Below are 55489 nucleotides of genomic sequence, written 5' to 3' on the forward strand. Positions count from 1 at the left end.
CGTGAGGCCGCCTCCTACCCGATCCTGACTGTCCGGCGCGGCGTGACGCATCAGGCTGTAGTCAGGTAAACTCCCCGGCTATTTTTCGGCGGACCGCCGCCTTCAGCCTTCCGAGTGTGTTCGCCGTGAGTGACCTGAGTCATATCCGCAATTTCTCCATTATCGCCCACATCGACCATGGCAAGTCGACGCTGGCAGACCGCTTCATCCAGATGTGCGGCGGCCTGTCCGACCGCGAGATGGAGGCCCAGGTACTGGACTCCATGGACCTGGAGCGCGAGCGCGGCATCACCATCAAGGCGCATAGCGTCACCCTTCACTACAAGGCGAAGGACGGCAGGACCTACCAGCTGAACTTCATCGACACCCCCGGCCACGTCGACTTCACCTACGAAGTCAGCCGTTCGCTGGCTGCGTGCGAAGGCGCGCTGCTGGTGGTGGATGCCGGCCAGGGCGTGGAAGCGCAGTCGGTCGCCAACTGCTACACCGCTATCGAGCAGGGCCTGGAAGTGATGCCGGTCCTGAACAAGATGGACCTGCCGCAGGCCGACCCGGACCGCGTGAAGGACGAGATCGAAAGCATCATCGGTATCGATGCCACCGATGCCGTGGCCTGTTCGGCCAAGAGCGGCATGGGCGTCGACGAGGTGCTGGAGCGCCTGGTTGCGACCATCCCGTCGCCGGAAGGTAATATCGATGCGCCGCTGCAGGCGCTGATCATCGACTCCTGGTTCGACAACTACCTGGGCGTGGTCTCGCTGGTGCGCGTGAAGCACGGCCGCGTCAAGAAGGGCGACAAGATCCTGGTGAAGTCGACCGGCAAGGTCCACCAGGTGGACAGCGTCGGCGTCTTCACCCCGAAGCACACCGAGACTGCGGACCTCAAGGCCGGCGAAGTGGGCTTCATCATCGCCGGCATCAAGGACATCCTCGGTGCGCCGGTAGGCGATACCCTGACCCTCAACAGCACCCCGGACGTGGACGTGCTGCCGGGCTTCAAGCGCATCAAGCCGCAGGTCTACGCCGGCCTGTTCCCGGTCAGCTCGGACGACTTCGAGGACTTCCGCGAAGCCCTGCAGAAGCTGACCCTGAACGACGCTGCACTGCAGTACGAGCCGGAAAGCTCCGAGGCCCTCGGCTTCGGCTTCCGCATCGGCTTCCTCGGCATGCTGCACATGGAGATCATCCAGGAGCGCCTGGAGCGCGAGTACGACCTGGACCTGATCACCACCGCGCCGACCGTAATCTTCGAGATCGTGCAGAAGAACGGCGACATCCTCTATGTCGACAACCCGTCGAAGCTGCCGGACCTCTCGTCCATCGACGAGATGCGTGAGCCAATTTGCCGCGCCACTATCCTTGTGCCTCAGGAGCACCTGGGCAACGTCATTACCCTGTGCATCGAGAAGCGCGGCGTCCAGCGCGACATGCACTTCCTCAGTGGCCAGGTCCAGGTGATCTACGACCTGCCGATGAACGAAGTGGTGCTGGACTTCTTCGACCGCCTGAAGTCCACCAGCCGTGGCTATGCTTCGCTGGACTACAGCTTCGACCGCTTCGAGCCGGCCAACCTGGTTCGCCTCGATGTGCTGATCAACGGTGAGAAGGTTGACGCCCTCGCCCTGATCGTCCACCGCGACAACGCCCCGTACAAGGGCCGTCAGTTGGTGGAGAAAATGAAGGAATTGATTCCGCGGCAGATGTTCGATGTCGCGATTCAGGCGGCCATCGGTGGGCAGATCATCGCCCGCTCGACGGTCAAGGCGCTCAGGAAGAACGTGCTGGCCAAGTGCTACGGTGGTGACGTGAGCCGTAAGCGCAAGCTGCTGGAGAAGCAGAAGGCCGGTAAGAAAAGGATGAAGCAGGTCGGTAGCGTGGAGATTCCGCAGGAAGCCTTCCTCGCTGTGCTCAAAGTGGACAGTTGAACCCTATGACCCTGAATTTCCCGCTGTTGCTGGTGATTGCCGTCGCGGTATGCGGCGTTCTCGCCCTGGTGGACCTGGTGCTGTTTGCACCGCGCCGCCGGGCAGCCATTTCCGCCTACGAGGGCACAGTCGGCGAGCCCGACCCGGAAGTGCTGGAAAAACTGAACAAGGAGCCGGTGCTCGTCGAGTACGGCAAGTCGTTCTTCCCGGTGCTGTTCATCGTGCTGGTGCTGCGCTCGTTCCTGGTCGAGCCCTTCCAGATCCCGTCGGGTTCGATGAAGCCGACCCTGGAAGTGGGCGATTTCATCCTGGTGAACAAGTTCGCCTATGGCATCCGTCTGCCGGTGCTGGACACCAAGGTAATCCCGGTGGGTGATCCGCAGCGTGGCGATGTCATGGTGTTCCGCTACCCCAGCGACCCGAACATCAACTACATCAAGCGTGTCATCGGCGTACCGGGCGACACCATTCGCTACACCAGCGACAAGCGCCTGTACATCAACGACCAGGCCGTGGCCGAGTCGCTGGTGGGCGAAGAGCCGGGCACCTTGGGCAGCGTAACGCTGTATCAGGAGAAGCTGGGCGCGGTGGAGCACATGATCCGCAAGGAAATGACCCGCTTCCGCATCGAACCGGGCAAGCAGTGGAAAGTGCCGGCCGGCCATTACTTCATGATGGGCGACAACCGCGACAACTCCAACGACAGCCGCTACTGGAACGATCCGAAGATTCCCAAGGACCTGCTGGGCATGGTTCCGGACCGCAATATCGTCGGCAAGGCGTTCGCGGTGTGGATGAGCTGGCCGGACCCGAAAATGCGCAATCTGCCGAATTTCTCGCGAGTCGGCGTGATTCACTAAACTTGTGAGACGTTTCAGGCCGGCAAGGCTGGAGCGGTGCTAGAAAAGGGCGGGGCTGCACGCGGGGAGCGAGGCAGCCCCGCTTCACTTGGACCCGCCGCGCCTGGCGGGCATATAAGAAAGATACCGACATGAGGTCGATATGACGTACGCACGTTCGCAGAAGGGAATGTCGTTGCTGGGTTGGCTGGTCGTTCTTGCGCTCGTGGCGTTTCTTGCCAGTGCCGCGTTCAAGATCATTCCGCACTACCTGGACTACTACGCCATCGAGAAGGCCATCACCTCGGTGGAAACCGACAAGGCCGCCGAAGTGCATACTGTCCCCGAGTTCTATTCCTATGTAGGCAAGGCGCTGATGCTCAACAACATTCGCGACCTCAATCTGGACGATGCCCTGGACGTGAAGCTCGAGAACAACGAGTTCCGCGCCCACCTCAAATACGAAAAACGCGAGCCGCTGGTGCAGAACATCGACCTGGTGGTCAAATTTGACAAAGAATTCCGTGTACGAATGCCGTGAGTAACAACAGTCTGGATCGACTCGAGCGCAAGCTTGGCTACACCTTCCGCGACCAGGACCTGATGGTCCTGGCGCTGACCCATCGCAGTTTCGCCGGGCGCAACAACGAGCGCCTGGAATTTCTCGGTGACGCCATCCTCAACTTCGTCATCGGCGAAGCCCTGTTCACCCACTTTCCCCAGGCCCGCGAAGGCCAGCTGTCGCGCCTGCGCGCACGACTGGTGAAGGGCGAGACCCTGGCCCTGTTGGCCCGCGGGTTTGAGATCGGGGATTACCTGCGACTGGGTTCGGGTGAGCTCAAGAGCGGCGGTTATCGCCGCGAGTCGATCCTGGCTGACGCCATGGAGGCGCTGATCGGCGCCATCTATCTGGACACCGGCATGGATTCCGCCCGTGAGCGAATCATGGATTGGCTCGGCCCGCAGTTGCGCGAGCTGACCCCGGTGGATACCAACAAGGACCCCAAGACCCGCCTGCAGGAGTTCCTGCAGTCGCGCGGGTGCGAACTGCCGCGTTACGACGTGGTGGATATCCAGGGCGAACCGCATTGCCGCACTTTCTTCGTGGAGTGCGAGGTGGCCCTGCTGAACGACAAGACCCACGGCCACGGCGGCAGCCGCCGCATCGCCGAGCAGGTGGCCGCCGCCGCCGCACTGGCAGCCCTGGGCGTGGAGAATGGCCATGAGTGAGCACGAGCAAGACCAGCACGACCCATCCGAGCACGATGAAGCAGGAGCCGTTCGTTGCGGTTACGTCGCCATCGTCGGCCGCCCCAACGTCGGCAAGTCGACCCTGCTCAACCACATCCTCGGGCAGAAGCTGGCGATCACCTCGCGCAAGCCGCAGACCACCCGCCACACCCTGCTGGGTATCAAGACCGAGGGTGACGTGCAGGCGGTGTACGTCGATACCCCCGGCCTGCACAAGGACAACGACAAGGCGCTCAACCGTTACATGAACCGGTCGGCCAGCGCCGCGCTGAAGGACGTCGACGTGGTCATCTTCGTCGTCGACCGCAACCGCTGGACCGACGAAGACCAGATGGTCTATGACAAGGTCAAGTACGTGAGCTGTCCTGTCCTGCTGGCGGTGAACAAGGTCGACCGCATGGAGGACAAGGGCGAGTTGCTGCCGCATCTGCAGTGGCTGGCCGAGCAACTGCCCAACGCCGAAGTCGTGCCGATTTCCGCCCAGCACGGGCAGAACCTCGACGTCCTGGAATCCCTGGTGGCCGAGCGCCTGCCGGAGAGCGAGCACTTCTTCCCCGAAGACCAGATCACCGACCGCAGCAGCCGCTTCCTCGCCGCCGAACTGGTGCGCGAGAAGATCATGCGCCAGCTGGGTGCCGAGCTGCCGTACCAGGTCACGGTGGAGATCGAAGAGTTCAAGCAGGACGGTCCGATCCTGCACATCCATGCGCTGATCCTGGTGGAACGCGACGGTCAGAAGAAGATCATCATTGGCGAGAAGGGCGAGCGCATCAAAAGCATCGGCCAGAACGCCCGCAAGGACATGGAAGTGCTGTTCGACTCCAAGGTCATGCTCAACCTCTGGGTGAAAGTGAAGGGCGGCTGGTCCGACGACGAACGTGCGCTGCGTTCGCTGGGCTACGGCGACCTTTGATCCTTGCTGCCCCGCGAGCCATCGCGGGGCACACCCTCCGGGCGCCTGAGCGCGTCCGCCTTCCGACTTCCACTCCAGGCGCAGCGCCATGAGCCTCGCTTCTACTGCCCAAGCCGCCTTCGTCCTGCACAGCCGTCCCTACAAGGAAACCAGTGCGCTGGTGGATTTCTTCACCCCGCAGGGACGGCTGCGCGCCGTCCTTCGTGGTGCGCGGGGCAAGGCTGGAGCGCTGGCGCGGCCGTTCGTGCCGCTGGAAGCCGAATTCCGCGGGCGCAGCGACCTGAAGAATGTCGTGCGCCTGGAGCCCAACGGCATCCCCAACCTGCTCAGTGGCGAAGCGCTGTTCAGCGGCCTGTACCTGAACGAGCTGATGATTCGCCTGTTGCCGGCCGAAGACCCGCACCCCGCCCTGTTCGAGCACTACCGCGCGACCCTGCCGCTGCTGGCTGCCGGCAGCCCGCTGGAACCGCTGCTGCGCTCGTTCGAATGGCGGCTGCTGGACGACCTGGGCTATGGTTTTTCCCTGGACAGCGATATCGTCGGCCAGCCTGTCGCGCCGGATGGCCTCTACCGTCTGGTGCCCGACTCCGGCCTGGAACCGGTCGGCGGCCTGCAGCCGGGGCTGTTCCATGGCGCCGACCTGCTGGCAATGGCTGAAGCCGACTGGAGCGCGCCCGGCGCCCTGGCGGCGGCCAAGCGCCTGATGCGCCAGGCCCTGGCACCCCATCTTGGCGGCCGACCGCTGGTCAGCCGCGAGCTCTTCATGAATCGCAAGGACAACTCCCGTGACTGAAGCCAACCGTATTCTGCTCGGCGTGAACATCGACCACGTCGCTACCCTGCGCCAGGCTCGTGGCACCCGCTATCCCGACCCGGTGAAAGCCGCGCTGGACGCCGAGGAAGCCGGTGCCGACGGCATCACCGTACACCTGCGCGAAGATCGCCGGCACATCCAGGACCGCGACGTGCGCGTGCTCGCCGAAGTGCTGCAGACCCGCATGAACTTCGAGATGGGCGTCACCGAGGAGATGATGAAGTTCGCCGAGATCATCCGCCCGGCCCACGTCTGCCTGGTCCCGGAGACCCGCCAGGAACTGACTACCGAAGGCGGGCTGGACGTCGCCGGCCAGGAAGCGCGCATCCGCGAGGCGGTGCAGCGCTTGGCGGCTGCTGGTTGCGAAGTGTCGCTGTTCATCGATCCCGACCAGCGTCAGATCGAAGCTTCCGCGCGTATTGGCGCGCCGGCGGTGGAACTGCACACCGGCCGTTATGCCGACGCGCACAACCCGGCCGAAGCGGCCCATGAGCTGGCACGCATCCGCGATGGCGTGGAGTTCGGCCTGTCCCATGGTTTGATCGTCAACGCGGGCCACGGCCTGCATTACCACAATGCCGAGCCGGTGGCGGCGATTGCCGGGATCAACGAGCTGAACATCGGCCACGCCATCGTCGCCCATGCGCTGTTCGTGGGCTTCAAGCAGGCGGTCGCCGAGATGAAGGCGCTGATCGTGGCGGCGGCCAATCGCTGATTTGGGGGATGGACTTCATCTGGTCATTCGCCAGAGAACTTCCCTCTCCCTAACCCTCTCCCTGAAGGGAGAGGGGACTGATCGGCATCAGGCGAAGTACCGAGCTGCCCGGTGGCATCGGATGGCTCCCTCTCCCTTCAGGGAGAGGGCACGGGGAGAGGGAAACCCAGGCAAGGATTTTCAGAAGAACGCAGCTGTACCTGCGGGATTACAGATCAAGGCTTGCGCGCCACCAGCGTGGCGCGCAGTGGCGCCGGCAGGCCTTCGATGGTGCGGCTGTGGTCGTCCGGATCGAGGAAGTCCGGCAGCGACTGGTAGCGCATCCACTCCGTCGTCCGCTGTTCTTCCACCGATGTGCGGCTGATGTCCACGCTGCGTACATCGGTGAAGCCCGCGCGGCGCAGCCATAGCTCCAGCGCCGGCACCGATGGCAGGAACCATACGTTGCGCATCTGCGCGTAACGGTCCTCCGGCACCAGCACGGTGTTCACGTCGCCTTCTACCACCAGGGTTTCCAGCACCAGTTCGCCGCCACGGCGCAGGCAGTCCTTGAGTGCGAGCAGGTGGTCGATGGGCGAGCGGCGATGGTAGAGCACGCCCATGGAGAACACGGTATCAAAGCCTTCCAGCTTCTCCGGCAGGTCTTCCAGGGCGAAGGGCAGGTGCCAGGCCGGCAGGCCCGGCAGATAGCGCTTCATGGCGAGGAACTGGCAGAAGAACAGCCAGTTCGGGTCCACGCCCAGCACGCTGCGCGCGCCAGCGCCGAGCATGCGCCACTGGTAATAGCCGTTTCCGCAGCCGACGTCGAGAATGCGCTTGCCAGCCAGATCGATGTGCGGCGAGACACGCTCCCATTTCCAGTCCGAACGCCATTCGGTGTCGATGTGCACGCCGAACAGGTTGAACGGCCCCTTGCGCCACGGGATCAGCCCCTGCAAAGCCAACGTAAGCTGATCGCGGGTCGCTTCGTCGCAGGCGCCTTCCAGGTTGAAGCGCTCGCGCAACTCGACGGCAGCGGCTTGCAGCGCCGGCAGGCGATCCACCGCGGCCAGCCAGCGATCGAGATCGCCATGGCCATCGTCGACTTTGCTGGCCAGTTGCGCGGGCAGCGAGGCGGCCCAGGATTCCAGTGGCGTGCCGGCCAGTTCAAGGCGCAGGCGGTCGAGGTCGAAGCGTTCGATCATGGCAGGGCAATCAGGGAAGCGAAGTTGAGGCACTGGAACCAGGGCACGACCTTGGAGAATCCTGCGGCCAGCAGGCGCTCGCGGTGGGTCTCCAGGGTGTCGGGGCGCATGACGTTCTCGATGGCGGTGCGCTTCTGGGCGATTTCCAGTTCGCTGTAGCCATTGGCGCGCTTGAAATCGATGTGCAGGTCGGTGAGCAGGTCGTGCTCCTGCTCGTCGGCGAACCGCAGTTTTTCCGAGAGGATCAGCGCGCCGCCGGGCAGCAGGGCGCTGTGCAGGCGGGTGAGCAGTTCCAGGCGTTGTTCGGGGGCGATGAACTGCAGGGTGAAGTTCAGCGCAATCAGCGAGCAGGGCCTGAGGTCCAGCTTCAGGATGTCCGCCTCGATCAGTTCGACCGGCAGCAGCTCCTGGTGCATGGCGTCCTGGGCGCGCAGGTATTCGCCGCAGCGCTCGATCATCGGCGCGGAGTTGTCGACGCCGACGACGCGGCAGCCTTCGGTCTTCACGTGGCGGCGCAGCGCCTGGGTCACGGCGCCCAGCGAGCAGCCGAGGTCGTAGAGCACACTGTTCGGGGTGGCGAAGCGCGCGCCGAGTACGCCGATGTTCTCGACGATGGTGGGGTAGCCCGGCACGGATCGCTTGATCATGTCCGGGAAGACGCGCACCACGTCCTCATTGAAGGTGAAGTCGGGAACCTGGGTTTGCGGCTGGGCGAAGATGCGGTCGGATTCGCTCACGCTGGATCGGGCCTCGTTGCGCTGAACAGGCAAGCGGGCGCGGCGCGCCCGGTCTGCCGGGGCGCGCATTGTAGCCGAGGCGCGGGGTGCGCCCAAGCGTCAGCCGATAAGGGTCACTTGAGCTGGTCGGAGAAGTATTCGCCGGCGCCTTGCAATGGACCGAGGGGGTTCTTCTTGTCTTCCATGCGGCGGATGTTCGGCTCGCCGTTGCTGGTCTTGTGCACCACCACGTCGTCGATCAGCACGAACACCGGACGGAATGACCAGCCCTGCACCTGGCGGCGCTTGCGAAAGTTGAAGATGTCGGCCCAGAAACTGCCCACGCGCTGGCTGTCGGTCTTGTTGAAATCGAAGGCGTAGCCGATGCAGCGGTCCTTGGCCTGCAGGCAGGTCACCAGGCCGTCGGGCAGGTAGTCGATGGGGATGTTGGGCTGCACGAAGAGCAGGCGCACGTCGATGAAGGAAAGCATCTTGGCGTTGCCCTGGGACAGAGGGTCGAAGCCCAGCGCGTAGAGCTGCGACTTGGTGGTCTTGCCAGGGTCGACCTGGTTGTAGCGGCTCTGTGCATCCTGGTAATCCAGGAATGGTGACTGCACTTCCGCGCGTTCGCTGGGCAGCAGGCTGCCACAGGCAGAGAGCGTCAGGCAGGCTCCCAGCAACAACATCGAGCGAACTACTGCACGCATGGAGCTCCCCTTTTCCCAGTCTCTTATTGATTGATCTATAGCCGATGACAGAGGGCTCTGCCGGACTTTTCTCACGCCTTCGCGGGACTAGTCAACGGCGATGCCGTAACCCTGCATCAGGGGTTTCCATTGGTCGTTGCGGCGCAGTTCGCGCAGGCCTTCGTCGAGGTCGGCCAGGCGTTCCTGCACGCCTTCCAGGCGAGGATTGAGCGCGACGTACATGGGGCGTTTATCGGCGAGCTCGCCGGCTGCTTGAATGCGCTCGGTCAGGCCATGCCGGTGCAGGTAGTGCTCGACGATCTGGCTGTCTTCCAGCAGCACCGTGATGCGCCCGAGCAGCAGCTTCTGGATGTTGCGCTCGAGCACCTTTTCGCCGCTGAGCACTTGCACCTGTTCGTGGTTGGCGAGGTGCTCGTCGCGCCAGTCGTCCACTTCCTTGCCGTAGGAATAGCCCTGCGCCAGGCCGATGGACTGGCTGCTCAGCGAGGTCGGGCCCTTCCAGGTCCAGGGGTTATCGTTGCGCACGTAGAAACGCATGGTCACCCAGCCGATGGGCTCCTCGCCGATCAGCAGTTCCTCGGACTCTTCGCTGTACGCGCCGACCACGCCGTCCACCAGTCCCTCGCGGGCCATCTGCAAGGCGCGTGGCCAGGGCAGGGGTTCGAACAGGGGCGGTTGAGGGAGCACCTGGCCGAGGGCTTCGAGCAGGTAGCCGGGCTTGTCCGGATTATCCGGGCAGAGGTAGGGGCACCAGTCGTCGCCGGCCAGGCGCAAGGGGTCGGCGCTGGTCAGCGCCGAACAGAGGAGCAGCAGCGGTGACGCGATTCGCAGCATGTCAGGCCTGGGAAGTGGTTTGTCCTTCCGAGTATGGCAGAGCGATATGACGGGATGTGACGGACGCGGCGATACCGAACTGGCCAAGCCAGTAGGTCAGCATGATGGCGTAGGAGGAGCCATCGAAGGCGGCGACGAAGCGGCTGATGCCGATCATCGCGTCGGAGCTGACGAACAGCAGCGCGCCGAGAGCGGCGCACGCGCGGCTTGCGTTGGCGATGCCGGGTACGCCGAGGCGGGCGATGGCGCGCCAGAGCATGGTGCTGATAGTCAGGCTGTACAACGCAATCGGCAGCAACAGCGGTCCCAGGCCGCGGCTATAGAGCAGCGCGAACAGGCCGCCGCCCAAGCTGCCGGCGACCAGCAGGCCGAGCGGGGCGAAGCGGCGGGTATCGCCCAGGTAGGCGCCCAGGTAGGCCAGGTGCGCCAGCAGGAACGCGGCGAGGCCGGGCACGAAGGCGTTGATCGGCCATTCCAGTAGGATGTCGCCGAGCATCGACAGCACCAGGCCGGCGGCAACCCAGCGGCGATAGCCGCCGGCGGGGCTGCCGAGTATCCACAACAACATGGCCAGCACGGGCAGCGGCTTGCACAGCATGCGCAGGGCGTGCAGGTCGAAGGTGACGGCGAACAGGTAGGCGGCAGCGCCGATCAGTGCCAGGAGCGTGCAGCGCATGGGGTTCCCTCCCGAGGAAATGAACGTCCACTGTGCCGCAGCGCGACGCCAGGCCTACAGGCCGAAGGCGTCAGCGCGAGCGGCTTATGGCGCCTTCGTTGTCTGCGCTTATTCGACGGTGCCTACTTGACGAGGATGGGGCAGACGAAGGTCTGCGCCGGTGCTACTTCCGCTTCCCAGGGGCGGCGGTAGGCCAGTTCAAGCGTGTCCTCGCCGGCGGCGGTAACGCGGAAGCGCCAGGTGGATTCGCCGGCGCTGCCGACCAGGCCTGCGTCTTCCGGGTTGCTGTAGACCTCCGGGCCGAGGGCGCGCAGCAGGCCGTTGGCGGCGTTGCGCAGTTCCCAGCGGAAACCGGTGGTGGGGTTGCTCGGCAGGATCAGCACGAGTTCCTGGCCGGTGTGCAGTTTCAGCGGCTTGCAATCGCTGGCGTCTTCCAGGGTGACCACGGGTTTGCTCTGTCCGGCGCAGCCGGCGAGCAGGGCCAGGGTGAGGGGCAACAACGGGTGGTACGACGGCATGACGGCTCCTGAGTGGGGACAGGTTGGGGCGCAGGATACCGCAATCGTGGGAGAAGTAGAGGTTTCGCGGGGCGGAGGATATGTGGTGTCGGGTGGCGCCAGCCTGTAGGCGCGCCCCGTGGGCGCGATCGCGGCATGGCCCGCTCCTACAAGTTGCCCTCGCAATGTAGGCTGTCGTAGGAGCAGACTTTGTCCGCGATCAGCGCTGTGCCGTACGGTTCGCGAGCAAGCTCGCTCCTACAGGGAGCAGGAGCGAGCCGTTCGGTGTCAAACCGGGAACAGCACCCTCGCCACATCCCCGAAGCGCCGGGCGAAATGCACTGTCAGGCCTTCCTTCAGGTACTCCGGCAGCTCCTCGAAGTCGCCGCGGTTGGGCTCGGGCAGGATCAGCTCGAAGATCTTCTGCCGGCGCGCCGCGATGACCTTCTCGCGCACCCCGCCAATGGGCAGTACCTGGCCGGTGAGGGTCAGCTCGCCGGTCATGGCCACGCCCTTTTTCGGCGCCTGGTTGCGTGCCAGCGACAGCAGCGCGCTGGCCATGGTCACGCCGGCGCTGGGGCCGTCCTTGGGCGTGGCGCCCTCGGGTACGTGGAGGTGCACGAAGGCCTGGTCGAAGAAGGTCGACTCGCCGCCGTATTTCTTCAGGTTCGAGCTGATGTAGCTGTAGGCGATCTCCGCCGACTCCTTCATTACGTCGCCCAGTTGCCCGGTGAGCTTGAAGCCGCGGTTGAGCGTGTGGATGCGCGTCGCCTCGATGGGCAGGGTCGCACCGCCCATGCTGGTCCAGGCAAGGCCGGTGATCACGCCGATCCCGGACAGTACCTGCTCGGTGCGGAACACCGGCATGCCCAGGTACTCCTCCAGGTCCTTGGCGCCGATCTTCACCACCGAGTCCGGGTCTTCCAGCAGCTTCATCACTGACTTGCGTACCAGCTTGCCGAGCACTTTTTCCAGCTGGCGCACGCCGGCCTCGCGGGCGTAGCCCTCGATCACCGCGCGCAGGGCGGCGTCGTTGATCGATACCCGATGTTTGGGCACGCCGGCTTTTTCCAACTGCTTGGGCCACAGGTGGCGCTTGGCGATGGCCAGCTTCTCCTCGGCGATGTAGCCGGACAGGCGAATGACTTCCATGCGGTCCAGCAGCGGGCCGGGGATGGAATCCAGGGTGTTGGCGGTGCAGACGAACAGCACCTTGGACAGGTCCAGGCGCAGGTCCAGGTAGTGGTCGAGGAATTCGACGTTCTGCTCCGGATCGAGGGTCTCCAGCAGCGCCGAGGCGGGGTCGCCCTGGTAGCTGCTGCCGAGCTTGTCGATCTCGTCGAGCATGATCACCGGGTTCATCACCTCCACTTCCTTCAGCGCCTGCACCAGCTTGCCGGGCAGGGCGCCGATGTAGGTGCGGCGATGGCCCTTGATCTCCGCCTCGTCACGCATGCCGCCGACGCTGAAGCGGTAGAACGGCCGCCCCAGGCTCTCGGCAATGGACTTGCCGATGCTGGTCTTGCCCACGCCCGGCGGGCCGACCAAGAGCACGATGGAGCCGGCGATCTCGCCCTTGAAGGTGCCGACCGCAAGGAACTCGAGGATGCGGTCCTTCACGTCTTCCAGGCCGGAATGGTGCCGGTCCAGGACCTTGCGTGCGTGCCTGAGGTCGAGCTTGTCGACGCCCATCAGGCCCCACGGCACGGAGGTTGCCCAGTCCAGGTAGTTGCGCGTGACGGCGTATTCCGGCGAACCGGTCTCCAGGATCGACAGCTTGTTGAGTTCCTCGTCGATGCGCTTCTTCGCCTGCTCGGGCAGCGTCTTGCCTTCCAGGCGTGCGCGGAATTCGTCGGAATCCGCGCTCTTGTCATCCTTGGTGATGCCCAGCTCCTGCTGGATGATCTTCAGCTGTTCCTGCAGGAAGAACTCGCGCTGGCGCTCGCCGATCTTGCGGTTGACCTCGGCGGACAGTTCCTTCTGCAGGCGCGCGACTTCCACTTCCTTGCGCAGCAGCGGCAGCACCTTTTCCATGCGCTTGAGCATCGGCACGGTGTCCAGCACGCCCTGCAGCTCGGCGCCCGGCGCGGTGGTCAGTGCGGCGGCGAAGTCGGTCAGCGGCGACGGGTCGTTGGGGTTGAAGCGGTTGAGGTAGTTCTTCAGCTCTTCGCTGTACAGCGGGTTGAGCGGCAGCAGTTCCTTGATCGCGTTGATCAGGGCCATGCCGTAGGCCTTCACCTCGTCGCTCGGGTCGCTGGGGGTGTGCGGGTATTCCACTTCCACCAGGAAGGGCGGGCGGTGGCGCTTGATCCAGCCGCGGATGCGTACGCGCGACAGGCCCTGGGCGACGAACTGCAGCTTGCCGCCCTCGCGGCTGGCGTGGTGCACGCGTACCAGGGTGCCGTGCTCGGGCAGGCTGTCCGGGTCGAAGTGGCGCGGGTCTTCCGGCGGGTTCTCCATGAAGAACAGCGCCAGGCTGTGGTGCTCGGTCTTGGCGACCAGTTCCAGCGTCTCGGCCCACGGCTCCTCGTTGACGATCACCGGCAGCACCTGCGCGGGGAAGAACGGGCGGTTGTGGATCGGAATGACGTACACCGTGGTCGGCAGGTTCTGCCCCGGCAACACCAGCCCGGTGTTGCTGACCTCTTCGGCGCTATGGATATCGTGAATCTCGTCGTGGTCGCTCATGAGGCACCTGACTGATTGAACATGACAGTCTAGATGGGGAAACCGGCTCGGGGTTTCAATCCCATTGTTCGAAGGATATGTCTGGGGATGTTTCGGTCGATTGTGTACGACAGGTGCTTAGGAACGGATTAGCGACGCGGCCGCAGGAACTCGCTGGGCGGCCGGCCGAACTGGCGGCTGAACATGGCGCTGAAGGCGCTGGGCGTGCTGTAGCCCACTTCCAGCGCCACGCTCAGCACGCTCTCGCCCAGGGCCAGACGTTCCAGGGCGGCCAGCAGGCGTGCCTGTTGCCGCCATTGGCCGAAGGTCAGCCCGGTCTCGGCGCAGAACCAGCGTTGCACCGTCTTGCTGTCGACGCTCAGCCGGGCGGCCCAGTCGGTGAGGCTGGCATGGTCGCCGGGCTGGGCCTGGATGGCCTGGCACAGCGCACGCAGGCGCGGATGGGCGGGCAGGGGCAGGTGCAGCGGGAGCATCGGGTCTTCGCGCAGTTCATCGAGCATCAGGCCCAGCACGCGGCCGTCGCGGGAGTCCGGGGTGACCTCGCCGCTGATCGAAAGCGCCGCCAGGATCAGTTCCCGCAGCAGCGGAGAAACCGCCAGTACGCAGCAGTCTGCAGGCAGGTGCGGGGCGCTGCCCGGCTCCACATAAAGGGTGCGCACCTGCACGTCGCCGACCATGCGCGTCCAGTGTTCGACGCCGCCGGGTATCCACAGCCCCCGGTTGTCCGGTACCACCCACTGGCCGCTGGCGCTGCCGACCACCAGCACGCCGCGCACGGCGTAGAGCAACTGCGCACGGTGATGGCTGTGGGCGGGCACCTGATGGCCATCGGGGAAGTCCAGGGCGACGGCCGCCACCGGGCTGGCGGCCCGTTCGTCACCGTGGTTCTCCAGCGGTTGGGGTGGAATGTCCTTTTTGCGCATCTGGATGCCTGTTTGTCGTTAGACGACCACTTTCCTCTATCGTTAGGCTGCTTACCAGTCCCCTCTGCCTCGATGATCCCGCCATGAACGACATGTCCCTGATCGCCGAACAACTGGCCCGAATCGCCCAGTTGCTTGAACAATCCCTGCCTACGCGCGCCGAGGTGGCGCTGGAAGACAGCGCCATCGCTCACCTCTGGGAGTACCGCCAGGGCCAGCCGCGCCTGACACCGGTGGTCGAACCGGCACTGATCGCCTTCGACGACCTGCGCAATGTCGACCGGCAGAAGTCGCTGATCGAGCAGAACACCCGTCAGTTCGTGTCGGGCCGCCCGGCCAACAACGTGCTGCTGACCGGCGCGCGCGGCACCGGCAAGAGTTCGCTGGTGAAGGCCTGCCTGCACGCCTTCCACGCCGAGGGATTGCGCCTGATCGAGGTGGACAAGGAGCACCTGGCCGACCTGCCGCAGATCATCGACCTGCTGCGCCATCGCCAGGAGCGCTTCATCCTGTTCTGCGACGACCTGTCGTTCGAGGATGGCGAGACCGGCTACAAGGGCCTGAAGACCGTGCTCGATGGCTCGGTGGCCGGGCAGTCCGGCAACGTGCTGATCTACGCCACGTCGAACCGCCGCCACCTGCTGGCCGAGCGCGCCGAGGACAACCTGTCCTTCCAACGCGGCGAGAGCGGCGAACTGCACCCCGGCGAGGCGGTGGAGGAGAAGATCTCGCTCTCCGAGCGCTTCGGCCTGTGGATATCCTTCTATGCCTTCAGCCAGGAGCAGTACCTGGAGGCGGTCGCCCGCTGGCTGGAATACCACGGCCTGGGCGGCGTGCAGCCGGAGGAGTGGGAGCAGGCGGCGATCCGCTGGGCGACCCATCGCGGGTCGCGGTCCGGCCGAATCGCCGCACAGTTCGCCCGGGATTTCGCCGGGCGTCGGCCGTAGCCTTTAGAACGCCACTTTTACCCCCGCCTGGATGCCACGCCCGCCAGCCGGCACGCTATCGCGCAGGATCGAGCTGGCGTAGCGCACGGTCTGGTCGGTCAGGTTCTCGCCCTTGACGAAGGCCAACCAGCGGCTGTCGCCCAGGTCGAAGCGGTAGCCGAGGCTGGCCCCGAGGGTGGTATAGCCGTCGGTGCGCAGTTCGTTCTCCGGCACGCGATTCTGGTCGGCGGCGTATTCCACCTCGACCCGAGCCTGCCACTGCTGCAGCTCCCACAGCAGTGCGCTGTTCAGGCGTAGCGGGGCGATGCGCGGCAGCGCTTCGCCGGTGTCCTTGTTCTTGGCGCGGGTGTAGTCGCCGGACAGCTCCAGGTCGAAGCGGCCGTAGGGGCTGTCCAGAAGGTGGATGCGGTCCTGTGCCTCGACGCCGTAGAAGTCCGCCTTCACGCCGCTGTAGAGGTACTCGGGCAGCGCCTCGTCGTCGCCTGCGTCCACCACCGCGCCTTCCTCGTCGCGATAACGCCCGCTGGCCAGCAGGCCGATGTAGTTGGAGAAGCGGCTGTAGAACACGCCGACGCTGCCCTTGTGGCGGCCGTTGTCGAAGCGCAGGGCGAGGTCGGTGGAGACAGCTTTTTCCTTGCTTGCGTCGGCATCGCCCACTTCATAGGTGCCGGTAGCGGCGTGGGCGCCGTTGGCGTACAGCTCGTAGAAGGTTGGCGCGCGCTCGGTGTAGGCCAGGGTCCCGGCCAGCGACCAGATCGGCGTCAACTTGTAGACCGCGCCGGTGGACAGGCTGCCGGCGGTGAAGCTGCGCGCGTCGTCGTTCTCGGCGAAGCGCTCGTTGTCCTTGGCGTTGGGCTCGATGCGCGTGTGCTCGACGCGGCCGCCCAGGTTCAGCGCCAGGCGTTCGGTGGCCTGCCAGTTCTCCAGGAAGAACAGCGCGGCGCTGTCGGTCTCGGTGTGCGGTACGAAGGCTTCCTCGCCCAGCGCGGAGAAGCGGCTGTTGGCGACCTGCGCGCCAACCACGCCGTCCAGTGGTCCGATGGGTTTGTGCCGGGCCTCGATGCGTGCCTCGTAGCCGTCGTTCTTGAAGGTGGTCCCGGTCTCGCCGTCCTCGATTTCCTTGTGCTGGTACTCGGTGTAGGCGGCGTCCAGCTTCACCGAGCTGAAGGGGCCGTCGAGGTCGCGGATTTCCGAGGCGAAGGCGTAGCGGTCCTGCTGCATCTTCAGCCGCACATCGTCTTCGGCGGGCGAGCCGTAGTTGCTGTCGTAGCCGCTGTAGGAGAGGCCGGCATAGCCGTGGTCCCAGTGGTAGCTGCCGCCGATGGCGCCGCTGTCCTGGCGGCCGTCACTGTTGCTCACGCGGTGCCTGGAGTCGTCGCCATCGGTCTGGCGCTGGCGTGCCGAGTGGGCGTAGCCGGGGATGCGCAGGTCGTTGAACTCGCGAGAGCCAGCGTCCAGGTGCAGGGCAAAGGTGCCGTCACCGGCCTCCAGCGCGCCGGCGGCGCTGCGGGTGGTGTCCGAGCCGCCGTAGCGCAGCTCGCCCTGGCCGTGGATGCCGTCCACCGGTTCGCTGGGGATGCGGTTGTCGAAGCTGTTGACCACGCCTCCGATGGCGTTGCCGCCGTAGAGCAGGGCGGCCGGGCCGCGCACGACTTCGATGCGTTCGACCACATTGGGGTCTTCCGGCACGGCGTGGTCGTAGGACAGCGACGAGGCGTCCAGCGCGCCCACGCCATTGCGCAGGATGCGAATGCGGTCGCCGTCCATGCCGCGGATCACCGGGCGGCTGGCGCCGGGACCGAACCAGGTGGAGGAAACGCCGGGCGTGCCGTTGAGGGTTTCACCCAGGCTGCCTTTCTGCCGCAGGGTCAGCTGGTCGCCCTGCAGGACGCTGCTCGGTGCGGCAGGGGAGGCGTCACCCAGCGGGTTGGCGGTAATCACCTGGGGTTCCAGCTCGGTGGGCGCGGCCTCGGCCAGCGAGGGTGCGCCGGCGCACAGGGCCAGGCCCAGCGGTGCTAGACGCCAGCGTGGGCGGGAGAGGGATGGGGGCATGACGAGCTCCTGGTTTTTCTTCTGGAAAAGCGAACCCCTCCCTCGTGATCGGGGATGCGCCAGGCGGCGGGGAAGGGGGATAGGAAGATGTATTATTTGTTATAACATAACATATCTATTGGTTAGCAAGATTTTCTTGCTTAGATGATTTTGTGTGAGCTCAAGCGGAGTTGCGCCAGGTTGCACCTTCCGGCTGGGCAGGCTGACGGAAATTTCGTAACATGCTCAAAATTTGATCAGCCAATGCCCATGTTCGATACCCGCCTCGTCAGGCTGTCCGACCAGACCGACCAGCATGCCCATGATCATCACCAGTTGGTGATGTCCGTCAGCGGCCGCGCGGAATTCGAGATCGACGGCGCGGGCGGTGAGGTCTGCCGCATGCGCGCGTGCCTGGTGCCGGGGAATGTCGGGCACGAGTTCGCCGGGTTGGGCGACAACCGCATGCTGATCGTCGATCTCGACGAAGCCGGCACTGGCGAGCAGGATCGCGAACTGCTGGCGCGGCTGTTCGAGGCGCCGCGTTTCCCGACCCTGGATGCGGACTTCCAGAATCTGCTCAGCTACGCCGGCGCCGAGACCGCCCGCTACGGCGATGACCCGCTACTGGCCCGCGCCCTGGGCGGGGTGCTGTTGCGGGCACTGCACCTGCGGCTGTTTGGCGAGGATCGCGCGCCGCGCAACGGGCCGCTGGATCTGGAGCGGCTGGACGGCTATATCGCCGCTCACCTGTCGCGGCGCATTACCGTGGCCGAACTGGCGCAGGTCGCCTGCCTGAGCCCCAGCCACTTCCATGCGCAGTTCAAGGACCGCGTTGGCCTCACGCCACACCAGTACCTGCTGCGCCAGCGTCTCGACCGCGCCGCGCGCCTGCTCCGGGAATCCGACCTGCCGCTGGTCGGCGTAGCCGGGGAGTGCGGTTTTTCCAGCCAGAGCGCGTTGACCACGGCGATGCGCCGCTACCTGGGGCTGACGCCGGGCAACCTGCGCCGCTGCTGCGTTCGTTAGTCTGTGCACCGTCGATTGCTGATCGAAGGGTCAATTGCCGACCCGCGGGTGCCGGAGTCTTTTGCAAGAACTCCAGAGCTTTCAGCAAGAAATTCGTAGGGTGCAACCCCTAGAGTCCGCCCACCGCGTTGCTGGTGTTCCAAGGTGCAACCCGGTCAGACCAAGAACAACAGCCAGCTTGATACGCGGGAGGGGCAGCATGCCCATCACCGGTTCTGTCTACGCTCGTAGCGCGCCTGCACCTGGCCGTGCCACCCCCGCCACGGTCCGGCCCGCAGCGCCCGCCCGTGCTCTTGCGCCGTCCGCCCTCGGACCAGCGGCGCCATTCGCCCCGTTGCTTTCTGTACAATCCGCGCCCTCGCGCGCCGGCCTGCCCCTGCCGCACCTTCATGCGCGCATCAGCACAGTTTCAATCACTCGCGACGAACGCCGTTGCCAGCCCCGTATCGTGTGGCTGGCAGGCATTTGCCGAGAGCAGGGCGCCCACATCGGCGCTTGATGGATGACCGGGCATCGCCCGGAAATCGCCTCGCACATCGCTTACCGGCGAAGGCGGGACGGAGGCCACCGTGGTGAGACGGTGGCCGCAGGAAGACGCCAGCAAGGACGGGGGCGTGCCTGCGTCGGGATGCGTAGCGGTTCGGTGCCGGTTTGGCGCCACGCGCACCCCGGTTTGCCTGTGAGCAAGCGCTAACCGGTCGGCGTCAACCACGCCGACTGCCAGTCAAGGGTCCGCGACACCCCGCGAACCTGGATAAAAACAAGCTGTAGGGGAGTCCCCATGAGCGTCAACACGCCAACACTGATCACCTTCGTGATCTACATCGCAGCCATGGTTCTGATCGGCCTGGCCGCCTACCGTTCGACCAACAACTTCTCCGACTACATCCTCGGTGGCCGCAGCCTCGGCAGCTTCGTCACCGCGCTGTCGGCCGGTGCTTCGGACATGAGCGGCTGGCTGCTGATGGGCCTGCCGGGCGCCATCTACCTGTCGGGCATCTCCGAAAGCTGGATCGCCATCGGCCTGATCTGCGGTGCCTACCTGAACTGGCTGTTCGTCGCCGGCCGCCTGCGTGTGCACACCGAGCACAACGGCAACGCGCTGACGCTGCCGGACTACTTCAGCACCCGTTTCGAGGACAACAGCCGCGTCCTGCGCGTCATCTCCGCGCTGGTGATCCTGGTGTTCTTCACCATCTACTGCGCCTCCGGCATCGTCGCCGGCGCCCGCCTGTTCGAAAGCACCTTCGGCATGTCCTACGAGACTGCCCTGTGGGCCGGTGCCGCCGCGACCATCGCCTACACCTTCGTCGGTGGCTTCCTGGCGGTGAGCTGGACCGACACCGTGCAGGCCTCGCTGATGATCTTCGCGCTGATCCTCACCCCGATCATCGTGCTGTTCGCCACCGGTGGCGTGGAGCCGACCTTCGCGGCCATCGAGCTGAAGGACGCGGCCAACTTCGACATGCTCAAAGGCGCCTCCTTCGTCGGCGTGATCTCGCTGATGGCCTGGGGGCTGGGCTATTTCGGCCAGCCGCACATCCTGGCGCGCTTCATGGCCGCCGACTCGGTCAAGTCGATCCCGGCTGCCCGCCGCATCTCCATGACCTGGATGATCCTCTGCCTGGGCGGCGCGGTTGCCGTGGGCTTCTTCGGCATCGCCTACTTCCAGGCGCATCCGGAGCAGGCTGGCGCGGTCGGTGAGAACCACGAGCGCGTGTTCATCGAACTGGCGAAGATCCTCTTCAACCCGTGGATCGCCGGCGTGCTGCTGTCCGCCATCCTCGCCGCGGTGATGAGCACCCTGAGTTGCCAGCTGCTGGTGTGTTCCTCGGCGCTGACCGAAGACTTCTACAAGGCCTTCCTGCGCAAGAACGCCAGCCAGCTCGAGCTGGTGTGGGTCGGCCGCGCCATGGTGCTGCTGGTGGCGCTGATCGCCATCGCCCTGGCCGCCAATCCGGAAAACCGCGTACTGGGCCTGGTCTCCTACGCCTGGGCCGGCTTCGGCGCCGCCTTCGGTCCGCTGGTGCTGTTCTCCGTGCTGTGGAAGGGCATGACCCGCAACGGCGCGCTGGCCGGCATCATCGTCGGCGCGGTCACCGTGATCGTCTGGAAGCAGTTCGGCTGGCTCGGCCTGTACGAGATCATTCCGGGCTTCATCCTCTCCAGCATCTCCATCGTGGTGTTCAGCCTGATCGGTGCCGCACCGTCGAAGGCGATGATCCAGCGTTTCGAGGAAGCCGAGGCGGAATACGCCGAGTCCACTCAGCCGGCCGGCACTGTCGCGACCAGCCGCTGATCCTGAGCTGAAGTAAGGAAGGTCGCGCTCCCGAAAGGGGCGCGGCCTTTTTCTTTCGGGTTTTTGTAGGAGCGAGCTTGCTCGCGAACCTCTTGATGCCGGGGTGCCGGGTGGGTTCGCGAGCAAGCTCGCTCCTGCAGTTCATGGCTCCTACGCTAGTTGGCAAATCCGGCGCGGGGCGATCAGCGCGAGGTGTTGCCGCTCAGCGCTGCCGCATAGCGCCAGCAGGCGAACAGGCACAGCAGCAGGCCGACCACTGCCAGCGCGCCGCCGACGTAGCCGATCCATTCCAGCCCCATGCCCACTGCCACGCGGCTGCCCAGCAGCGCGCCGCCGCCGATGCCGACGTTGTACAGGCCGGAGAACATCGCCATGGCCACGTCAGTCGCATCATGGGCGAGCTGCAGAACCTTGGCCTGCAGCGCCAGGCCGAAGCAGAGGATCGCCGCGCCCCAGAACAGGCTCAGGCCCAATAGTGCCGTGGAAGAGTGGGCCAGTGGCATCAACAGCAGGAGCGAGCCGCCGAGCACGGCGATGGCGATGCACGGGAAGGCGCGGGGGGCGCGCTCGCTGTAGCGGCTGAAGAGGATCGAGCCGAACATTCCGGCGCCGCCGAACAGCAGCAGGAGCAGGGTGGTCTTCTGGCTATCGAGCGCAGCGACCTCGCGGGCGAACGGTTCGATGTAGCTGTAGGCGGTGAATTGCGCGGTGATCACCAGCACGGTGAGCACGTACATCGACACCAGCGCCGGACGGCGCAGCAGCAGCGGCAGGCTGCGCAGCGACCCGGAATTCTGGCTCGGCAGCAGCGGCAGCGCGCGGGCCAGCCAGAGCACCACCACCACCGAGACGCCGGCGATGGTGAGGAAGGTCGTGCGCCAACCCAGGGCCTCGCCGAGCATGCGCCCAAGCGGGATGCCGAGAACCATCGCCAGGATGGTTCCGGTGGCCAGCAATCCGAGGGCTTTCGCCTGCTGGCCCGGCGGCGCCACGCGCACCGCGAGCGACGCGGTGATCGACCAGAACACCGCGTGGGCGAAGGCGATGCCGAAGCGGCTGATCATCAGCACGGTGAAGTTCCAGGCGAAGCCGGAGAGCACGTGGCTGGCGATGAACAGGCAGAAGATCACCACCAGCAGGCGGCGGCGCTCCATGTTGCGGGTCAATTGCATCAGCGGCAGCGAGGCCAGCGACACGACCCAGGCATAGAGCGTGAGCATCAGCCCGGTCTGTTCCGGACGCATGTCGAAGCTCGCGCCGATGTCGCTGAGCAGGCCCACCGGGACGAATTCGGTGGTGTTGAAGATGAAGGCGGCGATGGCCAGGGCGATGACGTTCAGCCAACTGCCGGAGCGGGTTTCTTGCGCGGTGGTCATGGGAATCCTGAGGTGAAGTGGGGCTCAGGCCGTGCCCTGGGATCACGCGCGGGCGTGTCGCGGGCAAAGAAGAATTGTTGTTGCGGCAGGCTTGATTCTACCCACGGCCAGCCCATCGCGCACGGCGAAGCGGCACCTGCGCGGGCGCAGCGGCAGGCTCAGGCGGCGTTGCCGATCAACGGGTCTGGGGCTTGCGCCGCTTCCTCGCCCAGCCAGTCGAGGAAGGCGCGCACCGGTGGGTGGCGCTCGCGGCCCGGTACGCAGAGCGCTGTATAGCGGGCGCCGGGCACATTGATCTCCGGGCGGTAGGGCACCAGCAGACCTTTCTCCACGCTCTCGGACACCAGTAGCGAGCTGGCCAGCACCAGCCCCTGGCCGGCGATGGCCGCCTGCAGGGCGTAGAACTCCTCGTCGTACTCGCGCTGCACCGCCTGGGCCAGCAGGCACTCCTCGCCGGCCACCTGGCACCAGGCCTTCCAGCCGCGCTCGTAGAGCTCGGAGTTGTGCCAGCGCACGCTGATCATCTCCGGCACTTCCACATCGGCGGTAGCCACCAGCGCCGGCGCGCCATAGACGGCGAAGCGCTCCGCCAGCAGGAACTGGCTGTGCATGCGCGGGTAGTCGCCGAAGCCGTAGCGGATCGCCAGGTCGACGCTGGCGTCCTGCTGCAGGTCGAGCAGCTCGCACTGGCTGTCCAGGCGCAGGCGGATGTGCGGATGGCGCGCGTAGAAGCGGCCCAGGCGCGGCACCAGCCACAGCGCGGCGAAGGCCGGCGTGGTGGAGATCGTCAGGCTGCTGGCGCTGCGCTGCGGGCGCAGGCTGTCCACCGACTGCGACACCTCCAGCAGCGCGCCGTGCAGGCTGCGGAACAGTCGCTCGCCGGCGTCGGTCAGGCGCACCTGGCGCGGCAGTCGCTCGAACAGCGGCAGGCCCAGCCATTGCTCCAGCGCGCGGACCTGGTGGGACACCGCCGTGGGTGTCACTGCCAGTTCCTGGGCGGCGGCCTTGAAGCTCAGCTGGCGCGCAGCGGACTCGAAAGTGCGCAGGGCGGGTAGCGGCAAGTTGGCGAACATAGAGCGCTCCATGGGTGAGCTGGATTCATCTGGAAGGAGATCCCCTCAGTTGTCCGGTCGGCCTCCTGTAAATAGCTTAGGCAGCAACTGGAGGCCAGTCATGGCCTCCGCAGTGTACACCTTGAGCAAGGAATTACAGATGAGTAGGATTCTTTCCATCCACGCCAGTCCCCGTGCCGACCGCTCGCATTCCCGCCGCCTGGCCGAGGGCTTTCTCGCCGCGCTGCCGCAGGCATCGATTACCCGCCGGGAAGTGGGTCGCGCCGATCTGCCCCATGTCAGCGAAGGTTTCATCGCCGCCGCCTTCCATCCGGAGCCGGACAATCGTCCGGCTGCTTTGCAGGCCGAGCTGGCGCTGAGCGAGGAACTGGTGGACGAATTGCTCGCCCACGATCTGCTAGTGATCTCCACGCCCATGTACAACTTCAGCGTGCCCAGCGGGCTGAAGGCCTGGGTCGACCAGATTGTCCGTCTCGGCCGCACTTTCGACCTGCACGTCAAGGACGGCGAAGCCGAATATGAACCGCTGCTCAAGGGCCGTAAGGCACTGATCATTACCAGCCGTGGTGGTGCCGGCATGGGGCCGGGCGGCGCGCTGGAGTGGATGAACCACGCCGACGCCTGGCTGCGCGTGGCCCTGGGTTTCCTCGGCATCGAGGATGTACGGGTGATCGCCGCCGAGGGCGAGGAGGGTCATCCCGAAGCTTTCCGCGCGTCTTATCAACAGGCTGAAAAGGCCCTGGCCGATCTCGCCGAGAGCGAGTGGGCGCGTGCGTGATGGCCTGGACCATGCTGATGGTGGCGGCGGTGTTCGAAGTGATGTTCGCGGTGTCGATGAAGTACGCCGAAGGCTTCACCCGGCCCTTGCCGACCGTGGTGACGGTGCTCGCCGTGATCGGCGGGATCTTCTTCCTTACCCTGGCGATGCGCCAGTTGCCGGTGAGCATCGCCTACCCGGTCTGGACGGCCATCGGCACGCTGGGCACAGTGTTCTTCGGCTTCCTGCTGCTGGGCGAGGCGCTGACGCTGACCAAGCTGGTCTCGGTGGCGCTGATCATCGCCGGGGTGGCCGGGCTGCGGACGTGATCGCCCGAACCGGAGCTTGATGCTAAGGTGCCGCGCATTTCCCGCACGACGGCACCGACCATGAACGACAAACCGAAGAATCCGCTGCACGGCGTGACCCTGGAAGCCATCCTCAACCTCCTGGTGGCGCAGTACGGCTGGGACGGGCTGGCCAAGCGCATCGACGTGCGCTGCTTCAAGAACGATCCGAGCATCAAGTCCAGCCTGACCTTCCTGCGCCGCACGCCCTGGGCGCGGGAGCAGGTCGAGGCGTTGTACGTGAAGACTGTCCAGAAGAGTTGAGGGCGGGATGTGCGTAGGAGCAACTGTCTTCTTCTGCGAGTCCGTGCTCGGGGTTCTTCCCTCTCCCCAGCCCTCTCCCTGAAGGGAGAGGGAGCTGCCCGTGCCGGCTGACGTCAAGGTTTCATGCTGCTCCGTACGGTCCCCTCTCCCGCTTGCGGGAGAGGGTTAGGGAGAGGGGCTTTCGGGCTCGTAGGAGCGGACGTTCTGCGCTCGGGTCGACCCTCTCCCTGAAGGGAGAGGGGACCGGTGCGGAGCAGGGGAAAAACCACAGCGTCAGCCGGTACGGACAGCTCCCTCTCCCTTCAGGGAGAGGGCTGGGGAGAGGGGAAAACGCAGGCGCGGACTATCAGAAGAAGACGGTTGCTCCTACGTTCTCTGTCGCCATTGACGCTCAGCGCCAACTCACCCGCAGGTTATCCAGCCGCTCCTGGCAGCCGGTGCTGATGCCCGGCTCCAGGTAGCTCGACAGCGTCGGCGCCATGCCCTTGAGCACCTGCACCGGCAGCGCCGAGGTGAACTTGAAGCCGTCCGACTCGCTGCCGGCGACATAGGCGGTGAGCGTGCCGAAGTGGCGTGGGCCGATGTAGAAGACGAAGGTCGCCGTGCGGTTCATCGCCTTGGAGCTCTTCACCCAGCCGCTGCGGGTGACGCTCTCGATACGGTTGTCGCCGGTGCCCGTCTTGCCGCCCATCACCAGCGCGTTGCCGTTGGCCAGCTTGAAGGTGCCGGACAGGCGCCGCGCGGTGCCTGCGTCCACCACTTGCGACAGCGCGGTGCGCAGGGCCTGGGCGACTTCCGAGCGCATCACCTGCCGGCCTTTGTTGGATTCCGGGCCGAGGGTGACTTCGTAGGGCGTGGCGGCGGCGAAGTGCAGGCTGTCGATGCGCAGGGTCGGCATGCGTACGCCATCGTTGAGGATGATGCCCATCAGCTCCGCCAGCGCCGCCGGGCGATCGCCGGAACTGCCCAGCGCGGTGGCCAGCGACGGCACCAGGTGGTCGAACGGGTAGCCCAGGCGCTTCCACTGTTCGTGCAGGTCGAGGAAGGCTTCCACTTCCAGCATGATGCGGATGCGCTTGTCGCGGGCGTACTTGTGCCGCGACTTGAACAGCCAGCCATAGACTTCCTTTCGCTCGGCGCTACTGGCAGCCACGGCGTCGGCGAAGGTCGCCGCCGGCTGACGTTGCAGGTAGCCCAGCAGCCACAGCTCCAACGGGTGAACGCGGGCGACGTAGCCCTGGTCGTTGAGGTTGAAGGCGCCCGGCCCGTAGCGGGTGTAGAGGTCCTCGATGCGCTTGTCGGTGAGCTTGTCGCCAGCGTAATGGCCCTGCTTCAGGCGGTCCTGCAGGAAGGCGGCGAAGGTCGGGACATCGGCCTGCGGCTGCAGGTAGCGGTGGATCGCCGCCAGCCGCACCGGCCAGGCGCGCAGGCCGTCGAGGAAGGTCGTCAGGCGCGCGTCGTTGTCCTTGCCCTTGTACTTCTGCCAGAAACGCAGCAGGTAGACCTGGCTTTCCTTGTCGACGAAACGGTCGAGGTAGTCCTGTCGGCGGGGGTCTTTGTCGTCGGCCAGCACGGTGACCTTGCTGCCCTCGTTGGCGTAGATATCGTGGCGCACCAGGTCACGCAGAAGGCGTACGAAGGGCAGGTTGATCGACTCGCGCAGGGCGTCCTGCAGGGTCGGGATTCGCCCGTTGTCTTCCTTGCGGAAGTTGCTGAAGGTGTGGATGCCACCGCCGGTAAAGAAGCTCTCGTACGGACTGGCAGAGTACTTGCGCTGCAGGGCGGCGGCGAGCATGTCCGGCAGGTTGCGGTCCTTGGCGGTGATCAGGTAGTCGATGGACCAGCGGGTGAGGAAGTCCAGCGGTTCCACCGGCACCTTCTTCAGTTCCGCGACGGACAGCGGCGCGTACTGCTGGTGCAGGTCGGCGATGGTTTCCAGGTAGGTGGCGAGTACCCGCAGCTTGGCCGTGGAGCCCAACTCCAGCTTGCTGCCCTCATTGATGTCGAAGGGCTGCTCGGTGCTGTCGGTCTGCACGCGCACACGGTTGCCGCTGGGGGTGCGCTCGAACAGGGTGAAGCTGTAGCGCACGTCGCGGGTCTTGTCCTTGGACAGCAGGTGCTCGCCGAACAGGCCGATCTGCTCGGCGAATTCCGGGTCGGACAGATGCCGCAGGTAACCGGTGACCTGCTCCTGCAACTCATGCTGCAGGGTGGTGGTGAAGCTCATGTCGAAGCGGTCGAGGTCGTACAGCGGCACGTCGAGCATACCGGCCAGGCGGGTGCGGGCGAGGCCGATGCCCTTGTTGTTCTCCAGCGGGGTGAAGCTCGGTTCGCTGCGCGGGTCGCGGAACACCAGTTTCTGCTTGAGCGCGGCGTCGCGCAGTTCGGGGGCGATCACCTTGTTCTGCGCCAGCAGGCGCAGGTAGCTGTCGGTCAGCACGGCGAGCTGGTCGCGGCCGCGCGCCAGGTACCAGGACGGTCGACGGTGGGCGATCATCAGCGACACCACCTGGCGCAGGGCTTTGCCCTGTGCGGCGAGTTCCGCGGCGGAACCCGGCGCAGCGTTGAGCAGCTTGTTCACCTGCTGGTAGTCGGCGCCGTACCAGATCCAAAGGCCGTCCGGCAAACCGCTGACTTCGCCGTAGCCCGGCTGCGCCGAGAGCGGCACCGAGTTGAGGTAGGTGAGGGCGACGTTGCGCCGCGCGGCCAGGTTTTCCGGTCCGCTCTGGTAGGTGCGCACGCTGGCCGAAGCCATCTGCCGCAGCTTGTCGGTGATCGAGTTGGTGCGGCCATCCTCGGAATGGCGGTACTTCTCGATCTGCGTGGCCAGGGTACTGCCGCCGGGGGCGTGATTGCCCAGGCCGACCAGCTTGCCCACCTGCGCCACCGAGGCCTGGGTGAAGCGACTCCAGTCGATGGCCGGATTCAGGTAGGGGCGCTCGGGGTCGAGCAGGTCGCGGTTCTCGATGAACAGCAGGCTATTGACGATGGTCGGCGAGATGCTCTCGAAGTTGGCGTAGAGACGCTGCGGGTAGCGGAAGTTGTAGATCGGCAGGCCGCGGCAGTCGGCGATGTCGACTCCGGCCTGGGCCTTCTCCGGGTAGGGCGGGAACAGGCCGTGACTGGTGTACTGCATCAGTGGATCGGAGAAGCGCGCCTGGCTCAGGGTGACGAAATTGCGCTCGTGCAGGCGACCGAGGAAGCTGGGCAACTGCTGGTAACCCAGACGGCGGTCGAAGGGCCCGCCCTGTGGATAAACCACGTTGCCGGTGCTGCCTTGTTCCAGGCTCCAGGTCAGTCCGGTCGCGTAGCGCGCCAGCTCGCGCGCCTGCAGCTTGGAGGTGCGCGCTTCATAGAGCAGCGCCGCACCCATGGCGGCCAGCAACGGCAGGAGAAACAGGAAGAGGATGAGGAAACGGTGGTGATGCACTTTCTGCGGGGAAAGGCCGGGCCCCAGACTTCCCGGTTGACCTGCCACTTGCGTACCGGAATGCTTCGAGTTGCCCATCTTCACGCCCCGCCCATGCTCGTACGACAGCCCAGGAAGCGGACTCCGCCCACGTGATGGCCGGCACCTTCCTGGCGCCGCGAAAGCCGTTGTCCCCCGCGGCTTTCCTAACTTCCAGCGTAGTCGGCGGCGAAAAAACTGCGCGCCGCCTGGCACCGTTCATGGCCTTGCGGATTGATTTGCCGACGGCCAGCAGGTGCAATGTACTGACTTCGACAGGAAACCTTCCCCATGCGTTCGCATAATCTGTCCCTGGCCTTGCCCCTGGCCGCTCTGCTGCTGTCCTTGAGCGCCCAGGCGGCGCCCATGCCGTTCTACCGCTGGCAGAGCAAGCTCGATGGCGCCTATACCTGCCAGCAGACGTCGCCGGGCGAAGGCTGGCAGAAGGTCAGTGGGCCGTTCCGCGATGCCGGATGCCGCGAGATGCTGCCGCAGACGCCGTCGCCCAAGGGATTGGCGGTGCCCAAGGGGTGGAAGGGGCCGTAGCCCGACATACCTGTAGGCGCCCATTTCTCCTGGTAAGTCCGTGCCTGGGATTCCCTCTCCCGTCAGGGAGAGGGCGGGGTACGGCAGAGGACCACTCCGGTAGGAGCGGATTCATCCGCGATCGCTTCACCCACGTACGGAGCCGTCCATGACCGACCACCCAACCCACATCCGCCAGAGCTGGCAAACCAACGCCGATGCCTGGACCCGCGCCGTGCGCGAGCAGCGCATCGAGAGCCGTCGGCTGGTGACTGACGCGGCGATCCTCGGCGCCATCGCCGTGGGCCCGGCGCTGCGCGTGCTCGATATCGGCTGTGGCGAAGGCTGGTTGTGTCGTGCGCTGGCGGCGCGGGGCAGCGAGTGCGTCGGCGTGGACGCCTCGGCGCCCCTTGTCGATTCGGCGCGGGCGTCCGGCGGCGGGCGTTTCGAGTTGATGGACTACGTGGCGCTGACCGAGTCGGGCAGCAGCCTCGGCCAGTTCGACGTACTGGTGTGCAATTTCGCGCTGCTCGACGAGTACATCGCGCCCTTGCTGGGCGCATTGCGCGAGCGGCTCAATCCTGGCGGGCGACTGCTGATCCAGACCCTTCACCCCTGGACCGCCTGTGGCGACGAGCCCTACGCGGACGGCTGGCGCCTGGAAACCTTTGCCGCCTTCGGCGCTGAATTCAGCGCGCCGATGCCCTGGTTCTTCCGCACCCTGGAGTCCTGGCTGGCGTTGCTGGCCGCCAACGGCTGGCGCCTTCGGCAACTGCGCGAACCGCGCCATCCGCGCACCGGCCAGCCCTGCTCGCTGTTGCTGGAGTTGCAGCCGCTGGCAGGCTGAACCGCTCTAAACCGGCCCTCGCGAGTGACGAAGATGTGGCGATACGCCGCTATTCCTTTGGTCACATTGCACCTTGGTGGTGCAGACGTTTCCCACAGACTTGTGTAACACTCGCCCGCGACCTCAGCCGTGGTCCTCCCGCAATGCCCACGTCCGCTTCACAAGAGCGGGCAGCCTCTTCCGGTGTGCCGTCCTGGAACTGCCAGACACTTCTCCCTCCGTGCCGCCCGGCGCGGTGGCGAAGCCTTTCCGGTGGTTCCGCACCCTGACGGCACTCAGAGTCCGCAGCTGATTACTCCCAAGAACAAAATGAGGTTGCATCACCATGTCGTCCCACGATCTCCAAAGGGATCTCAACGAGCGGCACATCCGTCTCATGGCCCTGGGCGCCTGCATCGGCGTCGGCCTGTTCCTCGGCTCCGCCAAGGCCATCCAGATGGCCGGCCCGGCCATCATGCTGTCCTACATCATCGGTGGCCTCGCCATCCTCGTGATCATGCGCGCACTCGGTGAGATGGCCGTGCACAATCCCGTGGCCGGCTCCTTCGCCCGTTACGCCCAGGACTACCTCGGCCCACTGGCCGGCTACCTGACCGGCTGGAACTATTGGTTCCTCTGGCTGGTGACCTGCGTCGCGGAGATCACCGCGGTGGCCATCTACATGGGCATCTGGTTCCCCGACGTGCCGCGCTGGATCTGGGCGCTGGCCGCGCTGGCGAGCATGGGGACCATCAACCTGATCGCCGTACGCGCCTTCGGCGAGTTCGAGTTCTGGTTCGCGCTGATCAAGATCGTCACCATCGTCGCCATGATCCTGGTGGGCGCCGGCATGATCTTCTTCGGTTTTGGCAACGGTGGCATCGCCACCGGTATCTCCAACCTCTGGAGCAATGGCGGCTTCATGCCCCACGGCATCACCGGCGTGCTGATGTCGCTGCAGATGGTGATGTTCGCCTACCTGGGCGTGGAGATGATCGGCCTGACCGCCGGCGAAGCGAAGAACCCGCAGAAGACCATCCCCGGTGCGATCAACTCGGTGTTCTGGCGCATCCTGCTGTTCTATGTGGGCGCGCTGTTCGTGATCATGTCCATCTACCCGTGGAACGAGATCGGCACCCAGGGCAGCCCCTTCGTGATGACCTTCGAGCGCATGGGCATCAAGACCGCTGCCGGCATCATCAACTTCGTGGTGATCACCGCCGCGCTGTCGTCCTGCAACGGCGGCATCTTCAGCACCGGGCGCATGCTCTACAGCCTCGCCCAGCACGGCCAGGCGCCGGCCGTGTTCGCCAGGACCTCCAAGGGCGGCGTGCCGCGCAATGCGCTGCTGCTGTCGATCTTCGCGCTGCTGCTGGGCGTGTTGCTGAACTACCTCGTGCCCGAGAAGGTATTCACCTGGGTGACCTCCATCGCCACCTTCGGTGCGATCTGGACCTGGGCGATGATCCTGCTGGCGCAGCTGAAGTTCCGCCGCGGCCTCTCCGCCGCCGAAGCCGGCAAGCTGCAGTTCAGGATGTGGCTGTACCCGCTCAGCTCGTACCTTGCCATGGCCTTCCTGGTGCTGGTGGTGGTGCTGATGGCCTTCTTCGAGGACACCCGCATCGCGCTGTACATCGGCCCGGCCTTCCTGGTGCTGCTGACGGTGCTGTACTACGCGCTGAACCTTGCACCCAAGACCGAGCAGGGCGGTGCCGCCAGCCGCGCGTGAGTGAAGGTTGAATGAATGGAAAGGGCCTCTTCGGAGGCCCTTTTTTGTGGGCTCAGGTTGGCAGACTACCGGCCATGCGTGTCAGGGCGCGGTCGAATTCGGTGATTTCCAGTTGCAGGCCGACGGGGCGCTTTTCGATGAGCGTGGCGAGCGTCTGTTCGGCCGTGGCGAACAGCGTGTCGACGATGCGCTGGCGCAATTCCTCCGGGCGGCCGGGGGCGATGCGGATCTGGATATTGATGAAGGCTTCGTTCTGCGTGTTGGCGCCTACCTGGTATTCCCCGAAAGCGCGGGCGAAGGTGCGCAGGCCGTTGAGCGGGAAGACACCGAGGCGCTGCGCGGCTTCGTGGAGTTGCTGCGCAAGGCCCAGCGGCGCAAGGTCGTCGGCGAGGTTGGCGGTGTAGTCGATGGCGATTTGGGGCATGGGGAGTATCCGGCATCAGTGATGCCAGCCATCCTAGGGTGCCGGACTCGCTGGGGATATGCGGGAGACTACGTATGCGATGGAACCAGCCGGACCCGGAAGGACCGGCGGTCACCGTTGGTCGTGCTGCTTCAGCTTGGGTGTTTCAGCGTCGCCTTGGCGTGCGCGGATGTGTTGGCTTTCGCCCCCTCGGGCGACCTACTTTGGCAAACGACGGATGGCCGCCCCACCCAAAGAAGGCAAAGGTCTTGCCCCGGACATCCGGTTTTTCGCTTAGGCGAAAAATACCCTCGTTGAAGCGAAGTTTCAGGGGCCCGCTGCGAAGGGCCGTCCCTGGCCCATCGCAGCTCTCGCGACATCCATGTCGCTCAACCCCTGAAACTCCGCTTCAACGAGGCCTCCTGAACGGGGCATTCGGCGTGCGCGGATATTTCTCTGGAAGACCTTAAGAGCCAGAGCGGCGCATTCGCTTTTCGTAGGAGCTTGCTCGCGGACCGCATGGCACGGAACTTCCCTGTAGGAGCGGACCTTGTCCGCGAAATCCATCGCGGATGAATCCGTCCCTGCAGGAATCGCCCTTGCCTAGCGCCAGTGACATTCGTAGGGCGCATAACGCGCCAGCGCTATACGCCGCGGTGGCATCGGCGCATAACCCGTGCCGGGTTATGCGCCCTACGAGATATAGCATCAGCCCGCCAGCAACGGCGGCATCGGGCAGTCCAGCATATCCGCCACCGCGCGCATCAGCTCCGCCTCGCCGGCGGTGATGTGGCTGTCATGCTCGATGCAGCGTGCCAGCGCCTTGAGCAGTTGCGGCTTCTGCAGCGGGCGCAGTTGTTCCAGCTGTTTCAGCGCGGCTTCCAGGTCGCGCAGGCTGGGGGCAGCGGGGAGGGACCGAGGCGAGAACGGCAGGCCGCTCCAGGCATCGGCGAACGCCTGCTCGGTCTGCAGATCGCTGGTTTCCCCCACTCGTGCGAGGAAGGCCAGCAGCGTCGCGCAGGCTTCGGACAGCTCCGCCAGCGCCACATTGCCGATCTTCCCGCTGCCCGGTCGCAGGTTGCGCTCGATGATGCGCAGCAGGGTCCACTCCAGCAGCTTCACCTTGCCGTCCAGCTTGATCAGCAGCGCCATGTTCTCGCGCAGGGCAAGGAAGGCCTTGGTGTCCAGTTGCTTGAGCGCCGGCATGGCCAGATCCAGCAGCGGCAGGCGCTGGCCGGGGTCGAGCCGCAGCAGCGATTCCTCCAGCAGGTCCAGTTGCAGTGCCAGGCTCAGGTTCAGGCGCTGCTTGATCGCTTCCAGTTGACGCGTCCGCTGGCCGGGTTCGCTGTCCAGCAGCAGGCCGTAGACCAGCGCTTGCGCTCCTTCGCTGTCGTGGGCGGCGCGTTGCAGGCGTTCATCCAGGCGCCGCAGCGTGCTGCGGGCTTCCTGCAGGTGGGCGACGGTCGGCGCACCCACGGAGGCCACGGCCACGTCCACGGCGCTGGGCTGGTAAGGCTGGCCGGTGACGGCGGCGGTCCAGGCTTCCTGGTTCATCAGCGCCACGTCCAGGCGCGGCTCGAATTTCGGGTAGCGACCGTCCCAGCCCGGGTCGACCCGCCGGATACGGTCCTTGAGCGGCGGGTGGGTGTCGAACCAGCTGCTGCCCACGCCATCGCCGAAGTACAGGTGGCTGTATTCGGCCGCGCGCGGCGCGCTGAGCAGGGCGCCCAACGGGTTGCTGCCAATCTTCTTGAGCGCGCCGGCGATGGTCGACGGATCGCGGGTGAACTGCACCGCCGAGGCGTCGGCGAGGTATTCGCGCTGACGGCTCACCGAAGCCTTGATCAGCTGGCCGAAGAAGGTGCCGACATAGCCCAGAACATAGAGCACCACGCCGGCGCCGATCACCAGCAGCACCACGCTGCCGCCGCCGTTCTTGTCGTTGCTGCTGCTTCGGCTGCTGATGCGCACGCCGCTGCTGGTCTCGCTCCAGCCGCGCAGCAGCATGCCGCCGATCAGGCCGAGCAGGAGCATGCCGTGGAGCAGGGCGGTCAGGCGCGTGTTGAGCAGCATGTCGCCGTGGTGGATATGGCTGAATTCATGGGCGATCACGCCCTGCAATTCGTTGCGCTCGAGCTGCTCGATGGCGCCACGGGTGATGCCGATCACCGCGTCGCGCGGGGTCAGGCCGGCGGCGAAGGCGTTGATCGAGCCGTCTTCCAGCACGTAGACCGGCGGCACCGGCGAGCCGGAGGCGAGGGCCATCTCCTCGACGACATTGAGCAGGCGGCGCTCATCGGCATTGCTGGCGCTCAGGTTGAGCAGGCGGCCGCCCAGGCTCTCGGCCACCACCTTGCCGCCGGCGCTCAACTGCACCTGCTTGTACAGCGCACCGAGCACGACCACGCCGACGATCACCGCGGCCACCGACAGGTACAGCTCCGGGTCGGGCAGGGTTGCGCGGGAGGTCAGGTGCAGCGCCGGCTCGCCCAGGTGACGCCAGAGCCAGCCCAGGGCGAAGCTGGTGATGGTGACCAGGCAGACTACCGCCACGCTCAGCAGCAGGACCAGGCGCCCGGTCTGCCTGCGGGCGCGGTCCTGGTGTTCGAAGAAGTTCATCGCGCGTCCTGCGCCGGGTTTTTAGAAAGCGACTTTCGGCGCGGACTGGATGTCCTTGCTGTCCTCGAACTGCAGCAGGCTGGCGTCCTTGCTGTGACCATAGGTGGTGGCCAGGAAGTTGGCGGGGAACGACTGGCGGTAGGTGTTGTACTCCATCACCGCGTCGTTGTAGGCCTGGCGGGCGAAGGCCACCTTGTTCTCGGTGCTCGACAGCTCTTCGCTGACCTGCTGCAGGTTCTGCGAAGCCTTGAGGTCCGGGTAGGCTTCCAGGGTCACGTTGAGGCGCCCCATGGCACCGCCCAGGGCGTTTTCGGCGGCGGCCAGTTGCGCCATGCGGCCGGCGTCGCCGGGTTGCTCTGAAGCGGCCTTCAGACCGGCGACCGCCGCATTGCGCGCGGCGATGACCGCTTCCAGGGTCTCGCGCTCGTGCTTGAGGTAGGCCTTGGCGGTTTCCACCAGGTTGGGGATCAGGTCGTAGCGACGCTTGAGCTGTACTTCGATCTGGGCAAAGGCGTTCTGGTAGCGGTTACGCAGCGCCACCAGGCGGTTGAAAACGCTGATCAGCAGGAAAATGACGCCAGCGATGATGGCGAGGATGATGATGGAGGAAACGCTCATGGGATGTCCTTATCGACAGGCGATCGAGCGTCGATAATAGCGGAAAGCCAGCGGCGTGTTGGGCAACTTTTCACGTCTTGATCCGCCGATTTCCGGCGGTGTCGTGGTGCGGATCCGACTGTAGGAAGGGCCTCCCCGGAGGCCCTTTTCCAAACCCTGCGAATCAGCGGTTCAGGTAGTCAGCGGTGGACACGACGTCGGCATAGGCGAAAGCCAGGGACGCCATATAGGACGCGTGTACCTGGGCGGCCGGAACCTTCACGCCGTTGAACTCCAGGTCCAGGGTGGCGCAGGCGTCGTGCAGCACGGTCACCGGGTAGCCGAAGTCGGCGGCGGCGCGCACTGCCCCGTCGACGCACATGTGGCTCATGTGCCCGACCACCACCAGCGACTCCACGCCGTGCTGGTCGAGGATGGCCTTCAGGTCGGTGTCGCGGAAGGCGTTGACGAAGTGCTTGAGCACCACAGGCTCGCCGGGCAGATTGGCGACCTTGCCGTGGATCTTCGCGCCGTCACTGCCAGGAGCGAAGAACGGGGCGTCGGCACTGTCGAATTCGTGGCGCACGTGTACCACCAGGTCACCGCGCTCGCGGAAGGCGGCCAGGACCTTGGCGGCCTGGTCGGCGGCGGCTTCGATGCCCACCAGCGGCCACTTGCCGGAAGGGAAGTAGTCGTTCTGGATATCCACTAGGATGAGCGCTTGCTTGGCCATTTCAGGTTCCTTTCTTCAGTGGTGAGGAAGTGGAGCCAGTATGGTTCGCCGCGTGCCACGCGGGGATCAGGCGGAACGACAATAACCGGGGGAAAACTGACAATGGCTGTGGAACGGAGCGTCGTCGAGATCGGATTGCTGCTCTATCCCGGCGTGCAGACGGCGGCGCTGCATGGGCTCACCGACCTGTTCGCGGTCGCCGATCGCATCGCCAGCGAAGAAGCCGCGCAGCAGCTGCCGGCGCTGCGCGTCAGCCATTGGTCCGGTGAGGACGGCGGCGAGCCGCGACGCGTGTTCGACACGCATCCCGGCGCGGATAGTCGGCTGGTCGCCGTGCTGGTGCCGCCGTCGTTGTTCGGCCTGCCCGACGCCGCACCGCTGCGCAACCTCACTGATTGGCTCGCCGCGCGTCACGGCGCGGGCGCCATCGTCGGCTCGGTGTGCATCGGCGGCTTGCTGGTGGCCGAGGCCGGGCTGCTTGACGGACGCAGCGCCACAGCCCACTGGAGTGGCGCCGAGGCTTTCGCCAAACGCTTCCCGCGCGTGCGCCTGGAAGCGCACAAACCCATGGTGGACGACGGCGATCTGATCACCTCCGCCGGGCTGATGGCGTGGTCGGACCTGGGCCTGCGCATTGTCGACCGCCTGCTCGGCCCGAGCATCGCCAACCGCACCGCGCGCTTCCTGGTGGTGGAGCATAGCGACAGCGCCCAGCAATGCGGCAGCAACTTCGCGCCGCTGCTGGGGCATGGTGACGCCGCGATCCTCAAGGTGCAGCACTGGCTGCAGGGCAACGGCGCGGTGGACGTCAGCCTCCCCGCCATGGCTGCCCAGGCCGGATTGGAGGAGCGCACCTTCCTGCGCCGCTTCCGCGCCGCCACCGGCCTGAAGCCCACCGAGTACTGCCAGCACCTGCGGGTGGGCAAGGCGCGCGAGCTGCTGGAGTTCACCAACGGTACGGTGGACCACATCGCTTATACAGTGGGGTACCTCGATCCGGGCTCGTTCCGCAGCACCTTCCGCAAGATCACCGGCATGGCGCCGAGCGACTACCGCAAGCGCTTCGGTGCCAAGCCCGCCGAGGTCGCCTCAGGGACTGACCGATGGCGTGCCAGCGGCCGACCCGCTTCACGCCGGGCGGTGGCAGGCCACCGGTCCTGAGGAAGCGCTGAATGATCTTGTCGCGGTTCTCGATGGGGATGGTCCAGTTCACCCGATAAAGCATGTCGCACCTCCGGCCCGCCTCCGGGCTTCGATGGCGCGGACCCGAACCGGCAACGCCGCCAGGGCCGCGCGTGTGTATCCCAGGCGTGACAGCCTCCGGCTGGGAGCGGCGTTCTTCCGGCAGGCATGGCAGTGGTAGCCACCCTGCGAGAGGCCGCTGAGCGGCGGCCATTGGTGCCGTTGATCGACGGTCAGATCCAGCGATCATTCTCCGCCGTGCGCTCGCCGCCCGCATCGCCGGTGTTCCGTACGCCGCGCGGTTCGATCAGCATCAACTGCACCTCTTGCTCGGCGTAGGGTTTGTGTTCCACGCCGCGGGGCACCACGTACAGCTCGCCGGCGCGCAGGGTCAGCGGGCCGTCGCGAAAGTCGATGCGCAGCTCGCCATCCAGCACGATGAAGGTCTCGTCGGTGTCGGCGTGGCTGTGCCAGACGAAGTCGCCCTGCAGCTTCACGACCTTGAGCTGGTAATCGTTCATCTCGGCGATAACCCGCGGTTGCCAGGTTTCAGTGATACGGCCGAGCTTGTCCTGCAGGTTGATCGGTTGGCGTTGGCTCACGGTTTTTTCCTCCTGTTATCGGTCTGCGAAAACTACTGTCGGCCCGTGGCGCGGTCTTGCAGGAAATTGCGCTTCAATCCTGGGGGCACGGACCTTGCCGGCCCTGTCGTTGACGCTGACAATCGACCCTCGGTCCGTCAGAAAGGAGGTGCCGATCCATGGCGCAGAACATCTACGACAACCCCGAATTCTTCGACGGCTACGCCCAGTTGCCGCGCTCGCGGCACGGTCTTGAGGGCGCGCCGGAGTGGGCCGCACTGCGAACATTGCTGCCGCCGCTGGAGGGCCTCGACGTGGTCGATCTCGGCTGCGGCTATGGCTGGTTCTGCCGCTACGCGGCGCAGCAGGGCGCCCGTACCGTGAGTGGGCTGGACGTTTCGCAGAAGATGCTCGACCGCGCACGGCAGAGCACCGAATCCGCGCAGGTGAGCTACTGGCATGCTGATCTCGACCAACTCGAATTGCCCACCGCGGCCTTCGACCTCGCCTACAGCTCCCTGACCCTGCATTACCTTGAAGACCTGCCGCGCTTCTTCCGCAACGTGCACGATGCGCTGCGCCCAGGCGGCAGCCTGGTGTTCTCCATCGAGCACCCGATCTACATGGCCTCGCTCAAACCCGGCTGGGTCGACGACGCCGATGGCCGGCGCTGCTGGCCCGTAGACCATTACCAGGACGAAGGCGAACGCCGCACGGACTGGCTGGCCAAGGGCGTACTCAAGTATCACCGCACCCTGGGCAGCGTCCTCAACGCCGTGATCGGCTCGGGGCTGAGGTTGCGTCATGTCCAGGACTGGGGCCCCAGCGCCGAACAGGTTCAGGCCGACCCGGCGCTGGCCGAAGAGCGCGAACGCCCCATGTTGCTGCTGGTCGCCGCACAGCGCTGAGGCGTGAAAAGCGGGCGACTATGCTCAGAACATCGCGTACGTTTTCCCGGAGCCCGCCATGTCCACGCCTGCCGCCATTGCCCGCCCCAGCGTCATTCCCTGCCTGCGCTATCGCGATGCGCCCCAGGCCATCGACTGGCTGTGCGCCACCTTTGGTTTCCAGCGGCAACTGGTGGTTGCCGATGATCACGGCGGCATCGCTCACGCGCAGCTGGCGCTGGCCGACGGCAGCGGGCTGGTGATGCTCGGTTCGCTGCAGGACAACGAGTACGGCCGGCTGATGCGCCTGCCCGACGAGATCGGCGGCTGCACCCAGAGCATCTATGTGGTGGTGAGGGATGCCGAGGTGTTGTACCGCGCGGCAGTAAACGGCGGTGCGCAGATCGTCATCGATATCAAGGACGAGGACTACGGCGGCCAGGGCTTTACCTGCCGTGATCCGGAAGGGCACGTCTGGAGTTTCGGCACCTACGATCCCTGGCACTGAGCTCGGTTGTGCGAGCCTCGCCCGCTGGATGCGCAGCCGTCATCAGTTTCCCTGGCGTAAGGCGGGACGCTTCACAATGAAACTGCTGGACAGCGAGCGCAGCCGCACCGGCGGAAGCCGCCGTGTCAGCGCGTGCAGGATGCCGCTTGCACTGCGCGACGGCACGAGTTGCCCGGCGGCCACTGTTTCTACCCAAGCGCCGGACGCCGTGTTAGAAAGCGCCCATCGATCATTCGGAGGCTGTCATGGGCAAGTTGCGCGTTGGGGTGATTTTCGGTGGGCGTTCGGCGGAGCACGAGGTGTCGCTGCAATCGGCGAAGAACATTGTCGACGCACTGGACCGCGAGCGCTTCGAGCCGGTGCTGATCGGTATCGACAAGGAGGGGCGCTGGCACCTCAATGATGCCTCCGACTACCTGCTCAACCAGGAGAACCCGGCGCTGATCGCGCTCAATCGCTCCAATCGCGAACTGGCCGTGGTGCCCGGCAAGGCCGAGCAGCAACTGGTGGAAACCGGTAGCCGCCAGTTGCTTGACCATGTCGATGTGATCTTCCCCATCGTCCACGGCACCCAGGGCGAGGATGGCTGCCTGCAGGGGCTGCTGCGTATGGCAGACATTCCCTTCGTCGGCTCCGACGTGCTGGGCTCGGCCATCTGCATGGACAAGGATGTGAGCAAGCGCCTGCTGCGCGACGCCGGCATCGCTATCACGCCGTTCATCACCCTGACCCGCGCCAATGCTGCACGCACGCCTTTCGCCGAAGCGCAGCGCAAGCTCGGCCTGCCGCTGTTCATCAAGCCGGCGAACATGGGCTCCTCGGTGGGCGTGAGCAAGGTCGAGGACGAGGCCGCCTACGACGAAGCCGTGCGCCTGGCGCTCGCCTTCGACGACAAGGTGCTGGTGGAGGCCGCCGTGAACGGCCGCGAGATCGAATGTGCGGTGCTGGGCAATGAACAGCCGGTCGCCAGTGGTTGCGGCGAGATCGTCGTGGGCAGCGGCTTCTATTCCTACGACAGCAAGTACATCGACGAGGATGCCGCCAAGGTCGTGGTGCCGGCGGATATTCCTGCCGAGGCCAGCGAGCGTATCCGCCAGCTTGCCGTGGAGGCCTTCCTTGCCCTGGAGTGTTCGGGGCTGGCGCGGGTCGACGTATTCCTCACGCAGGGCGGCGAGGTGCTGATCAACGAGCTGAACTCGCTGCCCGGCTTCACCCGCATCAGCATGTATCCCAAGCTCTGGCAGGCCGCGGGCATGACCTACAGCGAGCTGGTCAGCCGTCTGATCGACCTCGCCATCGAGCGCCACGCCGCTCGCCGGAACCTGCAGACCAACCGCTGATCCGCTCCCAGGCCCCGCCTTCTGCGCTACCCTGACATCCCGCCGCCCGAATTCGGGCGGCCGGCCCCGTGTCCCCATGACAAGCGCAAGAAGGAGCACGAGATGAACACTGTGGTTTTCGCCGACGGCACCGCCGTCCCCGCCATCGGCCAGGGCACCTGGCACCTGGGCGAGGACAGCTTCCAGCGCAAGCGCGAGATTGCCGCCCTGCGCGAAGGCATCGAGCGCGGCCTGTCCCTGATCGACACCGCCGAGATGTATGCCGAGGGCGGCGCCGAAGCGGTGGTCGGCGAGGCGCTGGCCGGCCTGCGTGACCAGGTCTTCCTGGTCAGCAAGGTCTATCCGCACAACGCCAGCCGGCGTGGCATTCCCGAAGCCTGCGAGCGCAGCCTCAAGCGCCTGGGTACCGACTGCCTGGACCTCTACCTGTTGCACTGGCGCGGCCAGTATCCGCTGGACGAAACCGTCGAGGCCTTCGAACGCCTGCGCGAGCAGGGCAAGATCAAGCGCTGGGGCGTCTCCAACTTCGACCTCGACGACATGCAGGAATTGAACGAGCCCGCCTGTGCCACCAACCAGGTGCAATACAGCCTGGAGGAGCGCGGCATCGAGTGGGACCTGCTGCCCTGGTGCCAGGAACAGCGCATGCCGCTGATGGCCTACTGTCCGGTTGGGCAGGGCGGCAAGCTGCTGCGCCACCCGGTGCTGGCGGAAATCGCCGGGCGCCACGGCGCCACACCTGCCCGTGTGGCGCTGGCCTGGCTGATCCACCAGCCCGGCGTCATTGCCATCCCCAAGGCCGTGGAGTCGCTGCACATCCGCGACAACGCCGCCGCGCTGCAGTTGCGCCTGACGCCCGAGGACCTCGAGGCCCTCGACGCGGCCTTCCCGCCGCCGACCCGCAAGCGGCATCTGGCGGTGGTCTGAAGCCGGAGCCCCGGCCGTCGCTCGCCGGAGCGCGGCCGGGGTGCGGTGCTAGCCTTGCCCCATTGGTCACCGGCCGGGAGGGCTGCAGCGATGAGCAACTACACAGCGGACAGCGCCGCGATCAACCGCGTGCTGACAGACTACGTCGAGGGCATGACCTTCGGCGACGAGTCGCGTCTGCGACTGGCCTTTCACCCGTCCTGCAAGATCGTCGGCAACTACCACGGCGCGCTGGAATGGTCGTCACTGGACGAATTCATCGGCGCGATCAAGGCCGAGTCCCCGCCTCCGGAAGGCGCGCCGCCGCCCTGGGAGCTGAAGTCGCTGGATATCACCGGCGACAGCGCAGTGGCCAAGGTTGCCGACGAGTTCCAGGGCATGCATTTCACCGACTACCTGGCCCTGCTGCGCATTGGCGGCGGCTGGCAGATCGTCAACAAGCTCTACTACCTGCACGAATGACGTGGAACGCCTAGCGCTGCGCGGTACGCCGGAAACCCTGCTGATCACCCTCTACGCCAAGGCGAAGGAGAGTGAGCTGCCCGACAGCCTGCTGCGCGACCGTTTCTCGCGGCAGGCGGTGGAGCAGATCGACTACGACTTCGCCCGCCTGCACATCGGCCGTGCCGAGCAGGTGGGCATCGCCCTGCGGGCCAAGCTGTTCGACGACTGGGTGCGCGACTTCCTTGCGCAGTATCCAGCCTGTATGGTGTTGCAACTGGGCTGCGGGTTGGACAGTCGCGTCTTTCGCATCGACCCGTCGTCCACCGTGCAATGGTTCGAGGTGGACTTCCCCGAGGTGATCGCGCTACGCGAGCGCCTGTATCCGCTGCGGGAAAACTGCCATCTGCTGGCCACTTCGCTGGCGGCGCCGGGCTGGTGGCGCGCGGTGCCGACCGGGCGGCCGGTCCTGATCCTTTCCGAAGGCGTGCTGCCCTACGTCGAGGCGGGCAAGGTGCCCTGGCTGCTGCGCGCGCTGGTCGAGCACTGTGGCCAGGGAGAGCTGGCGCTCGATGGCTACAGCCGCCTGGGTATCCGCCTGCTGCAGTGGAACCCGATGATCCGGCGCACCGGCGCCGTGCTGCATTGGGGCATCGACGAGCCGCAGGAGCTGGAACAGCAGGTGCCGGCCCTGCGTTTCGTCGAGGCCATCGCTGCCTACGACCGTAAGCAGATTGCACGGCTGTCGCTGGGCATGCGTCTGCTCTACGAGATCACCCTGGCCATTCCGGCGATGCGGCGCATGGGGCGCCTGCTGCGTTATCGCTTCGGCTAGACAGGCCGATTCGGCCGCTGGCTGCTTTAATCATCCCTCTACGACGACAGTGCGCAGGAGTCGGCGATGAAGCTCGAGCCGTTGATGGAAATGAACGTGAAGGCCAGCGTGCCCGTGGAAATCGGCCGCGTGCCGCAGGGCCAGCGGCTGATCTCGGCAGCCGGCGGAGGGACCTTCAAGGGCCAGCGCCTGAGCGGCGAAGTGCTGCCCGGCGGTGGTGACTGGATTCTGGTGGACGGCGACGGCGGCTGGCACCTGGAGGTGCGCCTCGTGCTGCGCACCGACGATGGCGCGCGTATCCTGATGCAGCACAACGGGCTGCTGGTGGCCAACCCGAAGATCATCCACGCGGTCTCGCGCGGCGACAGCACCGAGTTCGGCGACACCTATTTCATGATCCAGCCACGTTTCGAGGTGGGCGACGACCGCTACCGCTGGCTCAATCACCAGTTGGCGGTGGGGGAGGGCCGGCTGGGGCCAGGCTGGGTCGAATACCGGTTGTACTCACTCGCCAATGGATGAGCGATGAAGAACAAGACTTGTCACACGCGGCGGGCACAGTTGGCGCATCAGGGATCTGGAGACGACGCCATGGCTCTGCCCCCCAACATGCAGCCCGACGACAAGGTGGTGCTGTTCGACGGTACCTGCCGCCTGTGCAATGGCTGGAGCCGCTTCCTCCTGCGGCATGACCGCGAGCGCCGGGTAAAGCTGTGCAGCGTGCAGTCCGCCGAGGGCCAGGCGATCCTCGACTGGTTCGGACTGCCTACCGAGTACTTCGACACCATGCTCTACGTCGAGGGCCGCGAAGGTTTCGAACGCAGTGACGCCTTCCTGCGCGTGGTCGCGCAGCTGCCGGCGCCATGGAACTGGCTGCGTGCGCTCTGGCTGATTCCGCGCCCCTTGCGTGACTGGTGCTACGACCGCATCGCGCTCAACCGTTATCGCCTGTTCGGCCGCGAGGACATCTGCCTGATGCCGTCGCCACAGTACCGCGGGCGTTTCCTCGGCAATGACTAGCGCGGCCATCGCGCGGCTGGCGCTGGGGGTGGTGTTCCTCTATCACGGGCTGGTGCCCAAGCTGCTGTTCCTCAGCCCCGATGAGGTGCGGATGATCGAGGCCCACGGCTGGCCGCTGTCCACCCAGCGCATTGCCGAGGTTGCAGGCGTCGCCGAGATCGTCCTGGCGCTGGCCATCCTGCTGCTGCGCCGCAGCCCCTGGCCATTGTGGCTGGCGGTGGCTGCGCTGGTCGGACTGCTGGTGGACGTCGCGCTGTTCGCGCCGGAACTGTTGCTGCGGGCCTTCAATCCGGTGTCCACCAACATCGCCGCCCTGGCGTTGTGCGTCATCGCCCTGCTCGGCGAACGGGGCGCGCACGCGTCGCGCCCCCTGCCGTTGCGCTAGACCGGCGTCAGAAGCTGCGGGAGACGCTGGCTACCACGGTGGCCGTGCACGCGTCGCCGAAACCGAACTGGGTCCTGCATTCGTTCTGCGACAGGTCGGTGTCGATGTAGCTCACTGCCCAGTCGAAGCCCACCCATTCGTGGCTCAGCTTCGCCTCCCACTCGTGGTAGGCATCGCGGGTGCTGCCGTCGCCGGAAAGGTAGAGCGGGTCCTTGGCGTCGTTGCGGCCGTAGCGCACGCGCAGCTTGAACTCGGCCGGCAGCTCGGCGTTATAGGCCAGGTAGGTGTAGAGGTTGGCCTGGTCTTCGCCGAAGTAGGTCGGGTAGTCGTTGCCATAGTAGGCCGCGACTTCGAAACCATAGGCGTGGAGGATGGCGTAGGTGTCGCTCTGGTTGAACTGGCTTTCCTTCGGGTAGGCGTACTTGATGTAGCCCAGGTCCAGGGCGACGTCCTCGTTGGCCTGCCAGTACCAGCCGCCGTAGTAGTCGATTTCCTGACGGGTCTTCAGGTCGCCGCCGAAATCGACGTTGGAGCTCCATACGCCCAGGTAGGCGCCGGAGGCGTGCAGCAGGGTGGCGCCGACCTGCAGGGCAGGGTCGCCCTGGGTCTGCGAGATGCCACGGGTGCGGTAGTCGCTGACCAGCGCGGTGTCGATCTGCAGGTTGAAGTCGTGGCCCAGCTCGACGGCCAGGGCGGAGGTGAGCGGCGCGCAGGCGAGCAGCGCGCCAGCCAGCCAATGGGGGCGGTTCATGTGGGGAGTCCCTTTGTTGTGATTGTCTGTGGGCAGATGAAAAATCCCGCGCAGCACCGGCCCTCCCGGCCATGCCGAGGAGCGTGAAGGGAGTGCAGGGCTGGCGGGCAAGGCGCCGGGGCTGTTCAGACCCCGGCGCAGGAGCCCGGCTCCTTACAGAGCCGGCACGTCGTCGGCGCGGTAGACTTCGCGGCCTTCGAAGAGGGTGCGCAGCACGCGGGCTTCGTCCAGTTGCTGGTCGGGCACGCTGAATACGTCGCGGTCGATCACGACCATGTCGGCCTGCTTGCCTGGGGCCAGGGTGCCGATCCTGTCGCCCAGGCCGATGGTCTGCGCGGCGTTGCGGGTATAGGCGTAGAACATGGTCTGGCGATCCACGCGCTCGGCGGCGTTGAGCACGCCTTCCTCACCCTGGCGGGTGACGGCCTGGTAAATGGCCTTGAGCGGGTCGGGCGTGGACACCGGCCAGTCGCTGGCGCCGGCAATGGTGGCGCCGTTGTCCAGCAGCGACTTGGCCGGGTACATGTAGCGGTAGGCCTCGTCGGCGATGTAGGGCTTCACCAGCTCCACGGTGTAGGGCTCGGCGGTGGCCCAGTCCAGCTGCATCGAGGCGATGACGCCCAGCTCCTTGAAGCGTGGGAAGTCCTTGGGGTTGACCAGTTGCAGGTGAGTGATCGAGTGGATCACGCCGCTCTGCCGGTCCTTGCGCGCCTGGGCGAAGCCATTGAGGGATTCGCGTACCGCGCGGTCGCCGATGGCGTGCACATGCACCAGCCAGCCGCGGGCGTCGGCAGCGCTGACCAGTTCGCCGAAGTGCTTCGGATCGATCAGCAGTTCACCCGGCTTGTGGCTGTTCTTGTAGTCCTCCAGCAGCGCGGCGGACTGCGCGGGGAACTCAATCACGCCATCGGCGAAGACCTTGATCCCCGGCAGCGTCAGGTTGGGAATCCCCTGGAACTGCTGGCGGACTTTCTCGATCACGTCCAGATCGGCCGGCGTGCTTTTCGGGTTGACCACCTGCAGTGCGGCGACGTTGGCGGTGAGCTGGCCGTCGCGGGCCAGATCGCGGTAGACCGGCAGCACGCCGACGGTCTTTTCGGTGGGCTTGATGGCGAACAGCGCCTCGCCGGGCGTGCCGTTGGCGGCCGGGTCCATCCAGGCGGTGATACCGAGGCTGTTGTTGTACTTCACGGCAGCGATGCCGGCGCGGTCCATGGTGGCGGCGTCGGGAACCGGCATGGCGGCGGCGACCAGGTCGAACCCGGAGTCGACCAGGAAACCGGTGGGATTGAAGTCCTTGTCATGGGCGACATTCTGCTGCTCCAGCGGGCTCAGGCCGCGCAGGCGCTTGGCGTCCAGCCCGGCGCGCTTGAGCATGGCGGCGTTGGCCCAGGCGGTGTGGTGGTCGCTGCCGATCAGCACCACCGGGGTATCCTTCCACTCGCCCTGGTTGAAGCGCTTGGCCAGCCCGTCGGCCTGGGACCAGTAGGTGGAGTTCATGCCGTTCATGACAATGGTGTCATGCACCTTGGCCTTGCCGCTGTCGCGGTCCTGCTTCAGGCGCTTCTCAAAGGCGTCCAGGTCCATCTGCTCGTCGAGCAGGCTGGCGGAGATCAGTTCCAGGCCGCCGAAGATCGAGTGCGAGTGGCTGTCGATGAAGCCGGGCATCAGCACCTTGCCGGCCAGGTCGACCTGCTTGCTGCCGCTGCCGGCGAGCTTGCGGATGTCTTCGTTGGAGCCCACCTGCAGCACCTTGCCGCCGGCGACCGCCACGGCCTGCTGCAGCGGTTGGCCGGGCTCGGCGGTGAAGACCTTGGCGTTGTACAGGATCAGGTCCGCGTTCTGTGCCTGTGCTTCAAAAGTGCCGAGTGCGATGGCGAGCGCCAACGCGCCCTTGAGCATGCCGTGCATGACTTCCCCTTGCTATTCGCTGGATTATTGTTGGTCTGTCGCGCAGGCTAACGGTGCGGAGAAACGCGCGGAAGTCGCCAGTGGGCATAACACTTGTGAAGGATTGGCACGAATGACGATGGACAGATTCAGCAGCCTGGCGATGTTCGTCGCCAGCGCCGAGACCGGCAGTTTCAGCCGCGCCGCCGAGCAGCTGGGCAAGACGCCCTCGGCGGTGACCAAGGCGGTCGGCCAGCTGGAACTTGAGGTCGGCGCGCGCCTGTTCGAGCGCACCACTCGCAGCATGTCGCTCACCGAAGCCGGCCAGCTCTACCTGGACGGCGCGCGTGAGGTGCTGGCGCGGATGCGCGAGACCACCGAGGAAATCGCCCAACTGCAACACAGCCTGCGCGGCGTGCTGCGCATCACCGGGCCGCTGATCGTCGGCCCGGTGTTCCTCGACCGGGCCTGTGCCGAGTTCCTCGACCTGCATCCGGACGTTCGCCTGCAGGTGGACCTTTCCGACAGTTATGTCGACCTGCTCGACGGTCGCTACGACCTCGCCCTGCGCATGGGCAACAGCGACCTGCCGGGGCTGATCGCCCAGCCGCTGGCCGAGAGTCGCCTGGCCATGTGCGCCAGCCCCGCCTACCTGGAAAGGCGCGGCACGCCTCGGCATCCGAGCGAGATCATCGACCACGACTGCCTCGTCTACCGCCACCCGGCGCTGGATGACCGGTGGTGGTTCGACGTGGAGGGCGAGCGCTTTTCCACCCCCCGCAATGGCCGCCTGAACAGCGACAACCAGGCGGTGTTGCTGACCGCCTGCCTGGCCGGCCATGGCCTGCTGCCGTGCCCGCGCTGGAGTGTGCTGGAGCACTTGCGAAGCGGGCGGCTGGTGACCGTGCTGGATGAGTTCTTCTTCGAGCCGGACACCTTCGGCGCGCAGATCCTCGCGGTGTACCCGAGCAACCGCCGGGCGACGCGCAAGATCCACGCGTTCATCGAGCACCTGCGCGACTCTTTGCGGCGCGACGGCATCCTCTGACGGCCTAGAGCAATGCCCCGGCCCAGGCCGATACCAGCAGCAGGGCCGCCATCAACTGGTTGAGCCGCCGCATCTGCCTGGGCGACAGCAGGCGCTGGCTGCCGATGCCCAGCCCGGCCCAGACGGCGGTGCAGGGAATCGACACGAGAAAGAACAGCAGCGACAGCAGTTGCACGCGGTCCAGCCGATCGACGCCATGGCCGGCGTACACGCTGATCACCGCCAGCGCCATCATCCAGGTCTTGGGGTTGACCAGTTGCAGCGCGGCGGCGCCCAGCGCGCCCAGGCGGGCGGCGTCGCGGTCACGGGCGAGGTCCGCCGGCGGGCTGCGGAAGATCTGCCAGGCCAGCCAGCTCAGCCACAGCACGCCGACCGCGCTCATTGCCTGCTGCACGCGCGGCAGGCTGGCGAGCACCTCGCCCAGTCCGCTGCCCACCGCCAGCACCAGCGCGGCGGCGGCCGCGCAGCCGCCGAACATGATCGGCAGCGCCGCGCCCCAGCCGAAGCGTGCGCTGTTGCTGAAGATCAGCAGGTTGGTCGGCCCCGGTGTGATCGAGGCGACGAAGGCGAAGAGGACGAAGGGCAGCCATTGGCCGAGCTGCGAGAGGTGCATGAGGGGAACTCCGCTGAATCTGTGGGGAGTCCATCGTCGCCAGCGTGGCGGGTTCAGTCTGGAAGCTTTGAGCAGCGCTTGCGGTAGTAGGCGGGCGTGATGCCGTAGGCACGGCGGAACCAGCGGCCGAGGTGGCTCTGGTCGGCGAAGCCGAGGTCGGCGGCGATGTCGGCCGGCGCCAGGCCGCGTCCGAGCAATTGCCGCGCGCGGGCCAGGCGCAGCTGGATCAGGTAGGCGTGGGGCGGCAGGCCGAAGGCCTGCTTGAACGCGCGGGTCAGGCGGAAGCGATCGCAGCCGCTGGCGCGGGCCACGTCGTCCAGGCCGATGTCGGCGGTGAGGTTGGCGTGCAGGTAGTCCCGCGCGCGCTGCGCCACCAGCGGCAGGTGCGCCTGCGTGGTGCCGCGCTGGCGCCAGTGCAGGTGCCGGGTCATGCCGTCGAGCAGGTCGTCGACGGCGCTTTGTCGGACGATCTTCAGGTCATGGCCGTGTACGGCCTGGAATGCGTTGTCGATACGCCGCGCCAGTTGCGGGTCGTCGATCAGCAGCTTGGGCACGGACAGCTGGCAGTTGCCCGGCGCCTCTTCGAACAGGGTGGCGATCTCGCGCTCCAGCCAGGGCGCGTCGAGGTACAGCGTGCGGTAGGTGAAGCCGCCTTCGGTGGGGGCGTCGCCGTCATGGATGTCGCCGGGCTCGAGGAAGAACACCTTGCCGGTGGTGCTGATGTGGCGCTGGTTGCGGCTGCGGAACTGCTGCACCCCCGATTCGGTGAAGCCGATCAGGTAGCTGTCGTGCCAGTGCGGGTCGTAGGCGTGGCCCTTGAAGTGCGCACGCAGGCTCTGGATGCCGGTGTCGGCGTCCTGCAGCAGGTCGATCCAGTTGTCTTTGTGCATGGGCCGTTTTCGCCTCGCTTGCCCGGTCGGCCAGCATAGCGCGCGTGGAGTGGCTGTCTGGAAGATTCGTGCAGCCGGTGGTCGACTCGCATGCTTCGTTGACGCTGACGATATGATTGCTTCTTGCGCACATCGCCACACTCCAGGAGGGAGCCGTTCATGGGGCAGGACTACAACCTGGCATTGATCATCGCCGCGGCGCTCAGCGCCATCGCAGGAGCGCTGCATGTCGGCGTGGTACTGGTCGGACCGAGTTGGTACCGGCTGTTCGGCGCAGGCGAAAAGCTCGCCCGGGCCGCGGAGGCCGGGCGGCTTTATCCGGCCCTGATCACCTTCGGCATCGCCTTCGTGCTATTCGCCTGGGCCGCCTATGCGCTGTCCGCGGCCGGGGTGCTGGGCCCGCTGCCGTTGCTGCGTCCCGCGCTGGCGGCGATCTCGCTGATCTACCTGCTGCGTGGCGTGGCCGGCCCGCTCATTCTCAAGGGGACCGGGCGCAGCCAGCGCTTCATCTATGTCAGCTCGGCAATTTGCCTGGGGTTTGCGCTGATGCATCTGCTAGGGCTGGCGCAGGTGTGGGGGCGGCTGGAGAACTGAGGGGCTGCTGCTTGCGCGTTGTGCCCCTGCGCAGTGCATGGCGGAGCGTCAGCGCGGGGCGTTCGACGTAGTAGTACGACACGCCACTGAGCAGGAAGGAAAACACCAGCACCGCTGGAACGATGTAGTCCGAATAGCTGATTGGCCAGAACGCCCGCAGGATGTAAATGACCACGAAGTGGTTGAGGAATACGCCGTAACTGATGTTTCCGAGGAACTCGTCGATCGAATGGAATGGGAGTTTCGTCAGCAGATAGACGGCCGGGATGCCCAGTGCGATGCCGGCGCTCACTTCGGCATTGAATGGCCGACGCTCGATAATTCCAGTCATGATCGCCGCGAACATCAGCGCTGCCGCGACGGCGGTGCCAGCTGCAATGATCAGACCCTTGGCCCGTGCTTTGTACAGGTAGCTGCCGCAGAGGAATATGAACAGTACGCCGGGCAGAAGCCGGTATCCATAATTGTCCGTGTTGACGTAACCCAGGCACGCGACGAGGAAGACGCCGGCCGATAGCGAAAATGCAACACCGCGCAGCCTGTAAATGATCAGGAAAGGGATGACCAGGTAAAAACACGCCTCCAATCCCAGTGACCATGCCGGCGGCAGGATGTCTGGGCTTGCAGCTCCGAACATGTAGAAACCCAGCGGCACCATGGCGATGCTTGCGGCCATGTTTCCGAGCGTCAGCTCGGCTGCCTGGGGTGTGTCGGGAAGGAGGAAGTGGATGGCCAGGCAAGCACTTGCGAAGTAGAGAATGAACTGGGGATATAGCCGCATCACCCGGTCCAGGTAGAACAGGCCGACTTTATCCAAGGAGGCGTAGTTACGCTCGATCAGCGAGGTCATTACGAAGCCGCTGATCAGAAGGAACGAAATCACCGCGACCACGCCCGGGTTCAAGCCGGCAAAGGTTTTTCCCAAATGGGAAACGGCCACCAGAACGGCCAACAACAGACGATACGCCCCCACCCAAGCCCCCAGCATCCCTGAAATTTTGGCAGCTAAATTACGACGCTTTACCGTCGAAGAACAGGCTCCCCTATACCGCCGTCCAGTGGGCGCGCTGACGGCGCCTCATTCAGCGCCGACGAATACGTCACGGGAGGTGGAACTGCCCCTGGCCGGTTGGCCGGCAGGGACAGTCACGAAGGATGTATCGCGCGGCATCAGCCCGCTGCAGCCTCGAAGCTGTCGCTGCGGGCCATGCGCCAGATGCGCTCGTAGAACTCGCCTTCGATGTTGCCCGAGAGCAGTTCGCCGGGCTTGAGGAAGTAGTGCAGGTGCGAGAACAGGCGGATCTCCGTGGCGGAGACGCGGCGTACCAGATGTTTGGCTTCCAGCTGCGACGGGTGCTGGATACCGGCGGCGGCGATCATCTCGGCCAGGCCTTTGAGCGTGTTGCGGTGGAAGTGGTAGACGCGCTCGGCCTTGTCCGGCACCACCAGGGCGCGCTGGCGCAGTGGGTCCTGGGTGGCGACGCCGGTGGGGCATTTGTTGGTGTGGCAGGACTGCGACTGGATGCAGCCGATGGCGAACATGAAGCCGCGCGCCGAGTTGGCCCAGTCGGCGCCCATGGCCAGCACGCTGGCGATGTCGAAGGCGCTGACGATCTTGCCGCTGGCGCCGATGCGGATCTTGTCGCGCAGGCCCAGGCCTACCAGGGTGTTGTGGACGAACAGCAGGCCCTCGCGCATCGGCAGGCCCATGTGGTCGGTGAACTCCAGGGGCGCTGCGCCCGTGCCGCCTTCCTTGCCGTCGACGACGATGAAGTCGGGGAGGATGCCGGTCTCGTGCATGGCCTTGGCGATGCCCATGAATTCCCACGGGTGGCCGATGCACAGCTTGAAGCCCACCGGTTTGCCGCCGGAAAGTTCGCGCAGTTGGACGATGAAGTCGAGCAGGCCCTTGGGCGTGCTGAAGGCGCTGTGCGAGGACGGCGAGATGCAGTCCTTGCCCATGGGCACGCCACGGGTGGCGGCGATTTCCTCGGTGACCTTGTGCTTGGGCAGGATGCCGCCGTGGCCGGGTTTGGCGCCCTGGCTGAGCTTGATCTCGATCATTTTCACCTGCGGGTCGACCGCCTGCTTGGCGAAGCGCTCGGGGCTGAAGGTGCCGTCGTCGTTGCGGCAGCCGAAGTAGCCGCTGCCCAGTTCCCAGGTCAGGTCGCCGCCGTATTCGCGGTGGTAGGGACTGATGCTGCCTTCGCCGGTGTCATGGATGAAGCCGCCGAGCTTGGCGCCCTTGTTCAGCGCGCGGATGGCGTTGGCGCTGAGCGAGCCGAAGCTCATCGCCGAGATGTTGAACACCGAGATGGAGTAGGGCTGCTTGCACTCCGAGCCGCCGACGGTGACGCGGAAGGTGCAGGGGTCGGCCACTGGCGCGGGGCGGATGGAGTGGGCGATGAATTCGAAGCCCGACTGGTAGACGTCGATCAGGGTGCCGAAGGGCTTGTCGGCTGTTTCGTTTTTCGCTCGCGAGTACACCAGGGCGCGCTGGGCGCGGGAGAAGGGCAGGGCCTCCTGGTCGCCTTCGAGCAGGTACTGGCGTATTTCCGGGCGGATGGCTTCCACCAGGTAGCGGATGTTGCCCAGGACCGGGTAATTGCGCCGTACTGCATGGCGTTCCTGCAGCAGGTCGAAGACCCCGAGCACGCTCAGGGCGAGGGTGGTAAGGGTGAAGGGCCACACCCAGTCGTGCCCGAGGAAGGGCAGGCTGAGCACGGTGAACAGGACGCAAGCGGCAAAAAAGGCATAGCGGCTTAGGAGCGACAGGTTCATGGAATCTCCAGTCGTCGGGCTTTGATCACGGTGAGGTTGGCCGAAAGGGCCGCCACAGAGCATGGCAGGCATCGCGCGAACGCGCCTGGGCAAAGGTCAATGCGGCGGACTTTCGGAAGTCTTTCTAGTTGGCGGGCATCGACGGTAGCCCGAAGTGATGAAAAAAGAAAGCTAGCTAACGATTCTCTCCGGGGCTGAGAAAGCTTGTTTCAGGCGGTGCAAGTAATCATGTGGCCGGGCTGTTCGCGAGCAAGGACTGGGCGTCCCCCTCGGTCCTACGAAGAGCGCGCCGGCCTTCCTGTAGGAGCGAGCTTGCTCGCGAACCGCATTCGACCGAACTAACAGGCAATCACATTCACCGCCAACCCGCCCTTCGCCGTTTCCTTGTACTTGTCCATCATGTCGCGCCCGGTATCGCGCAGGGTGTCGATGGCCTTGTCGAGGCTGACCAGGTGCTGGCCATCGCCGCGCAGGGCGAGTTGGGCGGCGTTGATGGCTTTGAGCGAGGCCATGGCATTGCGCTCGATGCAGGGCACCTGGACCAGTCCGGCCACCGGGTCGCAGGTCAGGCCCAGGTTATGCTCCAGGCCGATCTCGGCGGCGTTCTCCACCTGCTCCAGGCTGCCGCCAAGCACTTCCGCCAGCCCGCCGGCTGCCATGGCGCAGGCCGAGCCCACTTCACCCTGGCAACCGACCTCGGCGCCGGAAATGGAGGCGTTGAGCTTGCAAAGGATGCCGATGGCGGCGGCGGTCAGCAGGTAGCGCTCGATGCCGTCGGCGTTGGCGTTGTTGTCGTAGCGCGCATAGTAATGCAGCACCGCCGGGACTATGCCGGCAGCGCCGTTGGTGGGCGCGGTCACCACGCGGCCGCCGGCGGCGTTTTCCTCGTTGACTGCCAGTGCCCAGAGGTCCACCCAGTCCATGGCCCCGAGGGTGGTGGCGATCAGGTTGCCGCTGTCCGCCTCGTTCAGCCGGCGATAGAGCATGGGCGCACGCCGGCGCACCTTGAGGCCACCGGGCAGTGTGCCTTCGGTTTCCAGGCCTCGGTTCACGCAGGCCTGCATTTCCTCCCAGATGTGCGCAAGGCCGGCGTGGATTTCCTCGTCGCTGCGCAGCGCGCGTTCGTTGGCCCACATCAGGTCGCTGATGCGTTTGAAACCGTGCTCATGGCACAGGCGAAGCAGCTCCTCGGCGCTGCGGAACGTGTAGGGCATGGGGCTGTCCGGCAAGGCGCGGTCGGTGTTGAAGTCCGCGGCGTCCACCACGAAACCGCCGCCGACCGAATAGCAGATGCGCTCGGCCAGCCGTTCGCCGTTCTCATCCAGCGCCCGCAAGTGCAGGCCGTTGGGGTGGGCGGGCAGGCTGTCGTCGTGGAAGACCAGTTGGCGCGCCGGGTCGAAGTCGATCTCCCGCACGCCGCCCAGGTGCAGGCGATGGCGCAACAGGATGTCGTCCACCTGCGGGGCGAGGGCAGCAGGGTCGGCTTCGGCCGGGTCGATGCCGAGCAGGCCGATCAGGCAGGCGCGGTCGGTGGCGTGGCCCTTGCCGGTGGCGCTGAGGGAACCGTAGAGATGCACTTCCACTGCGGTGGTGCGAGGCAGGAGATCGGCGTCGCGCAGGCGGTCGACGAACTCGCGGGTGGCGCGCATCGGCCCCACGGTGTGGGAACTGGACGGGCCGACGCCAGGCTTGAACATATCGAAGACGCTGAGGCTCATGGGAAATTCCTCCTGCCCCAAGCATGGACCCGCCAGGCCACGAATGCTCACCGGCCGCTCGACGGCTGGGGGCTTTTCGTAGTACCGAGGGGGACGCCCAGTCCTTGCTCGCGAATCGTTTTACGGCGGAGCCGGCCTTGGCAGTCTGTTCGCGAGCAAGCTCACTCCTACAGGGGAGGCCGGCGTGAAGGGGGGCCGATCGCGGACGGAGTCCGCTCCTACGCCACGGGAGGCGCCGCTCGTGTAGGAGCGGATTCATCCGCGATGGCTCGGCGCGGACACCGAGGCCGGCGGCGTCAGCCCTGCGCCTGCAGGAACAGCGAGAACAGCTCCGACTGCGACTTGATCCCCAGCTTGGCGTACATGTGCTTGCGGTGGACCTTCACCGTCTCGGCGGAAATCGCCAGCTTGCGGGCGATTTCCTTGCTGGAGCAGCCGCTTAGCATCAAGCGGCCGACTTCCAGTTCACGGGCGGTGAGCGGGGTTTCCACCTGCTGGGCGGTGGATTCCAGGCGGTTCTGCCAGCGCGGCGGCGGTGGAGCTTCCTGCACTTCGCGCTCGAAGGCCATGCGCTGGCGCATCAGGCCCGCGACCCAGGGCTGCACCAGAGCGAGCAGGGCGATCTGCTCCGGGAGGAAGCGACCCCTACTGCCCAGCGAGCAGCAGAGGGTGCGCTCGCTGTCGAGCTGCACGTTGATCTGCACTTCGTCGGCGACCACGTTGAGGCTGAAGTAGCGCTGGTAGTAGTCGGTCTGCTCGAACATCTCCGGCGCCACGTCGTCCAGGCGCAGCAGCCCGCTGCCGGGTGCCTCGCGGCTGGCGATATAGAACGGGTCGAGAAGGTAGAGGCCCTTGAGGTAGTCCTGGAACAGCGGGTCGGGGCCGCCATCCTCGCCCGGGCATTCGGCGAACACCTGGGGTCGGCCATCGCTGAAGAGCAGCACGACCCAGCTGTCGAAAGGTACATACTGGCCTAGCAGGCGTACCAGCGAGGTCCAGAAGTTCGGCTTGTCCAGCGCTTCGATCAGCTGCCCGACCGAGCGGTGCCAGGCGATATCCTGAAGGGAAAGGCTCATCACTCTACCCCCGATGGGTTACCACGCGGGCGTAATTACCCGGTGATGGCACGCCCGGCATACTCGATGGATGCCTTGAGCCGGCGCGGTGCGCATTCTGACCCTTTTGCCGCGCCCGGTCACCGCCAAGACAAGAATCCGAGGAAGCCCATGAAAGTAGAACTCGTCCAACTCGCCGGCCGTGATGGCGATGTGGCCTGGAACCTGGCCCGCACCCTGGAGGCCATCCACGCCTGCGCCGACGACACCCAGCTGGTGGTGTTCCCCGAGACCCAGCTGACGGGCTTCCCGACCGAGCAGAATATCGCCGCCATCGCCGAGCCGGTGGACGGCCCCA

General features: G+C 65.8%; 54 protein-coding genes and 1 pseudogene (1 of these 55 cut by a window edge). 29 read left to right on the forward strand and 26 right to left on the reverse strand.

Going from position 1 to position 55489, the window contains the following annotated elements; all coding sequences use genetic code 11:
- The first annotated feature begins 125 nt into the window (after positions 1–125).
- From lepA to pdxJ, 7 genes are all read left to right on the forward strand, one after another.
- A complete protein-coding gene (gene lepA / locus C167_RS0106190) occupies positions 126–1925 on the forward strand; it encodes a translation elongation factor 4 (protein WP_026078836.1) in 1800 nt (599 codons plus the stop codon).
- A gap of 5 nt (positions 1926–1930) precedes the next feature.
- Positions 1931–2785 carry a signal peptidase I gene (gene lepB / locus C167_RS0106195; protein WP_017517393.1) on the forward strand — a complete coding sequence of 285 codons (855 nt, stop codon included), beginning with the start codon at positions 1931–1933 and terminating at the stop codon, positions 2783–2785.
- 142 nt (positions 2786–2927) lie between these two features.
- The gene (locus tag C167_RS0106200) at positions 2928–3305 is read left to right on the forward strand and encodes a DUF4845 domain-containing protein (protein ID WP_017517394.1); all 378 of its coding nucleotides are present in this window, start codon (positions 2928–2930) and stop codon (positions 3303–3305) included.
- Positions 3302–3994 (forward strand): ribonuclease III, encoded by a 693-nt coding sequence (gene rnc, locus C167_RS0106205; protein ID WP_017517395.1) that lies wholly within the window; start codon positions 3302–3304, stop codon positions 3992–3994. The genes C167_RS0106200 and rnc overlap by 4 nt, the downstream gene beginning before the upstream one ends.
- Positions 3987–4928 carry a GTPase Era gene (gene era, locus C167_RS0106210; protein WP_017517396.1) on the forward strand — a complete coding sequence of 314 codons (942 nt, stop codon included), beginning with the start codon at positions 3987–3989 and terminating at the stop codon, positions 4926–4928. Before rnc ends, era begins: the two co-directional genes overlap by 8 nt.
- Before the next feature lie 88 nt (positions 4929–5016).
- Positions 5017–5721 carry a DNA repair protein RecO gene (recO, locus tag C167_RS0106215; RefSeq protein WP_017517397.1) on the forward strand — a complete coding sequence of 235 codons (705 nt, stop codon included), beginning with the start codon at positions 5017–5019 and terminating at the stop codon, positions 5719–5721.
- Positions 5714–6457 carry a pyridoxine 5'-phosphate synthase gene (gene pdxJ / locus C167_RS0106220; protein WP_017517398.1) on the forward strand — a complete coding sequence of 248 codons (744 nt, stop codon included), beginning with the start codon at positions 5714–5716 and terminating at the stop codon, positions 6455–6457. Before recO ends, pdxJ begins: the two co-directional genes overlap by 8 nt.
- A 215-nt stretch (positions 6458–6672) precedes the next feature.
- On the opposite strand, the gene cmoB is transcribed toward pdxJ, so the two are convergent.
- The 8 genes from cmoB to C167_RS0106260 form a co-directional block, all read right to left on the reverse strand.
- Positions 6673–7641, reverse strand: a complete 969-nt coding sequence (gene cmoB / locus C167_RS0106225) for a tRNA 5-methoxyuridine(34)/uridine 5-oxyacetic acid(34) synthase CmoB (RefSeq protein WP_017517399.1) — start codon at positions 7639–7641, stop codon at positions 6673–6675.
- Positions 7638–8378: a carboxy-S-adenosyl-L-methionine synthase CmoA gene (gene cmoA, locus C167_RS0106230; RefSeq protein ID WP_017517400.1), complete on the reverse strand. Its 741-nt coding sequence runs from the start codon at positions 8376–8378 to the stop codon at positions 7638–7640. The genes cmoB and cmoA overlap by 4 nt, the downstream gene beginning before the upstream one ends.
- A gap of 113 nt (positions 8379–8491) precedes the next feature.
- Positions 8492–9064, reverse strand: coding sequence for a hypothetical protein (locus tag C167_RS0106235; RefSeq protein ID WP_026078837.1), 573 nt, complete (start codon positions 9062–9064; stop codon positions 8492–8494).
- Between the two features lie 87 nt (positions 9065–9151).
- Positions 9152–9898 (reverse strand): substrate-binding periplasmic protein, encoded by a 747-nt coding sequence (locus C167_RS0106240; protein WP_017517402.1) that lies wholly within the window; start codon positions 9896–9898, stop codon positions 9152–9154.
- A gap of 1 nt (position 9899) precedes the next feature.
- Positions 9900–10574, reverse strand: coding sequence for a lysoplasmalogenase (locus tag C167_RS0106245; RefSeq protein ID WP_017517403.1), 675 nt, complete (start codon positions 10572–10574; stop codon positions 9900–9902).
- A gap of 122 nt (positions 10575–10696) precedes the next feature.
- Positions 10697–11092: a protease inhibitor I42 family protein gene (locus C167_RS0106250; RefSeq protein ID WP_017517404.1), complete on the reverse strand. Its 396-nt coding sequence runs from the start codon at positions 11090–11092 to the stop codon at positions 10697–10699.
- A 267-nt stretch (positions 11093–11359) separates the two neighbouring features.
- Positions 11360–13759, reverse strand: coding sequence for an endopeptidase La (lon, locus tag C167_RS0106255; RefSeq protein WP_017517405.1), 2400 nt, complete (start codon positions 13757–13759; stop codon positions 11360–11362).
- Between the two features lie 128 nt (positions 13760–13887).
- Positions 13888–14682 carry an AraC family transcriptional regulator gene (locus C167_RS0106260; RefSeq protein ID WP_017517406.1) on the reverse strand — a complete coding sequence of 265 codons (795 nt, stop codon included), beginning with the start codon at positions 14680–14682 and terminating at the stop codon, positions 13888–13890.
- A gap of 83 nt (positions 14683–14765) precedes the next feature.
- Between C167_RS0106260 and C167_RS0106265 the strand changes: the two genes are divergently transcribed.
- A complete protein-coding gene (locus tag C167_RS0106265) occupies positions 14766–15629 on the forward strand; it encodes an ATP-binding protein (RefSeq protein WP_017517407.1) in 864 nt (287 codons plus the stop codon).
- Between the two features lie 3 nt (positions 15630–15632).
- Here C167_RS0106265 and C167_RS0106270 read toward each other — a convergent pair whose 3' ends face one another.
- Positions 15633–17681, reverse strand: a complete 2049-nt coding sequence (locus tag C167_RS0106270) for a TonB-dependent receptor (protein WP_017517408.1) — start codon at positions 17679–17681, stop codon at positions 15633–15635.
- A 249-nt stretch (positions 17682–17930) separates the two neighbouring features.
- Here C167_RS0106270 and C167_RS0106275 point away from each other — a divergent pair, with 249 nt between their 5' ends.
- Positions 17931–18689, forward strand: coding sequence for an AraC family transcriptional regulator (locus tag C167_RS0106275; protein ID WP_026078838.1), 759 nt, complete (start codon positions 17931–17933; stop codon positions 18687–18689).
- 781 nt (positions 18690–19470) lie between these two features.
- Positions 19471–20988 carry a sodium/proline symporter PutP gene (putP, locus tag C167_RS0106280; RefSeq protein ID WP_017517410.1) on the forward strand — a complete coding sequence of 506 codons (1518 nt, stop codon included), beginning with the start codon at positions 19471–19473 and terminating at the stop codon, positions 20986–20988.
- 182 nt (positions 20989–21170) lie between these two features.
- On the opposite strand, the gene C167_RS0106285 is transcribed toward putP, so the two are convergent.
- Both C167_RS0106285 and C167_RS0106290 read right to left on the reverse strand, forming a co-directional pair.
- Positions 21171–22364 carry a sugar transporter gene (locus tag C167_RS0106285; protein WP_017517411.1) on the reverse strand — a complete coding sequence of 398 codons (1194 nt, stop codon included), beginning with the start codon at positions 22362–22364 and terminating at the stop codon, positions 21171–21173.
- A 158-nt stretch (positions 22365–22522) separates the two neighbouring features.
- The gene (locus tag C167_RS0106290) at positions 22523–23437 is read right to left on the reverse strand and encodes a LysR substrate-binding domain-containing protein (protein WP_017517412.1); all 915 of its coding nucleotides are present in this window, start codon (positions 23435–23437) and stop codon (positions 22523–22525) included.
- Between the two features lie 139 nt (positions 23438–23576).
- On the opposite strand from C167_RS0106290, the gene C167_RS0106295 reads away from it, so the two are divergent.
- Genes C167_RS0106295 through C167_RS0106305 form a run of 3 tightly spaced genes read left to right on the forward strand, consistent with a single transcriptional unit; the run spans position 23577 to position 24805 of the window.
- Positions 23577–24215 carry an FMN-dependent NADH-azoreductase gene (locus C167_RS0106295; RefSeq protein WP_017517413.1) on the forward strand — a complete coding sequence of 213 codons (639 nt, stop codon included), beginning with the start codon at positions 23577–23579 and terminating at the stop codon, positions 24213–24215.
- Entirely contained in the window at positions 24215–24523 is a 309-nt protein-coding gene (locus tag C167_RS0106300) for a DMT family transporter (RefSeq protein WP_017517414.1), read from the forward strand. The genes C167_RS0106295 and C167_RS0106300 overlap by 1 nt, the downstream gene beginning before the upstream one ends.
- A 60-nt stretch (positions 24524–24583) precedes the next feature.
- The gene (locus tag C167_RS0106305; RefSeq protein WP_017517415.1) at positions 24584–24805 is read left to right on the forward strand and encodes a VF530 family DNA-binding protein; all 222 of its coding nucleotides are present in this window, start codon (positions 24584–24586) and stop codon (positions 24803–24805) included.
- 391 nt (positions 24806–25196) lie between these two features.
- Here C167_RS0106305 and C167_RS0106310 read toward each other — a convergent pair whose 3' ends face one another.
- Positions 25197–28313: a transglycosylase domain-containing protein gene (locus tag C167_RS0106310; RefSeq protein ID WP_026078840.1), complete on the reverse strand. Its 3117-nt coding sequence runs from the start codon at positions 28311–28313 to the stop codon at positions 25197–25199.
- Positions 28314–28544: 231 nt separating this feature from the next.
- On the opposite strand from C167_RS0106310, the gene C167_RS0106315 reads away from it, so the two are divergent.
- The 3 genes from C167_RS0106315 to C167_RS0106325 all read left to right on the forward strand — a co-directional run bounded on the left by C167_RS0106315 (position 28545) and on the right by C167_RS0106325 (position 31333).
- On the forward strand, positions 28545–28799 hold the full coding sequence (locus tag C167_RS0106315) for a hypothetical protein (RefSeq protein ID WP_017517417.1): 255 nt from the start codon (positions 28545–28547) through the stop codon (positions 28797–28799).
- Positions 28800–28947: 148 nt separating this feature from the next.
- Positions 28948–29625, forward strand: a complete 678-nt coding sequence (locus C167_RS0106320) for a class I SAM-dependent methyltransferase (protein WP_017517418.1) — start codon at positions 28948–28950, stop codon at positions 29623–29625.
- Positions 29626–29950: 325 nt separating this feature from the next.
- Positions 29951–31333 carry an amino acid permease gene (locus tag C167_RS0106325; RefSeq protein WP_051167944.1) on the forward strand — a complete coding sequence of 461 codons (1383 nt, stop codon included), beginning with the start codon at positions 29951–29953 and terminating at the stop codon, positions 31331–31333.
- 52 nt (positions 31334–31385) lie between these two features.
- Here the strand turns inward: C167_RS0106325 and C167_RS0106330 are convergent, their stop codons facing one another.
- From C167_RS0106330 to C167_RS0106350, 4 genes are all read right to left on the reverse strand, one after another.
- Entirely contained in the window at positions 31386–31757 is a 372-nt protein-coding gene (locus tag C167_RS0106330; protein WP_017517420.1) for a 5-carboxymethyl-2-hydroxymuconate Delta-isomerase, read from the reverse strand.
- Between the two features lie 687 nt (positions 31758–32444).
- Complete coding sequence (locus C167_RS0106340; protein ID WP_017517422.1) at positions 32445–34355, reverse strand: M48 family metallopeptidase; 1911 nt, start codon at positions 34353–34355, stop codon at positions 32445–32447.
- A gap of 21 nt (positions 34356–34376) precedes the next feature.
- On the reverse strand, positions 34377–34973 hold the full coding sequence (locus tag C167_RS0106345; protein ID WP_017517423.1) for a LemA family protein: 597 nt from the start codon (positions 34971–34973) through the stop codon (positions 34377–34379).
- A 163-nt stretch (positions 34974–35136) separates the two neighbouring features.
- Positions 35137–35685 carry a cysteine hydrolase family protein gene (locus C167_RS0106350; RefSeq protein ID WP_017517424.1) on the reverse strand — a complete coding sequence of 183 codons (549 nt, stop codon included), beginning with the start codon at positions 35683–35685 and terminating at the stop codon, positions 35137–35139.
- A gap of 102 nt (positions 35686–35787) precedes the next feature.
- Here C167_RS0106350 and C167_RS0106355 point away from each other — a divergent pair, with 102 nt between their 5' ends.
- Positions 35788–36846: a GlxA family transcriptional regulator gene (locus C167_RS0106355; protein WP_017517425.1), complete on the forward strand. Its 1059-nt coding sequence runs from the start codon at positions 35788–35790 to the stop codon at positions 36844–36846.
- On the opposite strand, the pseudogene C167_RS35380 reads toward C167_RS0106355, so the two are convergent.
- Positions 36842–37144: pseudogene (locus C167_RS35380) on the reverse strand (hypothetical protein); the annotation flags it as partial. The gene C167_RS0106355 and the pseudogene C167_RS35380 sit on opposite strands and share 5 nt — an antisense overlap.
- Positions 37101–37469, reverse strand: coding sequence for a cupin domain-containing protein (locus tag C167_RS0106360; protein ID WP_017517426.1), 369 nt, complete (start codon positions 37467–37469; stop codon positions 37101–37103). The gene C167_RS0106360 and the pseudogene C167_RS35380, both read right to left, overlap by 44 nt.
- Before the next feature lie 158 nt (positions 37470–37627).
- Between C167_RS0106360 and C167_RS0106365 the strand changes: the two genes are divergently transcribed.
- From C167_RS0106365 to C167_RS32260, 9 genes are all read left to right on the forward strand, one after another.
- Positions 37628–38356 (forward strand): class I SAM-dependent methyltransferase, encoded by a 729-nt coding sequence (locus C167_RS0106365; protein ID WP_017517427.1) that lies wholly within the window; start codon positions 37628–37630, stop codon positions 38354–38356.
- A gap of 58 nt (positions 38357–38414) precedes the next feature.
- Positions 38415–38843: a VOC family protein gene (locus tag C167_RS0106370; RefSeq protein WP_017517428.1), complete on the forward strand. Its 429-nt coding sequence runs from the start codon at positions 38415–38417 to the stop codon at positions 38841–38843.
- Between the two features lie 245 nt (positions 38844–39088).
- Positions 39089–40183: a D-alanine--D-alanine ligase gene (gene ddlA / locus C167_RS0106375; RefSeq protein ID WP_017517429.1), complete on the forward strand. Its 1095-nt coding sequence runs from the start codon at positions 39089–39091 to the stop codon at positions 40181–40183.
- A gap of 102 nt (positions 40184–40285) precedes the next feature.
- Positions 40286–41110 (forward strand): aldo/keto reductase, encoded by an 825-nt coding sequence (locus tag C167_RS0106380; RefSeq protein WP_017517430.1) that lies wholly within the window; start codon positions 40286–40288, stop codon positions 41108–41110.
- Between the two features lie 90 nt (positions 41111–41200).
- Entirely contained in the window at positions 41201–41572 is a 372-nt protein-coding gene (locus C167_RS0106385; RefSeq protein WP_017517431.1) for a nuclear transport factor 2 family protein, read from the forward strand.
- Position 41573: 1 nt separating this feature from the next.
- Positions 41574–42386, forward strand: coding sequence for a class I SAM-dependent methyltransferase (locus tag C167_RS0106390; protein ID WP_017517432.1), 813 nt, complete (start codon positions 41574–41576; stop codon positions 42384–42386).
- A gap of 66 nt (positions 42387–42452) precedes the next feature.
- Positions 42453–42908, forward strand: coding sequence for a DUF3237 domain-containing protein (locus C167_RS0106395; protein WP_017517433.1), 456 nt, complete (start codon positions 42453–42455; stop codon positions 42906–42908).
- Positions 42909–42977: 69 nt separating this feature from the next.
- Positions 42978–43406: a thiol-disulfide oxidoreductase DCC family protein gene (locus C167_RS0106400; RefSeq protein WP_017517434.1), complete on the forward strand. Its 429-nt coding sequence runs from the start codon at positions 42978–42980 to the stop codon at positions 43404–43406.
- Complete coding sequence (locus tag C167_RS32260) at positions 43399–43791, forward strand: DoxX-like family protein (protein WP_017517435.1); 393 nt, start codon at positions 43399–43401, stop codon at positions 43789–43791. Before C167_RS0106400 ends, C167_RS32260 begins: the two co-directional genes overlap by 8 nt.
- A gap of 7 nt (positions 43792–43798) precedes the next feature.
- Here the strand turns inward: C167_RS32260 and C167_RS0106410 are convergent, their stop codons facing one another.
- A complete protein-coding gene (locus C167_RS0106410; RefSeq protein WP_017517436.1) occupies positions 43799–44542 on the reverse strand; it encodes a TorF family putative porin in 744 nt (247 codons plus the stop codon).
- Positions 44543–44695: 153 nt separating this feature from the next.
- A complete protein-coding gene (locus C167_RS0106415; protein ID WP_017517437.1) occupies positions 44696–46453 on the reverse strand; it encodes an amidohydrolase in 1758 nt (585 codons plus the stop codon).
- 118 nt (positions 46454–46571) lie between these two features.
- On the opposite strand from C167_RS0106415, the gene C167_RS0106420 reads away from it, so the two are divergent.
- Complete coding sequence (locus C167_RS0106420) at positions 46572–47480, forward strand: LysR family transcriptional regulator (protein WP_026078842.1); 909 nt, start codon at positions 46572–46574, stop codon at positions 47478–47480.
- Positions 47481–47484: 4 nt separating this feature from the next.
- On the opposite strand, the gene C167_RS0106425 is transcribed toward C167_RS0106420, so the two are convergent.
- Positions 47485–48093 (reverse strand): LysE family translocator, encoded by a 609-nt coding sequence (locus C167_RS0106425; protein ID WP_017517439.1) that lies wholly within the window; start codon positions 48091–48093, stop codon positions 47485–47487.
- A 53-nt stretch (positions 48094–48146) separates the two neighbouring features.
- Positions 48147–48983 (reverse strand): AraC family transcriptional regulator, encoded by an 837-nt coding sequence (locus C167_RS0106430; protein ID WP_017517440.1) that lies wholly within the window; start codon positions 48981–48983, stop codon positions 48147–48149.
- Positions 48984–49142: 159 nt separating this feature from the next.
- Here C167_RS0106430 and C167_RS0106435 point away from each other — a divergent pair, with 159 nt between their 5' ends.
- A complete protein-coding gene (locus tag C167_RS0106435; protein WP_017517441.1) occupies positions 49143–49577 on the forward strand; it encodes a hypothetical protein in 435 nt (144 codons plus the stop codon).
- On the opposite strand, the gene C167_RS0106440 is transcribed toward C167_RS0106435, so the two are convergent.
- From C167_RS0106440 to C167_RS0106455, 4 genes are all read right to left on the reverse strand, one after another.
- Positions 49498–50550, reverse strand: coding sequence for an acyltransferase family protein (locus C167_RS0106440; protein ID WP_081596648.1), 1053 nt, complete (start codon positions 50548–50550; stop codon positions 49498–49500). The genes C167_RS0106435 and C167_RS0106440 overlap by 80 nt on opposite strands.
- A 197-nt stretch (positions 50551–50747) precedes the next feature.
- Complete coding sequence (locus C167_RS0106445; protein WP_017517443.1) at positions 50748–52358, reverse strand: FMN-binding glutamate synthase family protein; 1611 nt, start codon at positions 52356–52358, stop codon at positions 50748–50750.
- A gap of 338 nt (positions 52359–52696) precedes the next feature.
- Entirely contained in the window at positions 52697–54076 is a 1380-nt protein-coding gene (locus C167_RS0106450) for an L-serine ammonia-lyase (protein ID WP_017517444.1), read from the reverse strand.
- A 296-nt stretch (positions 54077–54372) separates the two neighbouring features.
- Positions 54373–55152, reverse strand: coding sequence for a helix-turn-helix transcriptional regulator (locus C167_RS0106455; RefSeq protein ID WP_017517445.1), 780 nt, complete (start codon positions 55150–55152; stop codon positions 54373–54375).
- A gap of 150 nt (positions 55153–55302) precedes the next feature.
- Here C167_RS0106455 and C167_RS0106460 point away from each other — a divergent pair, with 150 nt between their 5' ends.
- Positions 55303–55489, forward strand: partial view of a carbon-nitrogen hydrolase family protein gene (locus C167_RS0106460; RefSeq protein ID WP_017517446.1) — the beginning only. The gene runs 632 nt beyond the window's last position; the window shows 187 of its 819 coding nt (coding positions 1–187); it begins with the start codon at positions 55303–55305; the stop codon falls past the right edge of the window.

Source organism: Pseudomonas nitroreducens TX1 (assembly GCF_000313755.1).
GTDB lineage: Bacteria > Pseudomonadota > Gammaproteobacteria > Pseudomonadales > Pseudomonadaceae > Pseudomonas > Pseudomonas nitroreducens_A.

What these genes read in the sequence shown, in the direction of transcription:
- lepB (WP_017517393.1), top strand. Translation starts at nt 1,931, where the DNA reads ATGACCCTGAATTTCCCGCTGTTGCTGGTGATTGCCGTCGCGGTATGC.
- C167_RS0106200 (WP_017517394.1), top strand. Translation starts at nt 2,928, where the DNA reads ATGACGTACGCACGTTCGCAGAAGGGAATGTCGTTGCTGGGTTGGCTG.
- era (WP_017517396.1), top strand. Translation starts at nt 3,987, where the DNA reads ATGAGTGAGCACGAGCAAGACCAGCACGACCCATCCGAGCACGATGAA.
- recO (WP_017517397.1), top strand. Translation starts at nt 5,017, where the DNA reads ATGAGCCTCGCTTCTACTGCCCAAGCCGCCTTCGTCCTGCACAGCCGT.
- cmoB (WP_017517399.1), bottom strand. Translation starts at nt 7,641, where the DNA reads ATGATCGAACGCTTCGACCTCGACCGCCTGCGCCTTGAACTGGCCGGC.
- C167_RS0106235 (WP_026078837.1), bottom strand. Translation starts at nt 9,064, where the DNA reads ATGCGTGCAGTAGTTCGCTCGATGTTGTTGCTGGGAGCCTGCCTGACG.
- C167_RS0106240 (WP_017517402.1), bottom strand. Translation starts at nt 9,898, where the DNA reads ATGCTGCGAATCGCGTCACCGCTGCTGCTCCTCTGTTCGGCGCTGACC.
- C167_RS0106245 (WP_017517403.1), bottom strand. Translation starts at nt 10,574, where the DNA reads ATGCGCTGCACGCTCCTGGCACTGATCGGCGCTGCCGCCTACCTGTTC.
- C167_RS0106250 (WP_017517404.1), bottom strand. Translation starts at nt 11,092, where the DNA reads ATGCCGTCGTACCACCCGTTGTTGCCCCTCACCCTGGCCCTGCTCGCC.
- lon (WP_017517405.1), bottom strand. Translation starts at nt 13,759, where the DNA reads ATGAGCGACCACGACGAGATTCACGATATCCATAGCGCCGAAGAGGTC.
- C167_RS0106260 (WP_017517406.1), bottom strand. Translation starts at nt 14,682, where the DNA reads ATGCGCAAAAAGGACATTCCACCCCAACCGCTGGAGAACCACGGTGAC.
- C167_RS0106265 (WP_017517407.1), top strand. Translation starts at nt 14,766, where the DNA reads ATGAACGACATGTCCCTGATCGCCGAACAACTGGCCCGAATCGCCCAG.
- C167_RS0106270 (WP_017517408.1), bottom strand. Translation starts at nt 17,681, where the DNA reads ATGCCCCCATCCCTCTCCCGCCCACGCTGGCGTCTAGCACCGCTGGGC.
- C167_RS0106275 (WP_026078838.1), top strand. Translation starts at nt 17,931, where the DNA reads ATGTTCGATACCCGCCTCGTCAGGCTGTCCGACCAGACCGACCAGCAT.
- putP (WP_017517410.1), top strand. Translation starts at nt 19,471, where the DNA reads ATGAGCGTCAACACGCCAACACTGATCACCTTCGTGATCTACATCGCA.
- C167_RS0106285 (WP_017517411.1), bottom strand. Translation starts at nt 22,364, where the DNA reads ATGACCACCGCGCAAGAAACCCGCTCCGGCAGTTGGCTGAACGTCATC.
- C167_RS0106290 (WP_017517412.1), bottom strand. Translation starts at nt 23,437, where the DNA reads ATGTTCGCCAACTTGCCGCTACCCGCCCTGCGCACTTTCGAGTCCGCT.
- C167_RS0106295 (WP_017517413.1), top strand. Translation starts at nt 23,577, where the DNA reads ATGAGTAGGATTCTTTCCATCCACGCCAGTCCCCGTGCCGACCGCTCG.
- C167_RS0106300 (WP_017517414.1), top strand. Translation starts at nt 24,215, where the DNA reads ATGGCCTGGACCATGCTGATGGTGGCGGCGGTGTTCGAAGTGATGTTC.
- C167_RS0106305 (WP_017517415.1), top strand. Translation starts at nt 24,584, where the DNA reads ATGAACGACAAACCGAAGAATCCGCTGCACGGCGTGACCCTGGAAGCC.
- C167_RS0106310 (WP_026078840.1), bottom strand. Translation starts at nt 28,313, where the DNA reads ATGGGCAACTCGAAGCATTCCGGTACGCAAGTGGCAGGTCAACCGGGA.
- C167_RS0106315 (WP_017517417.1), top strand. Translation starts at nt 28,545, where the DNA reads ATGCGTTCGCATAATCTGTCCCTGGCCTTGCCCCTGGCCGCTCTGCTG.
- C167_RS0106320 (WP_017517418.1), top strand. Translation starts at nt 28,948, where the DNA reads ATGACCGACCACCCAACCCACATCCGCCAGAGCTGGCAAACCAACGCC.
- C167_RS0106325 (WP_051167944.1), top strand. Translation starts at nt 29,951, where the DNA reads ATGTCGTCCCACGATCTCCAAAGGGATCTCAACGAGCGGCACATCCGT.
- C167_RS0106330 (WP_017517420.1), bottom strand. Translation starts at nt 31,757, where the DNA reads ATGCCCCAAATCGCCATCGACTACACCGCCAACCTCGCCGACGACCTT.
- C167_RS0106340 (WP_017517422.1), bottom strand. Translation starts at nt 34,355, where the DNA reads ATGAACTTCTTCGAACACCAGGACCGCGCCCGCAGGCAGACCGGGCGC.
- C167_RS0106345 (WP_017517423.1), bottom strand. Translation starts at nt 34,973, where the DNA reads ATGAGCGTTTCCTCCATCATCATCCTCGCCATCATCGCTGGCGTCATT.
- C167_RS0106350 (WP_017517424.1), bottom strand. Translation starts at nt 35,685, where the DNA reads ATGGCCAAGCAAGCGCTCATCCTAGTGGATATCCAGAACGACTACTTC.
- C167_RS0106355 (WP_017517425.1), top strand. Translation starts at nt 35,788, where the DNA reads ATGGCTGTGGAACGGAGCGTCGTCGAGATCGGATTGCTGCTCTATCCC.
- C167_RS0106365 (WP_017517427.1), top strand. Translation starts at nt 37,628, where the DNA reads ATGGCGCAGAACATCTACGACAACCCCGAATTCTTCGACGGCTACGCC.
- C167_RS0106370 (WP_017517428.1), top strand. Translation starts at nt 38,415, where the DNA reads ATGTCCACGCCTGCCGCCATTGCCCGCCCCAGCGTCATTCCCTGCCTG.
- ddlA (WP_017517429.1), top strand. Translation starts at nt 39,089, where the DNA reads ATGGGCAAGTTGCGCGTTGGGGTGATTTTCGGTGGGCGTTCGGCGGAG.
- C167_RS0106380 (WP_017517430.1), top strand. Translation starts at nt 40,286, where the DNA reads ATGAACACTGTGGTTTTCGCCGACGGCACCGCCGTCCCCGCCATCGGC.
- C167_RS0106385 (WP_017517431.1), top strand. Translation starts at nt 41,201, where the DNA reads ATGAGCAACTACACAGCGGACAGCGCCGCGATCAACCGCGTGCTGACA.
- C167_RS0106395 (WP_017517433.1), top strand. Translation starts at nt 42,453, where the DNA reads ATGAAGCTCGAGCCGTTGATGGAAATGAACGTGAAGGCCAGCGTGCCC.
- C167_RS0106400 (WP_017517434.1), top strand. Translation starts at nt 42,978, where the DNA reads ATGGCTCTGCCCCCCAACATGCAGCCCGACGACAAGGTGGTGCTGTTC.
- C167_RS32260 (WP_017517435.1), top strand. Translation starts at nt 43,399, where the DNA reads ATGACTAGCGCGGCCATCGCGCGGCTGGCGCTGGGGGTGGTGTTCCTC.
- C167_RS0106410 (WP_017517436.1), bottom strand. Translation starts at nt 44,542, where the DNA reads ATGAACCGCCCCCATTGGCTGGCTGGCGCGCTGCTCGCCTGCGCGCCG.
- C167_RS0106415 (WP_017517437.1), bottom strand. Translation starts at nt 46,453, where the DNA reads ATGCACGGCATGCTCAAGGGCGCGTTGGCGCTCGCCATCGCACTCGGC.
- C167_RS0106420 (WP_026078842.1), top strand. Translation starts at nt 46,572, where the DNA reads ATGGACAGATTCAGCAGCCTGGCGATGTTCGTCGCCAGCGCCGAGACC.
- C167_RS0106425 (WP_017517439.1), bottom strand. Translation starts at nt 48,093, where the DNA reads ATGCACCTCTCGCAGCTCGGCCAATGGCTGCCCTTCGTCCTCTTCGCC.
- C167_RS0106430 (WP_017517440.1), bottom strand. Translation starts at nt 48,983, where the DNA reads ATGCACAAAGACAACTGGATCGACCTGCTGCAGGACGCCGACACCGGC.
- C167_RS0106435 (WP_017517441.1), top strand. Translation starts at nt 49,143, where the DNA reads ATGGGGCAGGACTACAACCTGGCATTGATCATCGCCGCGGCGCTCAGC.
- C167_RS0106445 (WP_017517443.1), bottom strand. Translation starts at nt 52,358, where the DNA reads ATGAACCTGTCGCTCCTAAGCCGCTATGCCTTTTTTGCCGCTTGCGTC.
- C167_RS0106450 (WP_017517444.1), bottom strand. Translation starts at nt 54,076, where the DNA reads ATGAGCCTCAGCGTCTTCGATATGTTCAAGCCTGGCGTCGGCCCGTCC.
- C167_RS0106455 (WP_017517445.1), bottom strand. Translation starts at nt 55,152, where the DNA reads ATGAGCCTTTCCCTTCAGGATATCGCCTGGCACCGCTCGGTCGGGCAG.